The 57,198-nt window shown below is 69.4% G+C and carries 51 protein-coding genes and 6 pseudogenes (2 of these 57 only partly in view); 42 read left to right on the top strand and 15 right to left on the bottom strand.

Features of this window, described 5'->3' with window-relative positions:
- The 9 genes in view from ACIP79_RS13065 to ACIP79_RS13025 are tightly spaced (at most 47 nt apart) and all read left to right on the top strand, a layout consistent with a single transcriptional unit that may run on beyond the window.
- On the top strand, positions 1-192 hold the final stretch of the coding sequence (locus tag ACIP79_RS13065) for an MCE family protein (protein WP_401222615.1). It extends 900 nt beyond the left edge of the window; only the last 192 of its 1,092 coding nucleotides appear in the window; its start codon lies beyond the left edge, outside the window; it ends in the stop codon at positions 190-192.
- Positions 192-1,211 carry an MCE family protein gene (locus ACIP79_RS13060; protein ID WP_401222613.1) on the top strand — a complete coding sequence of 340 codons (1,020 nt, stop codon included), beginning with the start codon at positions 192-194 and terminating at the stop codon, positions 1,209-1,211. The genes ACIP79_RS13065 and ACIP79_RS13060 overlap by 1 nt, the downstream gene beginning before the upstream one ends.
- Entirely contained in the window at positions 1,211-2,461 is a 1,251-nt protein-coding gene (locus ACIP79_RS13055) for an MCE family protein (protein ID WP_401222745.1), read from the top strand. Before ACIP79_RS13060 ends, ACIP79_RS13055 begins: the two co-directional genes overlap by 1 nt.
- A complete protein-coding gene (locus ACIP79_RS13050; protein WP_401222611.1) occupies positions 2,458-3,756 on the top strand; it encodes an MCE family protein in 1,299 nt (432 codons plus the stop codon). The genes ACIP79_RS13055 and ACIP79_RS13050 overlap by 4 nt, the downstream gene beginning before the upstream one ends.
- A complete protein-coding gene (locus ACIP79_RS13045) occupies positions 3,753-4,292 on the top strand; it encodes a hypothetical protein (RefSeq protein WP_401222609.1) in 540 nt (179 codons plus the stop codon). The genes ACIP79_RS13050 and ACIP79_RS13045 overlap by 4 nt, the downstream gene beginning before the upstream one ends.
- On the top strand, positions 4,289-5,011 hold the full coding sequence (locus ACIP79_RS13040; RefSeq protein WP_401222608.1) for a hypothetical protein: 723 nt from the start codon (positions 4,289-4,291) through the stop codon (positions 5,009-5,011). Before ACIP79_RS13045 ends, ACIP79_RS13040 begins: the two co-directional genes overlap by 4 nt.
- Positions 5,012-5,037: 26 nt before the next feature.
- Complete coding sequence (locus tag ACIP79_RS13035) at positions 5,038-5,577, top strand: hypothetical protein (RefSeq protein WP_401222606.1); 540 nt, start codon at positions 5,038-5,040, stop codon at positions 5,575-5,577.
- Positions 5,578-5,624: 47 nt separating this feature from the next.
- A complete protein-coding gene (locus ACIP79_RS13030; protein WP_401222604.1) occupies positions 5,625-6,425 on the top strand; it encodes a hypothetical protein in 801 nt (266 codons plus the stop codon).
- Between the two features lie 42 nt (positions 6,426-6,467).
- Entirely contained in the window at positions 6,468-7,724 is a 1,257-nt protein-coding gene (locus ACIP79_RS13025) for a hypothetical protein (protein ID WP_401222602.1), read from the top strand.
- A gap of 59 nt (positions 7,725-7,783) precedes the next feature.
- Here ACIP79_RS13025 and ACIP79_RS13020 read toward each other — a convergent pair.
- Positions 7,784-7,960 (bottom strand): annotated as a pseudogene (locus ACIP79_RS13020) (pirin family protein); the annotation flags it as partial.
- 83 nt (positions 7,961-8,043) lie between these two features.
- On the opposite strand from ACIP79_RS13020, the gene ACIP79_RS13015 reads away from it, so the two are divergent.
- The 8 genes and pseudogenes from ACIP79_RS13015 (at position 8,044) to ACIP79_RS12980 (ending at position 13,502) form a co-directional block, all read left to right on the top strand.
- Positions 8,044-8,493, top strand: a complete 450-nt coding sequence (locus ACIP79_RS13015) for a hypothetical protein (protein WP_401222600.1) — start codon at positions 8,044-8,046, stop codon at positions 8,491-8,493.
- 18 nt (positions 8,494-8,511) lie between these two features.
- Positions 8,512-8,982, top strand: coding sequence for a hypothetical protein (locus tag ACIP79_RS13010; protein WP_401222598.1), 471 nt, complete (start codon positions 8,512-8,514; stop codon positions 8,980-8,982).
- Positions 8,928-9,080, top strand: a pseudogene (locus tag ACIP79_RS13005) (transposase); the annotation flags it as partial. The gene ACIP79_RS13010 and the pseudogene ACIP79_RS13005, both read left to right, overlap by 55 nt.
- A 620-nt stretch (positions 9,081-9,700) precedes the next feature.
- Positions 9,701-10,162 (top strand): cupin domain-containing protein, encoded by a 462-nt coding sequence (locus ACIP79_RS13000; RefSeq protein ID WP_401222597.1) that lies wholly within the window; start codon positions 9,701-9,703, stop codon positions 10,160-10,162.
- Between the two features lie 100 nt (positions 10,163-10,262).
- Complete coding sequence (locus tag ACIP79_RS12995) at positions 10,263-10,622, top strand: hypothetical protein (protein WP_401222595.1); 360 nt, start codon at positions 10,263-10,265, stop codon at positions 10,620-10,622.
- 159 nt (positions 10,623-10,781) lie between these two features.
- Positions 10,782-11,249 carry a nitroreductase family deazaflavin-dependent oxidoreductase gene (locus tag ACIP79_RS12990; protein WP_401222594.1) on the top strand — a complete coding sequence of 156 codons (468 nt, stop codon included), beginning with the start codon at positions 10,782-10,784 and terminating at the stop codon, positions 11,247-11,249.
- A 52-nt stretch (positions 11,250-11,301) separates the two neighbouring features.
- Complete coding sequence (locus tag ACIP79_RS12985; protein ID WP_401222592.1) at positions 11,302-12,195, top strand: alpha/beta hydrolase; 894 nt, start codon at positions 11,302-11,304, stop codon at positions 12,193-12,195.
- 764 nt (positions 12,196-12,959) lie between these two features.
- The gene (locus tag ACIP79_RS12980; protein ID WP_401222591.1) at positions 12,960-13,502 is read left to right on the top strand and encodes an alpha/beta hydrolase; all 543 of its coding nucleotides are present in this window, start codon (positions 12,960-12,962) and stop codon (positions 13,500-13,502) included.
- Positions 13,503-14,055: 553 nt separating this feature from the next.
- Here the strand turns inward: ACIP79_RS12980 and ACIP79_RS12975 are convergent.
- The 3 genes from ACIP79_RS12975 to ACIP79_RS12965 form a co-directional block, all read right to left on the bottom strand.
- Positions 14,056-14,331 (bottom strand): hypothetical protein, encoded by a 276-nt coding sequence (locus ACIP79_RS12975; protein ID WP_401222590.1) that lies wholly within the window; start codon positions 14,329-14,331, stop codon positions 14,056-14,058.
- Positions 14,332-15,041: 710 nt separating this feature from the next.
- Positions 15,042-16,499 (bottom strand): carboxylesterase/lipase family protein, encoded by a 1,458-nt coding sequence (locus tag ACIP79_RS12970; protein ID WP_401222589.1) that lies wholly within the window; start codon positions 16,497-16,499, stop codon positions 15,042-15,044.
- An 87-nt stretch (positions 16,500-16,586) separates the two neighbouring features.
- Positions 16,587-18,074 carry an MFS transporter gene (locus ACIP79_RS12965; RefSeq protein ID WP_401222588.1) on the bottom strand — a complete coding sequence of 496 codons (1,488 nt, stop codon included), beginning with the start codon at positions 18,072-18,074 and terminating at the stop codon, positions 16,587-16,589.
- A gap of 134 nt (positions 18,075-18,208) precedes the next feature.
- Here ACIP79_RS12965 and ACIP79_RS12960 point away from each other — a divergent pair, with 134 nt between their 5' ends.
- The 3 genes and pseudogenes from ACIP79_RS12960 to ACIP79_RS12950 all read left to right on the top strand — a co-directional run bounded on the left by ACIP79_RS12960 (position 18,209) and on the right by ACIP79_RS12950 (position 19,659).
- Entirely contained in the window at positions 18,209-18,772 is a 564-nt protein-coding gene (locus tag ACIP79_RS12960) for a TetR/AcrR family transcriptional regulator (RefSeq protein WP_401222586.1), read from the top strand.
- Between the two features lie 280 nt (positions 18,773-19,052).
- Positions 19,053-19,415, top strand: a pseudogene (locus ACIP79_RS12955) (IclR family transcriptional regulator C-terminal domain-containing protein); the annotation flags it as partial.
- 37 nt (positions 19,416-19,452) lie between these two features.
- Complete coding sequence (locus ACIP79_RS12950) at positions 19,453-19,659, top strand: hypothetical protein (protein WP_401222743.1); 207 nt, start codon at positions 19,453-19,455, stop codon at positions 19,657-19,659.
- 538 nt (positions 19,660-20,197) lie between these two features.
- Here the strand turns inward: ACIP79_RS12950 and ACIP79_RS12945 are convergent.
- On the bottom strand, positions 20,198-20,737 hold the full coding sequence (locus tag ACIP79_RS12945) for a sortase domain-bontaining protein (protein WP_401222584.1): 540 nt from the start codon (positions 20,735-20,737) through the stop codon (positions 20,198-20,200).
- Positions 20,738-21,389: 652 nt separating this feature from the next.
- On the bottom strand, positions 21,390-24,089 hold the full coding sequence (locus ACIP79_RS12940; protein WP_401222582.1) for an alpha-L-rhamnosidase C-terminal domain-containing protein: 2,700 nt from the start codon (positions 24,087-24,089) through the stop codon (positions 21,390-21,392).
- Between the two features lie 290 nt (positions 24,090-24,379).
- On the opposite strand from ACIP79_RS12940, the pseudogene ACIP79_RS12935 reads away from it, so the two are divergent.
- Positions 24,380-24,666: pseudogene (locus ACIP79_RS12935) on the top strand (ABC transporter ATP-binding protein); the annotation flags it as partial.
- A 67-nt stretch (positions 24,667-24,733) separates the two neighbouring features.
- Here the strand turns inward: ACIP79_RS12935 and ACIP79_RS12930 are convergent.
- From ACIP79_RS12930 to ACIP79_RS12920, 3 genes are all read right to left on the bottom strand, one after another.
- On the bottom strand, positions 24,734-25,411 hold the full coding sequence (locus ACIP79_RS12930) for a hypothetical protein (protein WP_401222581.1): 678 nt from the start codon (positions 25,409-25,411) through the stop codon (positions 24,734-24,736).
- Complete coding sequence (locus tag ACIP79_RS12925) at positions 25,408-26,094, bottom strand: transposase domain-containing protein (protein ID WP_401222741.1); 687 nt, start codon at positions 26,092-26,094, stop codon at positions 25,408-25,410. Before ACIP79_RS12925 ends, ACIP79_RS12930 begins: the two co-directional genes overlap by 4 nt.
- Before the next feature lie 655 nt (positions 26,095-26,749).
- Positions 26,750-27,475: an SDR family NAD(P)-dependent oxidoreductase gene (locus ACIP79_RS12920; protein WP_401222579.1), complete on the bottom strand. Its 726-nt coding sequence runs from the start codon at positions 27,473-27,475 to the stop codon at positions 26,750-26,752.
- Positions 27,476-27,893: 418 nt separating this feature from the next.
- Between ACIP79_RS12920 and ACIP79_RS12915 the strand changes: the two genes are divergently transcribed.
- The 6 genes from ACIP79_RS12915 to ACIP79_RS12890 all read left to right on the top strand — a co-directional run bounded on the left by ACIP79_RS12915 (position 27,894) and on the right by ACIP79_RS12890 (position 36,925).
- Complete coding sequence (locus ACIP79_RS12915) at positions 27,894-28,916, top strand: LacI family DNA-binding transcriptional regulator (RefSeq protein WP_401222577.1); 1,023 nt, start codon at positions 27,894-27,896, stop codon at positions 28,914-28,916.
- A 235-nt stretch (positions 28,917-29,151) separates the two neighbouring features.
- The gene (locus tag ACIP79_RS12910) at positions 29,152-30,396 is read left to right on the top strand and encodes an extracellular solute-binding protein (RefSeq protein ID WP_401222740.1); all 1,245 of its coding nucleotides are present in this window, start codon (positions 29,152-29,154) and stop codon (positions 30,394-30,396) included.
- Position 30,397: 1 nt separating this feature from the next.
- Positions 30,398-31,342 (top strand): carbohydrate ABC transporter permease, encoded by a 945-nt coding sequence (locus ACIP79_RS12905; RefSeq protein WP_401222575.1) that lies wholly within the window; start codon positions 30,398-30,400, stop codon positions 31,340-31,342.
- A gap of 11 nt (positions 31,343-31,353) precedes the next feature.
- The gene (locus tag ACIP79_RS12900) at positions 31,354-32,238 is read left to right on the top strand and encodes a carbohydrate ABC transporter permease (protein ID WP_401222573.1); all 885 of its coding nucleotides are present in this window, start codon (positions 31,354-31,356) and stop codon (positions 32,236-32,238) included.
- 433 nt (positions 32,239-32,671) lie between these two features.
- Positions 32,672-35,173 (top strand): carbohydrate-binding protein, encoded by a 2,502-nt coding sequence (locus ACIP79_RS12895; protein ID WP_401222571.1) that lies wholly within the window; start codon positions 32,672-32,674, stop codon positions 35,171-35,173.
- A 138-nt stretch (positions 35,174-35,311) separates the two neighbouring features.
- Entirely contained in the window at positions 35,312-36,925 is a 1,614-nt protein-coding gene (locus tag ACIP79_RS12890) for a glycoside hydrolase family 13 protein (RefSeq protein ID WP_401222569.1), read from the top strand.
- A 125-nt stretch (positions 36,926-37,050) separates the two neighbouring features.
- Here the strand turns inward: ACIP79_RS12890 and ACIP79_RS12885 are convergent.
- The 3 genes and pseudogenes from ACIP79_RS12885 to ACIP79_RS12875 all read right to left on the bottom strand — a co-directional run.
- Positions 37,051-37,301 (bottom strand): annotated as a pseudogene (locus ACIP79_RS12885) (IS5/IS1182 family transposase); the annotation flags it as partial.
- Between the two features lie 308 nt (positions 37,302-37,609).
- Entirely contained in the window at positions 37,610-38,506 is an 897-nt protein-coding gene (locus ACIP79_RS12880) for an SDR family oxidoreductase (protein WP_401222568.1), read from the bottom strand.
- Positions 38,506-38,904, bottom strand: a complete 399-nt coding sequence (locus ACIP79_RS12875) for a nuclear transport factor 2 family protein (protein ID WP_401222566.1) — start codon at positions 38,902-38,904, stop codon at positions 38,506-38,508. Before ACIP79_RS12875 ends, ACIP79_RS12880 begins: the two co-directional genes overlap by 1 nt.
- A 26-nt stretch (positions 38,905-38,930) precedes the next feature.
- Between ACIP79_RS12875 and ACIP79_RS12870 the strand changes: the two genes are divergently transcribed.
- The gene (locus ACIP79_RS12870; protein ID WP_401222565.1) at positions 38,931-39,554 is read left to right on the top strand and encodes a TetR/AcrR family transcriptional regulator; all 624 of its coding nucleotides are present in this window, start codon (positions 38,931-38,933) and stop codon (positions 39,552-39,554) included.
- A gap of 533 nt (positions 39,555-40,087) precedes the next feature.
- Here ACIP79_RS12870 and ACIP79_RS12865 read toward each other — a convergent pair.
- Positions 40,088-40,819 (bottom strand): SDR family NAD(P)-dependent oxidoreductase, encoded by a 732-nt coding sequence (locus ACIP79_RS12865; protein ID WP_401222563.1) that lies wholly within the window; start codon positions 40,817-40,819, stop codon positions 40,088-40,090.
- A gap of 149 nt (positions 40,820-40,968) precedes the next feature.
- On the opposite strand from ACIP79_RS12865, the gene ACIP79_RS12860 reads away from it, so the two are divergent.
- Positions 40,969-41,415, top strand: coding sequence for a winged helix-turn-helix transcriptional regulator (locus ACIP79_RS12860; RefSeq protein ID WP_401222561.1), 447 nt, complete (start codon positions 40,969-40,971; stop codon positions 41,413-41,415).
- A gap of 123 nt (positions 41,416-41,538) precedes the next feature.
- Here ACIP79_RS12860 and ACIP79_RS12855 read toward each other — a convergent pair.
- Together ACIP79_RS12855 and ACIP79_RS12850 are read right to left on the bottom strand one after the other, a co-directional pair.
- Positions 41,539-41,895: pseudogene (locus tag ACIP79_RS12855) on the bottom strand (LLM class F420-dependent oxidoreductase); the annotation flags it as partial.
- Between the two features lie 566 nt (positions 41,896-42,461).
- Entirely contained in the window at positions 42,462-43,877 is a 1,416-nt protein-coding gene (locus ACIP79_RS12850; protein ID WP_401222559.1) for an FAD-dependent oxidoreductase, read from the bottom strand.
- Between the two features lie 205 nt (positions 43,878-44,082).
- Between ACIP79_RS12850 and ACIP79_RS12845 the strand changes: the two genes are divergently transcribed.
- From ACIP79_RS12845 to ACIP79_RS12785, 13 genes are all read left to right on the top strand, one after another.
- Positions 44,083-44,916, top strand: a complete 834-nt coding sequence (locus ACIP79_RS12845) for an IclR family transcriptional regulator C-terminal domain-containing protein (protein WP_401222557.1) — start codon at positions 44,083-44,085, stop codon at positions 44,914-44,916.
- Between the two features lie 313 nt (positions 44,917-45,229).
- Positions 45,230-46,555: a Rieske 2Fe-2S domain-containing protein gene (locus ACIP79_RS12840; protein WP_401222555.1), complete on the top strand. Its 1,326-nt coding sequence runs from the start codon at positions 45,230-45,232 to the stop codon at positions 46,553-46,555.
- A 77-nt stretch (positions 46,556-46,632) separates the two neighbouring features.
- The gene (locus ACIP79_RS12835) at positions 46,633-46,839 is read left to right on the top strand and encodes a ferredoxin (RefSeq protein ID WP_401222553.1); all 207 of its coding nucleotides are present in this window, start codon (positions 46,633-46,635) and stop codon (positions 46,837-46,839) included.
- Positions 46,836-47,189 carry a type II toxin-antitoxin system HicB family antitoxin gene (locus ACIP79_RS12830; RefSeq protein ID WP_401222551.1) on the top strand — a complete coding sequence of 118 codons (354 nt, stop codon included), beginning with the start codon at positions 46,836-46,838 and terminating at the stop codon, positions 47,187-47,189. Before ACIP79_RS12835 ends, ACIP79_RS12830 begins: the two co-directional genes overlap by 4 nt.
- 162 nt (positions 47,190-47,351) lie before the next feature.
- Complete coding sequence (locus ACIP79_RS12825) at positions 47,352-48,485, top strand: thiolase family protein (protein ID WP_401222549.1); 1,134 nt, start codon at positions 47,352-47,354, stop codon at positions 48,483-48,485.
- A complete protein-coding gene (locus ACIP79_RS12820) occupies positions 48,482-49,765 on the top strand; it encodes a CaiB/BaiF CoA transferase family protein (protein ID WP_401222547.1) in 1,284 nt (427 codons plus the stop codon). Before ACIP79_RS12825 ends, ACIP79_RS12820 begins: the two co-directional genes overlap by 4 nt.
- Complete coding sequence (locus tag ACIP79_RS12815; protein ID WP_401222545.1) at positions 49,762-51,042, top strand: CaiB/BaiF CoA transferase family protein; 1,281 nt, start codon at positions 49,762-49,764, stop codon at positions 51,040-51,042. The genes ACIP79_RS12820 and ACIP79_RS12815 overlap by 4 nt, the downstream gene beginning before the upstream one ends.
- 79 nt (positions 51,043-51,121) lie before the next feature.
- Positions 51,122-52,231: a zinc-binding dehydrogenase gene (locus ACIP79_RS12810; RefSeq protein WP_401222543.1), complete on the top strand. Its 1,110-nt coding sequence runs from the start codon at positions 51,122-51,124 to the stop codon at positions 52,229-52,231.
- Positions 52,231-53,418 (top strand): NAD(P)/FAD-dependent oxidoreductase, encoded by a 1,188-nt coding sequence (locus ACIP79_RS12805; RefSeq protein ID WP_401222542.1) that lies wholly within the window; start codon positions 52,231-52,233, stop codon positions 53,416-53,418. The genes ACIP79_RS12810 and ACIP79_RS12805 overlap by 1 nt, the downstream gene beginning before the upstream one ends.
- A 52-nt stretch (positions 53,419-53,470) precedes the next feature.
- The gene (locus ACIP79_RS12800; protein ID WP_401222541.1) at positions 53,471-54,754 is read left to right on the top strand and encodes a cytochrome P450; all 1,284 of its coding nucleotides are present in this window, start codon (positions 53,471-53,473) and stop codon (positions 54,752-54,754) included.
- A complete protein-coding gene (locus ACIP79_RS12795; RefSeq protein ID WP_401222539.1) occupies positions 54,751-54,960 on the top strand; it encodes a ferredoxin in 210 nt (69 codons plus the stop codon). The genes ACIP79_RS12800 and ACIP79_RS12795 overlap by 4 nt, the downstream gene beginning before the upstream one ends.
- A gap of 31 nt (positions 54,961-54,991) precedes the next feature.
- Positions 54,992-56,473 (top strand): aldehyde dehydrogenase family protein, encoded by a 1,482-nt coding sequence (locus ACIP79_RS12790; protein WP_401222537.1) that lies wholly within the window; start codon positions 54,992-54,994, stop codon positions 56,471-56,473.
- Between the two features lie 117 nt (positions 56,474-56,590).
- Positions 56,591-57,198, top strand: partial view of an SDR family NAD(P)-dependent oxidoreductase gene (locus ACIP79_RS12785; protein WP_401222536.1) — the 5' portion only. 157 nt of this gene lie beyond the right edge of the window; the window shows 608 of its 765 coding nt (coding positions 1-608); the start codon lies at positions 56,591-56,593; its stop codon lies beyond the right edge, outside the window.

Raw genomic sequence — 57,198 nt, 5'->3', positions numbered from 1 at the left:
CTGGCGCTCGTCGGCCCCTACTACCGGCTCGTCGGCAACACGCTGGGCAGCGGGCACTGGTTCGACAGCTACCTGTGCGGGGTCGTCCCGCCGGAGTACCTGCCCGAGGCATCCCGGCCGAAGTCGGGCTGCGTGCCGCCACGGACGACGGGCGCCGGGCAGTCAGCCACGGCCACGGAAGGCGGCCGGTGATGAGCAGGCGCAGAACACTCCTCGCGGCCGGTGCGGCCCTCGTGGTGCTGGCCGGTGGCATCACGGCCACCGCGCTGGCCGACAACTCGGACGGCATCCGGCTGACCGCCTACTTCGACCGGGCCGTCGGTGTGTACGCCGGGTCCGACCTGCGCATCCTGGGGGTTCGGGTCGGTGAGGTGGAGTCCGTGCAGCCGCAGGGCACCAAGGTGCGGGTGCGGCTGGCGCTCGACGAGGGCATCCGCCTGCCCGTGAACGCGCGCGCCGTCGTCGTCGCGCCCAGCGTCGTCGCCGACCGGTACATCCAACTGACCCCGGCCTACGGTTCCGGACCCCGCCTCGGCGACGGCGCCGTGCTCAGCGCGGCCCGCAACCGCACTCCGATGGAGATCGACCAGCTCTACGACCAGATCACCGAGCTGAGCCGGACACTCGGGCCGGACGGTGTGAACTCCGAAGGGGCCCTGAACAAGCTGCTCGCCACCGGCGCCGCCAACCTGGACGGCAACGGCGCCGCGATCGGCGACACCGTCGAACAGTTCGGCAAGGCGGCCAGGACCCTGGACGGCAGCAGCGACGACCTGTTCACCACGCTGAGCCGGCTCCAGTCCTTCACGTCCATGCTCAAGAAGAAGGACACCGGCGTCCGCACCGCGCAGGAACGCCTGGACGAGATCGTCGGCTTCTTCGCCGACAACAAGGACGACCTGGCCGGCGCGCTGAAGGAACTCGGCATCGCCCTCAGCCAGGTCAAGACCTTCATCGAGGACAACCGGGGCGAGCTGAAGAAGAACGTGGACAAGCTCGTGCCCATCACCCAGACGCTGGTGAGGCAACGGGCGTCCCTGGCGGAGGCCCTGGACGTGGCACCGCTCGCCGCGGACAACCTGGTGGGCGCCTACGACCCGGACACGCGCCGGCTCAACGGGCGCGCCGACCTCAACGAGATCAGCGTCCTGCCGCTGCCGGTCGCCGGTGACAGCGCGGCATCGACCTCGGAGGGGGACGGCGGCCGATGATGCGCAGGAAGGAGCGGGAAAGTTCGGCGGAGGTCAGCCGCGGCGCGACCAGCACGGGCGTCGCCATCGGTTCGAGCCTGCGCGGCGCGATCGCCGTCGGTCTCGGCCTCGTCCTGACCGTGGGGGCCGCGGTGGTGGTGCTGCCCGGCTTCGACGGCATCGAGGACGTGCCCCTGCCCGGCGGCGCCGACCTGGGCTCGCACCCGTACCGCGTCACCGCGAACCTGGACGACGTGCTGAGCCTGGTCCCACAGGCCGCGGTGAAGGTCAACGACGTCGCCGTCGGACGTGTGACCGGGATCCAGCTGAACGAGAACTGGTCGGCGCGCGTCACCCTGGAGATCAACGGGTCGGTGCGCCTGCCGGCGAACGCCGGTGCCCGGCTGGAACAGTCCAGCCTGCTCGGCGAGAAGTACATCCAGCTCGTGGCACCGTCGAGGTCCAGCGGTACGGGGCGACTCGCCGACGGCAGCGTCATCCCTGCCTCCCGCACCAACCGCAACACGGAGGTCGAGGAGGTGTTCGGCGCTCTGTCCCTGCTGCTCAACGGCGGCGGCGTCAACCAGCTGAAGACCATCACCACCGAGCTGAACTCGGCGCTCGGAGGCCGTGAACCCCAGATCCGGTCGACGCTGAAGCGGGTCGACACCCTGGTGACCGAGCTGGACAAGCACCGCGGCGACATCACCGACGCACTCGACGCCGTCAACCGGCTCGCGTCCACGCTGGCCACGCGCAAGGAGGACGTCAGCACCGTGCTGACCGACCTCTCCCCCGGCCTCAAGACGCTGGAGGACCAGCGCGGCTCCCTGCTGACCATGCTGCGCTCGCTCGACACGCTGTCCGACACCGCCGTCTCCACCGTCAACGCGAGCAAGGACGACATGATCGCCGATCTCAAGGCCATCGCCCCCAGCCTCAAGGCACTGGCCGACGCGGGGACCGATCTGCCCGACTCACTTCAGGTCCTGCTGACGTACCCGTTCACCGACGAGGTGCTCAGCGGCGTCAAGGGCGACTACCTGAACGTGTATCTGACGATGGCCGCACCCGAGGGCACGACAATCATCCCGCCGCTGATCCCGGCGCAGTCGTCGCCCTCGCCGACGCCGTCCCCCACGACCGACCCGCCCGACGCGTCGGGCGAGCGTTCTTCGCGCGAGGCGTCGTCGTTGCCGCTGCCGTCGGTCAGCACCGTGGAGTCGGGCGCGGCCGGACCGAAGGCGACCGCCGGAGGTGAGGACCGGTGATCACCCGGGCCGTCTGGCTCAAGAACGTCGCCTTTGTCGCGCTGTCGGTCACCGTGCTGTGGTTCCTCGGCGTCCGGTATGCCGACCTCGGCCGGTACGTCGGGGCCGCCGACTACTACACGGTGGATGTCGAACTCCCGTCGACGGGCGGCCTGTTCACGCACTCCGACGTCACCTACCGGGGTGTGTCGGTGGGCAGGGTCGGGCCGTTGAAACTGACCGATGACGGAGTGGTGGCGCAGCTGCGCATCAAGAAGTCCGCGCCCCGGATCCCCTCCGACACCAAGGCCGTCGTGGCGAGCCTGTCAGCTGTCGGGGAGCAGTACATCGACCTGCGGCCGGACAGCGACGGCGGGCCCTATCTCGCCGACGGCTCCCACGTGGACCGCGCGGACACCCAGGTTCCGGCGCCGGTCACGGACGTCCTCACCAGCGTCGACGACCTCGTCGCGTCCGTGCCGCTGGACGATCTGAAGACCGTGGTGGACGAGTTCGGCAAGGCGTTCGAGGGCCGGGGCGACGACCTGCAGGTTCTGCTGGACAGCAGTTCCTCGTTCGTCGACGCCGCCGACGACGCCCTGCCCGCCACGACGCGGCTGATCACGGACTCGGAGACGGTCCTGCGGACCCAGGCCGAAGAAGGCGACGCGATCAGGGACTTCGGGTCGGGGGCGGTCGAGCTGGCCCGCGCCCTGAAGGGTTCGGACACCGACCTGCGTCGCCTGCTGGCGACCGCTCCGGATGCCACGGCCCAGGTCAGCGGACTGCTGCGGGACGTCGATCCGAGTCTCGGCGTGGTGCTGGCGAACCTTCTGACCACCTCGGAGGTCGCCGTCACACGCCAGCGCGGTGTCGAGGAACTCCTGGTGAAGTACCCGGCGGCCGTCTCGGCCGGTGCCACGGCTGTCGACGGTGGGAAGGTCGACCTCGGTCTGGCGCTGACCTTCTTCGAGCCGCTGCCCTGCACCGAGGGCTACGGCGCCACCCGCTACCGCAACGGGCTCGACCTGGGGACGGCGCCCGCACTGAACACCGGTGCGTCCTGCACCGCGTCCGCGTCGAGCGGCGTCGGCGTCCGTGGCTCGGCGAACGCTCCGAGCGGAGGCGGCGTCCCGACACCGGCCCGTCCCGGTTCGCTGCCGTCGGGGTCCTCGCCGGCCTCCGGAACGGCTCAGGGCACATCGCGGCAGACCTCCGCGGCACTCCCCGGGGCTCTGGCTCTGCCCGGCGCCGGCGGCAGCTCACCGACCGGTATGGCAGGGCTGTTGGGTCTCGACGCGGGGAGCGACCGATGAGGCGGGCGGACGTGCTGACCGGCGTGGGGCTGGCCCTGGCGCTCGGTTTCTGCGGCACAGGGGCGTGGACGTACGCGCAGGCCCGGGGCGACGACTCGCTCGCCTACGGACAGGCCCGGGACGCGGCACTCGACGACGGGCGGCACGCTCTGGCCGTACTCAACACACTCGACGCCTCGACGCAGAAGCGTGCCGAACTCGGCGTACGGGCATGGCGGACCGTCGCCACGGGGCCCCTGCGCGACGAACTGGGCAGCACCAGAGCGCGGACGGGCCCGTCGGCGCGCGGCGCCGTCACGGAAGCCGCCGTCACGGCACTCGACACCCGGGCGGGCACGGCGAAGCTCATCGCGACGGTACGGGTCGACGTCACGCCCGTCGGGTCGAAGACAGCCACTCCGGAGCGCAAGCGGCTGGAGGCGCTCCTGGCACGCGACGGCGACGGGCAGTGGCGCGTGCGGGCCCTCGGCGCGGTCCCCCGGCGGGACGACGGCACGAGCGCGACTCCATCGCCGAGCACGGGGGCCACCTCGTGAACCGGCTGTGGGGCGGGACGCGGACCACGTCGCGGGGGACCACCGAGCACTCGGCAGACATCCCCGCGGACGAACCCTCGACCGAGCCGGCGCACGCTGCGGAGGACTCACCCGAAGCGGACGCCGAGAGGTCCGCGTCCGACACCGCCGAACGCGGGGTCGGCGACGACGAGGACGACGCCCCCGAGGCGGCCGCCGTTCCCGAGCGTACGGGTCTCACGGCCGGCCGGCGTCGTGTCGGTCTCCTCGTGCTCGCTGTCGTTCTGTTGGTCGCGGGCGCCGGATTCCTGTACGAGGCGCACCAGTTGAGGTCCACGCCGTCCGCCGGGAACCGCGCCCTCACCGACGTCGAGGCGACCAACCGCGTCGCCGGTGACGTCGACAACGCCCTGGCGCGGATCTTCTCGTACACCCCGGAGGGAACAGATGCGACGGAGAAGTCGGCCCGTTCGGTGCTCACCGGACGGGCCGCCCGGCAGTACGGCGAGCTCTTCGACCGGGTCCGGTCGGATCTGGCCGGGCAGGAAGTCGGCCTGACCACGGTCGCGGTACGCACCGGCGTCGTCGAACTGCGCGGCGGGACGGCGAAGCTGCTCGTCTTCCTCGACCAGAACTCACGACGCGGCAACGCGAAGGAGAGCTACGCGGCGGCCCAACTGTCCGTCACAGCCCGGTTCGAGAACGACCGCTGGCGCATCGCCGACATCCAGACCCGCTGACCATCAGCGCTAGACGGGAGCACCTGATGAAGAACCCGGCACGGGCCCTGACGGGACTGCGGGCCCTGTCCGCCGCGGCCCTCGCCCTCGCGCTGGCATCCGCGGGAACCGCCGCGTGGGCCGGCACCGACTGGTACCGGGCCGCGCACGACGACTCCGCCGCCTACGCGGTCCAGCGCGACCAGGCACTGACGGCGGGCGAACAGGCCGTACAGAATCTCAACACCCTCGACCACCGCGAGGTGGACGACGGCCTGGACCTCTGGGAGGCCTCGACCACGGGCGAGCTGCACAGACAACTCGTCGACGGACGCGCCGCGTTCAGCAAGCAGGTGAAGGCCGCCGGGACGGTCACCACGGCCCGCGTGCTGTCCGGCGCCGTCACCGAACTCGACGAACGGGCGGGCCGGGCCCGCGTACTGGTGGCGCTGCGCATCACCGTCCGGGCCCCGAAGGGCAGCAGCGACAAGGACAGCCGCATGCTCGGCGAGCTCACCCGCACGGGCGGCCGGTGGAAACTCAGTGACCTCGGCCAAGCCCCCGTGGGCTCGGCGTTGAGCGACTGAGCCCTCGTCCGTCCCGCCACCGGCCGCACCGAGAGGACCCGCGCACCATGTCGAGCACCCGGCACCACATCAACCACCAGCGCCGCCGCCAGGCCCGCGCCGACCGGCCCGGCGCGGCCGTGGACGCCGGCTCCCTGGCCACCGTCGCGGCGGGCACCGTCACAGAGTCGGAGCCGAGCCCGGCGAACGAGGGGGCGCGCCGATCCATCCGGGTGCCGCGCCGCTCCCCCGCCCCGGCGGACACCGTACGCGGCGAGGACAGCGCGCCGGAGGCGGACGACGCCGCGGACAAGCCCGCGAGGGCTGCTCAGCGTCCGCGGCGCACCCCCGCCGTGGTGGGCGCGCTGTGTGTACTGACGCTGCTGCTCGGCGGGTTCGCGGGGTGGGCGCACGGCCGGGCCGACACGCTGCGGGACAAGCCCGCTCGGCAGAACACCGCTCTCACCGACGTCTCGGCCACGAGCGAGATCAAGGGCCAGACCACGCGGGCGGTGGCCGCGCTCTTCTCGTACGACCACACCCACCCGGCGGCGTTGGACGAGGCCGCCCGCGAACTGCTCACCGGAAAGGCCGTCGCGCAGCACCGCGACCTCTTCGCGGCGGTGCGCGATCGTGCGGATCAGCAGAAGGCCGTGATCACGACGACGGTCACCGACAGCGGCGTGGAGCGGATCGACGGCGACCGGGCCCGGGTCCTCGTCTACGCCGACCAGAGCAGCGTCAGCACCGCTGCCAAGAAGGACAAGGCCGACGACGAGGGCACGTACGCGGGTGCCATGTTCGCCGTGGACGTGGTGCGCCGGGACGGACGGTGGCTGGTCTCCGGCATCGACACCTTCGGTCGCTGACACCGCCCGCCGGCCGGCCTCCCCCATCGACAGGAACTTGACATGTCCGCACTGCGTCTCCGACGTCCGTCCGCCCGGACCCGCCAGGGCCTGCGGACGACCGCGATCACCGTCGCGGCACTGGCGGTCCTCACCGCTTCCCGCGCTCCCGAGGCGGTGAGCGGCGGCACGAAGCACCGCACCGCACCGGCCGCCGATCAGGACGGCCCCGCCTGGACGAATTCCGCGGCGCCCGGGGCCGGCGGCTCGGGTGACGACTCGTACCACACCGAACTCCCGCCGCTGGTCAGCCCGGACCTGCCCGCGTCGGCTCCGCTTCCGGCCGTGTTCCGCGCCCAGTCAGGCATCCCCACGACGGTCCTACGTGCCTACCGGGCGGCCGAGACCTCGGTGTCCCGGACGGATCCCGGCTGCCGTCTGCCCTGGCAACTGCTCGCCGCGATCGGCAAGGTGGAGTCGGGGCACGCCGGGGGCGGTGCCGTCTCGGCCGATGGAACCACGCGTGGGCGGATCGCCGGTCCGGCTCTCAACGGCGTCGGGTTCGCGCTGATCCGTGACAGCGACGGCGGGTCCCTGGACGGGGACGCGGTGTTCGACCGGGCGGTGGGTCCGATGCAGTTCCTTCCGTCGACCTGGCGGAGCTGGGGTGCCGACGGCAACAGCGACGGTGTCAGCGACCCGAACAACGTGTTCGACGCGGCACTGGCCGCCGGGCACTACCTGTGCGCCGGACACCGTGACCTGTCGCGCGCCGGCGACCTCGATGCCGCCGTGCTCAGCTACAACCACTCCGACGCGTATCTGCGGACGGTGCGGCAGTGGTTCGCCTTCTACCGCACGGGCACCCACACGGTGCCCGACGGCAAGGGTGTCGTGCCCCGCAGCCCGGGCGCGGGCGGCAGGACCCCCGTGACCGAACCGGTCGGTGACGACGACTCCGACGGGGGCGGCATCGTCGTCGGTCCCGACCCGTCGGAGTCCGGCAGCCCGACGGCCACACCCGGGCCGTCACACACGCCGTCGCCGTCTCCGTCGCCGTCGGGGAGCGCGACGCCCGACCCGTCCACGACACCGACGCCGCCCGTCGATTCCCCCTCCCCCACGCCCGATCCGACGGACACGGGCGCACCCACCGACCCCGGGGAACCGACACCTCCGACCAACTGCCCGCCGGACACCACGAGCCCCGGCCCTGATCCCTCGACGGATCCGGAACCCGACCCGACCTGCCCGAGCCCCACGCCGTCACCCACCGAGTCGGAATCACCGAAGTCGATGTCAGCCTCGCCTGCACGCTGACGCATCGTCAGGAAGGCCGGCATCGGGCCGGCGGGACCTGTCTTACGGACGGCCCCAGGTCAGCGCACCCGTCCCCGCGCCTTCAGCGGCCCTGGCGGGAGCTCCGGAGCGGGCAGCGGCGCCCCGTCGTACCCCACCACCTCACCGAACCGCGACCCCGCCATCCAGTCCGAACGGGCCTGGGCGATGTCCTCGTTGGTCCGTCCGATGAAGTTCCACCACATAACAAGTGTTTCGCTTCTTTGCGCAGGTCAAAGGCGTCTCAGTCCTCAGCGGGTCAGCAAACCGTCAGCATCGGACCTGAGGAGTCGGCGACACGATGGCGAGCAAGACCCTGGCTCACGGCATGGGCTCATTCTTCAAGGACTGCGATCATGCCCAGTCGAGATGGCCGAGGTGCCCGCACCTCTACAAAATCCAGTTCCGCAACGCCGCTGGGAAGCAGACCGTCGAGTCCGGGTTCAAGACCGACGTTGCGACGATTACGCGTTTGACGGATATCTACCACGCGAAGAAAGCCGCACCCAGCCGCACTGGTAGGGCGGTTCGTGTTGCGAAGTACGGGGCGATGCGGTTTGAGGAGTATGCGAGGGAGTGGCGGGAGAGTCAGCGTCATCTGGAGGGATCGTCTCTGCGGCATCTGGATTCGCTGTCGGAGCACCACATCTTTCCGGCGTTGGGGAGCCGGCGGATGGATGCTTTCGACCACAAGGTGGTGGACGGGTTGATCAAGACGATGGAGCGCAGTGGAGCGGGGTTGGCGACGTAGTCGAATGCGTTCGACAAGGTGAAGTTGATCCTGCTGGATGCCCACCGGCTGGGGCTCTACGACGGCAGTCCGCTGGAGGGTGTGAAGCCTCCGCAGTACAACCCTGCGAAGGCGGTCATCCCGTCGGTGGCACAACTGGCCCAGATACGCGTGGCCGGTGACGACACCTTCCGGCTGATCGCGGATCTGATGAGCGGCTGCGGGCTGCGCAACGGCGAGGCGGCCGCCGTCAATCTCCGCGGCATGGTGGCGCATGACGTGTACCGGATCTCCGAGCAGGTCAACCAGACCAGCGGCCAGTACGCGCCTCAAGCACCGCAACGCCGGCGAGTACCGGGACGTGCCGCTGCCGGCCCGAACCCGGGAGACCGTCGAGTGGTACGCCGAAACACCGCCAGAACCGCGGTTCCCGCGGCGGTCGGCCCGCCGGGTTTGACCGCGGTCGCTACAAGAAGCGCAACAGTGTCGAGCGTGCCATCAACCGTCTGAAAGGCTTCCGCGCCGTCGCCACACGCTACGAGAAACGGGCCTACACCTACCTCGGCACCATCACCCTCGCCGCACTCATCATCTGGCTCCGCACATGATCCTAGAAACAGCGCCTAGGCGCTACCTACTCCTGACCTGCAACGATGGGACTTGTCTAGGGTCCTGTTGGCCGCACGGAAAGAAGCACTCTCCAGATGAGGGGCCAGTCGCTGTGAGCAGGTCTCGCCAGTGGCTGGGCCCACGGTAGGGGTTGCCGGGTTCGGCGGTCACGTGGAACAGGTACATCTCGTCTTCGGTGACCGGCACGAGGCCCGTGTCGGTCGTAGCTCCACCCTAGACACGGTTTCCCCGCGGGTAGTGCGCGGGCACAGCCCACGCACGCAGTGATGCCGTGTGGGACCGGGCAGCGGTTTGGGTCGACCTTTGCCATGACGAGTTGCTCCTGGTACCGCTGTCCCTCAAGAGCCGGGTGATGATGTATTCCGCAGTGTCCTTTCACGTCAAGGAGCGGGAAAGCTGACCGGAGACGGTTGCGCGATGCGTCATACGAGCCCAAGACCCGGCTGGCCTGTGACATGTGCCTGTTCTCCAGGCGTTCACTTGCACCGGACGCCCCGCTCTACGCGACGTGGGTCGGCACCAGCACTTACCACGAGGACCGTCCGCGTCCCTTGGCGCTCTGCCTGCCGAGCGCCCGCATGGTGAATGGAGTCTGTCCATGAGCATGGTTTACCTCGCCCAACCCGCACAGCAGCAGCAACTGGAATGGCTGGACGGCGGCACCCTGGCGATGCTGCTCGACGGCAAGGCCACTGACGGCCAGCTCATGATGGGGCGCTTCGATGTCTCCATGGGTGAGGCCCCGCCCTATCACCAGCACACCCGGGAGGACGAGGTCTTCCTGCTGCTCAAAGGGACCGCCCTGGTGTGGTGCGACGACCAGGAGTACGAACTCGCCGAAGGCGGCGTGGTGTTCCTGCCCAAGCTGATCCCGCACGGATACCGCATCACCTCCAAGAAGGCCGACTTGCTGATGATCAACACGCCGGCCGGCATCGAGGGGATGTTCCGGGAGACCGGCCGGGACAAGTCCTCGCTAAGGCCACCCGGTTTCGAGGTGAAGCCCGACCCCGCCCTCGCCGACAAGTACGGCAACGTCATCGTGGGGCCGCCACGCTGACCGATCCGCTTTGCTTCGGGCGGGCGAGCGGCCTACTGGCGCATGGGCGGCTCGCCTCGCTTTGGCGTGGAGCCACCGAGCGGGGCGGAATGGTGCGCATGTGCTGGCGGACAAGGCCGAGGGCGTCGCCGAGCAGGGTGACGTCCTCGCTGCTCAGGGGGGTCGTCAGGAGACGCTGCACCACCTGGACGTGGCCGGCCATCACCCGGCGGAGCAGAACTTTGCCTCGACCACGCCCGCCGACGCGATCAATGAACCCGTCGACACGGTGCTCAACCTGGTGGCCGCGGCTGGATCCGACATCGCGGCGTCGCCGGGCCTGATCAGGACCGGCGGCGTGATCGTCGCCACGGCGACACCCGCGACGGGCGACCCCGACCGCGGCGTGTGTGCCGTTGCCATGCAGCTACGCACTGACGCCGACCGACTGGCGAGCCTTGCCGCGCTGGTCGACGCCTGAGAACTTCGCGTCGATGTGAGCGCCAGATACCCGCTCTCGGAGGCCGCGACCGTGCACGAGCTCAGCACCGCCGGCCGCATCCGCGGCGAGGTCCTTCTCACCCCGACTCCCTGACCGCCGGCTTGCAGGTCCCTGACGGACCGAGACGGAGTGCACACGATGTCCGACCCGAACACGATGAACGCACGCACCATCGCTGAGTTCCGTGCCCACCACGGGCGCGTCGGCGGCGCTTTTTCCGGAGCGCCGCTGCTCCTGCTGCACACTGTGGGCGCCCGCTCCGGCGCCCTGCGGATCAACCCCATGATGTATCTGCCCGACCGGGGACGCTATCTCGTCGTCGCGTCCAAAGCCGGCTCCGACCGCAACCCGGACTGGTACCACAACTTGCTGGCGAGTCCCGACGCGCGGATCGAGGTGGGTGACGAGGTCCACGCCGTGCACGCGGTCGTACTCGAGGGGGACGAACGCGACTCGGCCTTCGCCGAGCAGGCTCGCCGCTACCCCGGCTTCGCCGACTACCAGCGCAGGACCGAGCGGATCATCCCTGTCATCGCGCTGACGCCCACAGACCTGCCCGGCGCCCCCGCGGCGTCGCCGCCGGTCCGCCCCCAGCCCCATTCCTGACGAGCCCTCATCCTGAAGAGCCGGAATTCTGAAGAGCACGAAAGGCACCATCATGACTCAGCAACAGCGTGAAATCCTCGACGGGCTTCTGCGGCACGGCCCTCTCGACGTCGGTGGTGACGTCACCGAACAGCGGGCGGTCTTCCACGAGATGATCTCCTCGGTGCCCCTGCCCGGGGACGTCTCGGCCGAGCCGGGAGAGCTCGGCGGCGTGCCCGTTGTGACCGTCGCGACCCCGGGAGCCGACCCGTCGGCCGCCGTGCTCTACTTCCACGGCGGCGCGTACGCCCTCGGTTCGGCTGCCGACTCCGTCGGTCTGGCCGCCGACGTTGCTCGGCGCGTGGGTGCCAGGGCCGTCTCCGTCGACTACCGCCTCGCTCCCGAGCACCCCTTCCCCGCCGCCATCGACGACGCGGTAGCCGCCTACCGCGCCCTGCTCGATCAAGGCGTTCCCGCGTCAAGGGTCGCGTTCGTCGGCGAGTCCGCAGGCGGCGGCCTGGTGGCGGCGGCCCTCGTCGCGCTCAAGGAGACCGGCCTTCCGCAGCCCGCCTCGGCCGCGGTCTTCTCCCCCTGGGCCGACCTGACCGTGTCCGGCCACAGCGCGACCGGCAAGGCCGCGCTCGACCCGGCCCTCACCCCTGAGGCCCTCCGCACCAGGGCACGCGACTACCTCGGGGAACACGACGCCGCCACGCCCCTGGCCAGCCCCGTCCTCGCCGACCTCACCGGCCTGCCGCCGTTGCTCGTCCAGGTCGGCTCGCACGAGATCCTGCTCGACGACGCCATCCGCCTCGCCGCCCGTGCCGCCCACCACGATGTGGCCGTCGAGCTGCAGGTCTGGCCCGAGGTCCCCCACGTCTTCCAGGGCTTCGCCGCCCTCCTGGACGACGCCGGCCAGGCACTCGACGCGGCCGCCGCGTTCATCAGGCGCCACTGGGCCGGCTAGTCACGGGCTCCACTCGACCGCGACTCCGTGACGTGCGTATCGCGTCTCTGCGAGGTCCGTCGAACTCGTCCCCCCGACGACACCGCCGTCCGGCCAACCGACCACCGGGCCGGCCCGGTGGTCGTCCGCTCGACCGGCTTCAGAGAAACGGCCCGCGATGAGGACGGTCACGCCGTTCTGATCAGCTGTGCCGGCCGGTTCCCCGCCAACACCTTTGAGGAGATCTCTCCGAAGGAGTATCGGCGCCTGCTCGGCATCGGCCTGACCGGCTCCTACCTGATGGCCCGCGCCTATCTGCCTCCGAGGAGCCGGGCGGGATCGGCCGCGCGCGGAACAGAGCAGAGAACAGGGAGGCGCCGCACAAAGACAAGTAGATGGTCCTGGCCTGCGTCTTTGCCGCATCGACACAACATCAGGAGGAGCGCCTTGCTCGACCTGAGCAGCAATGACCTGTCCGAAGGGTTCACCCGCAGACACATCACGGCCAACGGGACCAGCCTGCACGCCGTCGTCGGCGGCACTGCGAGGCGGTGCTGCTGCTGCGCGGCCGGCCCGCAGACCTGGCGGGCCTGGCGGCACCTCATGCGGCCCCTGGCCGACCAGAGACACACCGTCATAGCCCCCCGACCTGCGAGGGCTGGGGCTCTCCTCACACGCTGACGGTGGTTACACCAAGGACAACCAGGCCGAGGACATGCGGCAGCTGCTCAGACAGCTCGGCGTGACCGGGCCCGCGCGCCTGGTCGGCCCACGACATCGGCGGCATGGTCGCTTTCCCCTACGCCCGGCTCCACCCCGGCGAGGTGCAACGGCTTGCGCTGATCGAGCTCGCCGTGCCCGGCTTCGGGCTCGAGCAGGCCATGGACCCGGTCGGGGGTGGCTCCTTCCACTTCGGCCTGTTCACGACGCGCGACGTGCCGGAGCTGCTGTTCCAGGGCAACGAACGGGCCTTCTTCCAGTGGTGGCTCCCACGCCTGTCGGCCGCTCCCGGCGTCTTCACACCCGCGGAGATCGACGCCGTCACCGCCTCCTACCGGGGACGCCCGGCATTGCGCAGTGGCTTCGAGCACTACCGGCCCTTACTCAAGGATGTCCGGTTCAACCGCGCCTGGCCCGACGACGGCGGGAAGCTCGACGTGCCGCTCCTGACGGTCGGCGGCCGGCACAACGTCGGCACCAGACTCGCTGACAGCCTGCGCCCCGTAGCACCGCACCTGCACTCCGCGGTGATCGAGGGCAGCGGGCACTTCGTGCCCGAGGAACGCCCCCAGGCGCTTCGGGACGAACTGATCACCTTCCTCGCATAGACCCACAAAGTTTGTGATATCGCGGAGATCACTTCCAAGCCGTTGTCGGTGCCCTACGCGGGGTTCGGGATCCTGATGCTCGTCTTCCTCGGGCTCGCGTTCGCCGCCCCGGAGACCGCCGCCCAGTTCGCGCAGCGGCCTGCCCGCTTCTCACTCGGCCGAGCCGGCCTGCGACGTTTCACCGCCGCCTCGGCAGTCGGATTCTGCGCCTTCGCCGTCTCCGGACTGTTCTCCTCGCTCGGAGCGATCATCATCCACGGGCAGCTGGGGCTGACCTCCGTGTTCTGTGCGGGATGGGCACGTTTGCCGTCTTCGCGGCCTCAGTCATCTCACAGATCGCCCCACGAAAGCTCGCTCCGGGATCGATGACGATCCTCGGCGCAAGCTCTCACCGTCGTGGCCCTGCTGCACCCCGCTCTGTGGCTGTTCCTCCTCGCGGCGGCCATCGCCGACGCCGGAGCCGGCCTGCTGTTCAAAGCCGGACCTGGCGAGTCGGCAGTCGCTGCGAGCCCGGAATCGCGGGCGGGAGTGCTCGCGGTCTTCTTATCATCAGCTACCTCGGCATGGGCATCCCGTCGGTGCTGTCCGCCCGGACAATCCGCTCCGTTCCCCTGGTCACCATCATGATCTGGCTCGCGTCCGTCCTGGCAGCGGCCGCCATCGTCTCCACCGCCGTCGGGACGGCAAAGCCGCGGTCGCACAGGCTAGTGCTGTTCCGCGCACGTTCGTGGAGGTCCACGAGGTCCACGAGGTCGTCGCGGCCGGAGAAGTCGTGGTGGCGCAGGACCCGGCGGGCAACGGCAGAGAAGTACAGCTCGATCTGGTTCAACCAGGAGGCGTACGAGAGGTCCGGTGCGTAACCCGGCGGGGGTGTGCGACCAGCCACCTCTTGGTGTGTTCCGCCGTGTGACAGGACCCCTCGTCCTGACCACGTGAACGTCCCTGACCAGGGCGTTGACCGCATCGAGCTGGTCGAGAAAGGCGGTGAAGGCCGCCGCGTCGTTTCGGGGGCGGTGACCTCGGTGAGGATCCCCGCCGGTGAGCACGCCCGGAGCGGCTACCAGGGGCACGGTGCCGCAGCGTGGTACTCGAATTCCCCGCGGGGCTTGCCGGGGTCGGGCGGAGTGCGGTGGGCCTGGGGGCGTCGGGAGCGGGCGGCGATCGCGGTCCGACGGCGTGCTGACCGCGTCGCCGCGGAGGACGCACGCCGACTCGCCGAGGTGCTCGACCTCCTGGACCACGTACCCACCGACCGGGGTGGTGCCGCGTCATCGATGCTCCCGGGGTGTGGTCGGCCGACGACCTGGCGACGCTGACGTGGTCGGTACCGGCGGAGGTCCGCTCGTGGGAAAGCCTGGCCGCCGCCCGGACGACGGAGCGGGCGGCTGCCAATCACTCGTACTCCCTCCAGCAGGGCCTGTCCCCGACCTTGCGGACGGTGCCGCGCTTGGATGCGGCACCGTCTCCTGTCTGCCGGCCTCCAGCAACAACGACCGAGGGGAGATGGTCGGGGACTTCTACGACCTGTTCCACGCCCGGTCAGGTGAGCGTTTTGAGAGCGTTGGGGGTCTTGGCAAGGCCGTCCGTGCACTCGTGGGAGTCGTGGTCGAAGACCATGGTGCGGCGCTCTCCGATGGTGTAAGCGCTCCAGCCCGGGTTGGCACCGTAGGCGAAGCGGACGAGGGCGGTGTGCATGTGCTCGGCCATGTGCTGGGGGGCGTCGGGGCCCAGGAGTTCGGGGGCCTGGGGTGCGCTCAGGTGGTCGAAGACGAAGGGGAGATCGGCGCAGTGGACAGCGCCGAAGAGGGGGGTGGGCCAGGCGGATTGGTAGGTGTAGGTGGGGATGCCGGCTCGGGCGGCGGTGTCGGCGATGTGGCGGGCGGGGCGCCGGAAGGTGCGGTCGGTGAGTGCTTGGGCCAGTGCGTTGCCGCAATTGTCGTGGTCGAGTTCCCTCAGGTACGTAGCGAGGTCGTCGGCGGTGAATCCGAGGTTCGCCATCCCCTTGAGGCAGGCGTCGGTGCTGGGGGCGTCGGTGAGGTCGCCGAGGATGAAATTCCATTCCTGCGTGGTCGTGCCGATCAGCAGGGTGTCGACGGCGTCCGGGCGCGCGAGTGCTTCATCGGGTGCGGTGGTGACGACTTCGCCGTCGAGGGTGGGCTGCCAGCGCAATGCGTCTCGGCCGGCCTGGCGGGCGCGTTCGTCGGCGCTCTCGGCGGGTGCCTGGACTTCTCCGGGCAGCCAGGCTTGTTCGAGGGCCATGCGGCGCGCGGTCGGCGCGGCGGAGATGGCCTGGCGGGTGGGCGGGAGGCCGAGCTGGTCGGCGAAGTCGGCGGAGAGCTGACGCATGCGCTCCAGCGGTGCGAGCAGGGGGGTGCCGGCGCTCATGACGGCCAGGCGGCGGAACAGGCCGCGGGCGCCGGGGGCGCCGGTGAGGGCGAGGGCGGCCGTCGCGCCGGCGGACTGTCCGGCCAGGGTTACGTTGTCGGGGTCGCCGCCGAACGCGGCGATGTTGTCGCGTACCCAGGTCAGGGCGGCGATGATGTCGAGCAGGGCGCGGTTGGCGACCCGATCGTCGAGGATCATGAAGCCTTCGGCGGCGAGGCGGTAGTTGGGGGTGACGAAGACGACGCCGTCGCGGGCGAAGGGGGCACCGTCGTACCAGGGGCTCGCGTTGCTGCCGGTGAAGAAGCCGCCCCCGTACAGCCACACGATCACCGGGGAAGGTCCGTCGCTGCGGGTGGGGGCGTAGACGTTGAGGTTGAGAGCTTCATCGCCCGCGATGACGGGGTCGGGGAAGAGCTCCTGGCCGACGTGGGGGTGGGCCGGGCTGGGGCCGTAATCGGTCGCCTCGAAGCAGGTCGTGAACGGCCGGCGTGGCTGGGGGACGTCGAAGGCATGGCCCGGGTAGGGCGCGCGGGCGTAGGGGATGCCGAGGTATGCGGTGTGGGTGTCGCGCGGCGTTCCCGCGATCGGTCCGCAGCGGGCGTTGACTATCACGTGGGTTCTTCTCTTTGACGATGGTGGACAGGCATGAGCATGGTCGTGGGAACTTGGGACGGGGTGTCGCGGTCCTGGTGCGGGCGGTCAGCCGGCGTTGGCCGGGTCCGTCGCGGGCGCGGTGTCCTGCGCGGGCTTGAGCCGCAGGGCCAGGGCGGCTATGCCGAGGCCGATGACGGCGAGGGCGTAGAAGGCGATGCGGTAGCCGTCCACGACGGCCGCGTCGCCACCGCTGGTGCTGTGGCTGGTGACAGTGGTGGCGACGGTGACCAGGGCGGCCAGGCCGAGGGCTGCGCCGAGCTGGCGGCACATGTTGATCAGCCCGGAGGCGACGCCGGCGTTGCGGGGGTCGATGCCGCTGGTCGATGCGACGATCGCCGGCATCATCGTCAGGCTGGTGCCCGCGCCGACCACCACGGTCGGCAGCAGGACGTGAGAGACGTAGTCGGAGTGAGTGGGAAGCTGTCCCAACCAGGCCAGCCCCAGGGCGGCGACGATGCCACCGATCACCACCAGGCGCCGGGCTCCTACAACGGGGATCAGCTTCTGGGAGAGGAGAACTCCGATACTGATGACGGCGACCATGGGCAGCAGGGACAGCCCGGTGCGCACCGCGCTCTGGTCCAGGACCTGCTGCAGATACAACGAGAGGAAGAACAGCGGCGCGGTGATGACGGCACCCATGCACAGCGTGAGGACGTTGCCCATGCGCACGTTAGCGATGGAGAAGATCCCCGGCGGGATCAGCGGCTCGCCGCTGCGGCGCTCGATGACCACGAACGCCGCGAGCAGAAGCAGGCCGGCCACCAGAGCGACGATCACCGGGGTGGCCCCCCAGCCCGCGTCAGGTGCGGCCGACACGCCGTAGACGAGTGCGGCGGCCGACAGCGTCACCGCGATCGCGCCGGGAAGATCGATACGCGAGCGCCGTTCCCCGGTCGCGGTCGGCGCCAGGCACGCCAGGCTCGCGATCAGCAGGCCCACGCCGATGGGCACGTTGACCAGCATCACCCAGCGCCAGCTCACCGAAGCAAGCAAACCACCGATCACGATGCCGGTGGCCCCCGCACTGGAGGCAGCGACCCCCCACCACGTCATCGCCCGCGTGCGCTGGGACGGCTCGGTGTGGCTCGCGGTGATCAGACTCAGACTCGAAGGTGCCAGCGCCGCCGCCCCCGCGCCCTGCACCACCCGGGCCGCCAGCAGCATCCAGCCGTCCTGCGCCAGCCCGCCCACCAGGGAAGCCACCGAGAAGACGACCAGACCGATCTGGAAGACACGGCGGCGCCCGAGCAGGTCACTGGCGCGCGCGGCGAACAGCAGCAGACCGCCGAAAGCGACCAGATAGCCGTTGACCACCCACTGCTGGGCAGAGGCCGACATGCCCAGACCGGACTTCATCGCCGGCAGGGCCACGTTCACGATGGATGAGTCCAGCACCACCATGAACTGGGCCACGCACGCCACAGCTGCGACGGCAGCGAGCGGGATACCGCGCTTGGCCACTCCGTGCGAGGGATCCGTTGCCGACGCGGATGCGCCAGCGCTTAGGGAGGGGTGTGACTGGATGGGCATGGCCCTGCTCCTCAACATTTCCGGACAGCCTGTCCGCCAAGTGTAGGGCGATAGTGGATAGGCTGTCCACTTGCGGAGTGCTGAGCCTGTGACGAGTGGCTTACCCGAGCACAAGAGCATGCATGGAGGAGTTCATGGAGACGAGCAGGACGGCGTTCCCGAAAAGGCGGGCGGCCGCAGAGCGCAACCGCGGCAAGATCCTCGATGCCGCACGGGAGGCGTTCGCCGATCCCACCCCGGACATCTCCATGGCTGAGATCGCCCGCCGTGCGGGGGTGGGCATGGCCACCCTGTACCGCAATTTCCCCGGCCGGCAGGAACTCCTGGAAGCGCTTTACGCCGACGAGGTCGACCAGATCTGCGACGCGGCCACGCTGCAGTCCGGCCAGAGCCCCGCGGCCGCCCTCACCGCCTGGCTGCGTCTGCAGATCGCGTTCATCCCCCACAAGCGGTTGATCATTTCCGAGCTGCTGGAGCACACCGACCGGGACGGCATCACCAGTCATCGCGCCCGCGCCGTAGAGGCGGGCCGTCCCCTGCTGGCCGCGGCCCAGGAGGCCGGGCAGATCCGCGACGAGCTCACCCTGGAGCAGATCTTCGACCTGATCGTCGCCATCGCCAAGATCAACGAATCACCCGGTTATCTTCAGCCTCTCTTCGAGACCGTGCTCGACGGCCTGCACCGAACGCCGGGATGACGAGGCCACAGGCTTTGACGCACCGCACCCTGAGTACTGCCCTGAGCTGCTTACGGGCCGGCCCTGTGTCCTCAGACGTGAGCAGCGGGGTGACTGTAGGCACGTCAGCCGCCCCCGCTACGGACGGGTTTCGCCTCCACTCTCGAAATGGTGAACGACACGCCACCCTCGCCCCCGGCGGTCCTTCTCGCTGGGTGCGTTTGTGGAGCAACCCGCCACCGGCCCGGCGGTCACACATGTCGGAGCCAAGAACCTCGGTCTCACGCGCGTCGCCGACTGACTGCCCGTTGGCTGTCGGCCTCGGGGGTCCGCCGCTGCTCACGCCGGATCGGACCTGATCGCCGCGGCGGGTTCACACGTCACCGCACTGCGCGACCGCTGCGGGGAGACGTGCGGCATCCATGTTCGCCAGGGCGTCACCCGGGTCGCCGTCCTTCAGGTCGCGTCCACCCGCTCGACCATCTACTGCGGGCACGTCGGCCAGGCCATGCCTCTGCAGGCCGGCGCGGCGGGCAGGGTGTTCATGGCCTACGAAGAGCGAGCACGCCAGGCCACACTCGCCGACGGCCTCGTCGCCTACACCCCGCAGACCATCGCCGACCCGCAGTCGCTGGGCGAGGACCTCGCTCGTATCCGCCGCCAGGGGCTGAGCCTTCGCCGAAGAGGAGCGCGCATCCGGTCTGAACTCACTGGCCGCGCCCATCTTCGGACCGGGCGAAGTCCTTGTCGCGACCGTTGCGCTGGGCAGCCCGGCGTTCAGACTCACGCGGGCTGTGGCGGAGAATCTCGTCGCAGATGTCACCGGCTGCGCAGACACGATCTCGCGCGGCCTCTCTGGTACGGCGGCACCAATCGCCCCTAACGAGTTGGTGCGTACTAGTGGGTGAGGCGTCGTGCCTGGCTGGTGGCATGATCTGATTGTGGCGATCATGGTCAATCGGGCAGTGCTGGCGCATCAGCTGTTCACGGGGATCTCGCAGCATCATCTCGCCTGCCTGATAGCGGAGTTGGCGGCGCCATGGCAGGCTGGCCTTGAAGGCCGGATACAGCAAGGTCAAGGGCATGAACGCACTGCTCGGCATCGTCTCCGCACCTCTGGCCGTCCCGGTGATCGTCGCCACCGGGTTACGCAAGGGACCCGCGAACTCTGCCCGCGGGGCGGCTCGGTGGCGGCAGGGTCGGCCGCCACCGGGACGGTCGGGCGCACCGAACTGACCTATGGCCTGTTCGGCCGGCCGCGGCGGTGATCTACTTCCACGAGTCCGCCTGACCCGGAACATGTCGCCGGAGTCCTCAGTCCAGCACCGCGAAGACGATCAGGTTGTTCACGGCATGGCCGCTGGTGTCGAAGGCGCCGTCGCAGGTGATCAGCCGCAGGGCGTGATTCCTGGTCGCGCCGTAGACCTGCCGGGTGGGGAAGGTCCTCTAGCTGACACTCTGGGTGCGTGTGACCGAGAAGTGCGTCGCCTTCCCTAGGACGTCGGTGACAGTGATGTCCGCGCCCTTGGCGATGTGCCGCAGATCGTGGAAGACGGCCCTGCCGTAGCGAGTGGAGTTGTGGCCGATGATGACGGCCGGTCCGGCCGCACCGGGCGTGGGGCCGCCGGTGTACCAGCCGGCGGTCATCCCCCTGTCGGGCGGCGGGACTTCGACGGTTCCGTCCGCCTGGAGACCGAGTCTCATCAGGGGTGCGGAGATGCCGAGGGAAGGGATGGAGACCTTGGCGGGCGCCGGCGCCCGGGATGCCGCGGGTGACCGCTGCCCCGCGCCAGGCGCGGGGACGTCGGCTGCGGCAGCGGAGACCGTGGAGGGAACCGCAGTGGGAGCGGAGCCGCTGGACGCGGGTGAGCAGGCGGTGAGTACGCCGAGTGCCGCAGTGACGGCGAGGCATGCGGGCACGGCGCGGGAGAGGCGGGCGGGCGCCGGTCGGCCGAAGCGCCGTACCGGAGAGGGGTCAAAGGACACAGCGGGCTCCAGAGCAGGACGGGAGGCAGACGCGGTGTCCGCGTCAGCGGGCGCGGTGCTCGGCCGAGCGACGGCGGACGATCACGGTGCCGGCACCCGCGAGCAGCAGGGCGGCGGCCGCGGAGCCGACGAGGGGCAACGTCGCTGCCGCCGTCGGCGGCCCGCGTCGGTGCTTCGCCTGCGGCGACCGCGCCCCGCGGGGCCTTGGCCGCCTTCTTGGCCTGGGCGGCCTTCTCGGCCGCCGCCGACTGGTCCCCCTGCCCCCGGCGGCGTCGGCCTTCTTCTTGGCTTCGGCCTTGGCGCGCAACTGCGAGGCGGTCGGCGTCGGCGCCTTTCCGTCGGCGATGGCCGCGGTGGCGTTGTCGAAACATGAACAGGCCGCGGAAGTCGCCGTCGACGCGGCGCAGCCGGCGCCGCTCGGACGTGTAACCGAGCAGCGCCGACATCACCGCGAGTGTGAGCAGTTCTGTGTCACTCATCCTGGGCGCGATCCCAGTCTTCGGACGCCAGGGAGCCAGCCACGGCGAAGCCTTCAACTCGTCGTCGAGCCGCGCATGGAGTGCCGTTGCGAGGGTGTCCAGGTTTTTTCGTCACACATCGACATCGGGCGCCCTCGCGACATGTCCGCAGGCGACCGCTTGGACTCATTCATCTAGAGGGATGTGACCCTGTAAGTGCCGCCCTTTTTCACTTTCAGATGGACGTACCCGGAGTCGAGCCGGCCGTCGGCGACTCCGGCCGCGGCGGTGAAGGTCCCGTGGCGCCACACCACCCTGCCGTTGACCGCGACGCTGCGGGCGCGGCCGGAGACCGGGACCGCGATGGTGCCGCTGGTGCCCCTGGGTGCCTCGACAGTCAGGCTGAACCGGCCTGTGCCGGCCCCCGCGGTCCAGTCGGCGTCGATGCCGCCGTGCGGGGTGGAGACCCTCCCCCGCGCCCAGTCGAGGTCCCCGGGGTGGGGCTGGACCGTCCAGGTCGCGTAGCCCGGTGTGTCCGGACGGATGCCCAGGACGTAGCCCGACAGCGCCGAGGTCGGCGCGGTGGACCATCCGTGGGAGAGGCTCGTCCCCGCTCCCAGGCCGGGCGTGCCGTCGCTCCCGGAGATGTTCTCCCACATGGTCCCGGTCTGGTACGGGCCCGGGGCGATCATGTGGCCCCAGACATCGTGCAGGAGTTCCTGCGCGTTCGCGGTGTCGCCAGCCGCCAGGCGGGCCTGGAGTTCGAACCCGCTGATGAAGGGACTGACCAGCTCCCGGTATCCGGCGCCGGGTGAGAAAGGGAGCGGTCCGTACGGGGTGCTCCACAGCTTCGACTTCAGCGCGGCCAGGATCTGCGCGTGCTTCGAGGGCGGCGCAACTCCGTACAGGACGGCCATGGCGTTGGCGTCCTGCGCGTACCCGGACTGGGTGTCACTTATCCTGTACAGCCCGCTCGCCGGGTCGTAGAGACGATCGTTGATGCGCGTCCTCAGCCTCTCGGCGTCCGTCCGGTAGGCGGCGGCCTGCGCGGTCTCTCCCGCGGCGGTGGCGAGTGCGGCGCCGTCGGTCAGCGTCTTGTAGTAGAGGATGTTGTAGGCGGAGACCTCGCCGCCCTTGTCCCTGTCGTAGAAGTTCCAGTCCGCCCCGTCGACTCCCGCTCTGGTCGCGAACAGGCCGTTCGCGTCGAGCCGGGTCGCGTTCCAGGCGAGCTGGCGCTTGACGACGGGCCACTGCCGGGCGACGAACGCCCGGTCACCGGTGTGGAGGTAGTAGCTCGCGAGGCCGGTGACGAAGTACATGGAGTACGTGGCCGAGTACGTGGTCGTCTCGCCCGGGACGAGCGGTCCGAGGTGCGGCACGGCCGCCGGGTGCAGGGCGCCCGGAACGAACCCGCTGGCCAGTTGCCGGCTGCCCAGCAGGTCCAGGGACTGCTTGACGTACTCCGGCTTGTTCACGGAGTAGTAGTCGGTGAGGCCTTCGAGCAGGATATCCCCGCTCCAGATCGCACGGTCGCGCCTGGCTCCGTCGAGGACCGAGGCCAGCGCGTTGGACCCGGGCGGGGTGAAGTCCGCGAGGGCGGCCGGGGTGTTGAGCGGGTTACTGTAGAGCGTCCTGCCCGTGCCGCTGACGACGGTGAGGTCCTTGAAGGCCGCCTTCTCGTCGCCGAACTCACGAAAGCCCACGGTCCCTGTGGGGAAGGCGACGGCCCCGGCGGGTAGGGACGAGGTGTCGACGCGGTCGATCTCCCTGCCGTCCAGCGAGACCGTGATGCCGGTCCCGGCTGCCGTGGTCGTCACGGTGTGCCAGGTGCCTTCGTCGACGGCAGACGACAGTGCCACGGAGCCGAGGCTGGTGTAGGCGCCGTCGCGCATGCTGAACTTCTGCAGGGTGTTCGGGGGGCCGCCGGTGTCCGTGCTCCCGTCCAGGATGAACAGATAGCCGTTCTGCGAGTTCTGCGCACGCACCATCCACCCGGCCTGGTTGTGGAGGATCTTCGTCCGGAAGGTGGCCGTGTAGTCGGTCCAGGAGGTTCCACGGTCCAGGATCCCGGCACCGTCGTTGATCTTCGAGCCGTCGGCGTTCAGCGCGCCGTCCTGCAGGGACCAGCTTCCGGGGAGGGAGCCGGCCGGAACGAGATTGGTCTGCAGGGTGTAGGCACCCGCGTACCAGATCTTGTTCAGTTCGTCGGAACTGGAGAGGAAGTGGCCCCCGTACTCGTCGGCCTGGGTGCGGTCGGCGATGTAGTTGATGCCGACCTTGCTCAGCGTGAGGCGGCCGGGGGTGGAGAGGGTGATCCGTTCGTACCGCTCGCCTCCCTGGGTGAGGCGGTTGGTGAGGGTGCCCGGCCCGGAGACCTGATAGCTGTTGGAGCGGGAACTGTCGCCGTCGGCCCAGGGCGGAGAGCCGTCGCCCGACGGGCTCATGTACGGCAGGCCCTCGCTGTACGCGGCGTTCAGTGTCGGGGATCCCGATGCGGCTGAGACGGTGAAGTAGGGGAGGCCGCCCACCTCTTGGCCGTAGTCGAGCAGGACGGTGGGCGCTTCTCCGCCCTCGGTGTAGGTGAGTGTTGCTCCGCCCGAACCGCCGCACAGCAGGTTCCGGGCGCCTTCGACCGTGCCCGAGGTGCTGACCACGGAGACCGGGCAGACGTCGGGACTCTGGGGCGTGCGGACGTACTCCCGCCAGTCGGCGGGCACCCGCGGCGCCTTGGACCCGCCCGCCCGTTCCGCGGCGACGGGAGCCGGCGTCGACGCCGTGGCGGACGGCGCCATCGGCTGGACGAGGACCGCGAGGATGAGGACGAGGCCCAGCGGGAGAGCCGCTCCGGTCGAACCGCGTCTGCCGGGCGGACGCCTTCTGCCATGGATTCGCATGCACACTCCGAGGTTGCGGGTGGTCCACGATCCGGCCTGCGCGCCGCGCGACGGCGCTCCGCCGAAGCTGCGTGCGGAGGGGTGGGGCCGGCGCGAGGGAGGAGGGATTGAATCGATTCAATCAATTGGTGCAAGACGCAAAGTATGCAAGGGCCGTACGCGCGTCAACCCATGGCGCAGAATCCGTTCCAGTCATGGGGGCCCCGGTAGATCAAAAGGAGCTCATTTTGCGCTTCAGGCGGCAACCAGCTTTGCTCGTCCAAGGAAGTCAGCTGGTGCCCTGCAGGGGCCTACGCAGGGTCGGCATTGCCTAGGCCCTCGTCAACGACCCATTGATCCTGCTGCTGGACGAGCCGATGGCCGGCCTGCGGGAGTTCGGCACGGACACGTGCGCGGTGGTCTCGACCCATCCGGTGAAGGACGTCGCCGCCGCCTGCACCGAAGTGGTGCTCTTCGCCGAAGGTTGACTGGTCTTCCAAAGGGCTCTCCGGACGAACTCGCCTCGGTGGGCGGCCCGGAACACATGGGCGACAGTCCACTGGAGCGCGGCTACTCGGCTCTATTGCTCAACACCTAGCAGGACGGGGCGCTTGATGAATATTCGTTTTCCACGTATGGGCCGGCCTTGGCCCAAGGCCGGGTAGTTAGCGTTTTCGCATTTCACGCAAGGGGTGTTGGGGTTCATGCCGTGGCGGCGTAGAGGCCGGGACCGAGTTTGTGGATGAGGCCGGTCTCGGCCCATCTGGAGAACTGTCGATACATGGTTTCCATGGTGATGTCGCCGAAGTGGGCGGCGATGTCTCGGGGGCGCCCGAGGCGGGTTGGGTCCTTTCGAGCAGGGCCAGGATCCGGTGACGGCGGCGGTCGGCGGGGGCGGTATGCCGGTCATCGCGGGAAATGGCGGGGAGCTGAGGGTGTGATTCCGCAGGCTCGAGGATGTTGATATCGAGACCGGTGATGGTGCGGCTGGTGTCGGGTCTGCCATCGTCGTGGCGGGTGCTGTTGCGGGAAATCGGTGACTTGACCTTGCGAGTGCTGACCCGCTGGCGCCGGGGCGGATGGAGACGGGCCAGGATCCGGTGCCCGATCAGTCCGAGGCGAGCGGCGTCGGCGGGGTCGGTGATGACAGCGGCGGCCTGGACGAGCTGGTCACGAGCGGTCTGAAGAGCAACGGTAAAGCACCAGCGGTCCGGATCGGTGCCGGCCAGCGCCTCCGCCGCCTCGACCATTACACTCCGCAGTGCCTGGTGGAGGGTGAGCAGGGCCCACATTGCCTGCTCGATTCCGGCCGGGTCGCCCGAGCGCAGGTTGCGGCCGCTCATGATCGTGTGGCGGAGCGTGTAGTACGCCGATTCGTGTTCCCACGGTTGGTGATAGAGCCTCGCCAACACGGTGGCCGGGTGCGTCGATGACCCGCACTTTCACGGCGCCGATCACCGACAGATAGGAGCCGTCGACGAGGCGGGTGAGGACCGGCAGGCGCCGGTTGCTGCGAGCCGTCCCAGGACCTGGGCGCCGGTGTCGGTGACCTGGCGCGAGGAAGGCGTTGCTGTCGAATCCCTTGTCCCACAGCATCAGCATGTCCAGCCGCAGCAGATGCCAGCCGGCGAGCGTAGCTCGTCTCGCTCTCGGCGGTGGGCCCGAACACGGCCCCGACCAGGGCCCGGCTGCCGGTCTCCGTCAAAGTCATCAACTCCAGCGTCGGATAGCCATGATGCGAAGTCCTCCCCAGCCAGGCACGGTTCCGCTCGGAGTCGGGAACCCTCAGCGAACTGCAGCCGTCGAACCACACCACCCGGTACGCACCGAAACGCACTCCTGGCGTCGTCGGACGGGCCAGCAACCCGGCCAGCAGCTCGAACAACGCCCGCACCGGCGCACTGCCGATCCGCCGGCGCAGGTCACGCAATGCTTTCGCCGACGGACAGACCACGGGCATCCCGGACAGACCCGCGGTCAGCTTGTTCCAGACGAGGCGATAACCGACCTCGGGGAACAGGCACATCGCCAGGAGGAAGTAGACACCGACCCGCGACGGCAGCTCAACGCAGCCGCCGCTGTACAGCTCTCGTCTCCGCAAGGACCGCGTCCACGAGCTCGAACGGCACGACCGTCGTCAGCTCTCGCAGATGTCCCGGCGCGAACCGGCCCCCGGCCACCGTAGCCGTGTGGGTGATGGTTGTCAGTGCGGGCGGCACGACACAAGGTGAAGGCAACGGAGCTCCTCGAAAACAAGCTGTCTTGGTCGATTGCCTGTACCAACGAGCTCCGTTGTCTTGCGTCAGAAATCCTACAACTGGCTTGCGTGACCTGCGAAAACGCTAACCACCCGGCCTTGGGTCAAGGCCCGCTCTCGCAGAAGCGGGCAACCAGACTCTCGCGAGGTGCAACGGGACTGATCGAAACGGCGGTGACGGCCACCACCGCCACCCAGAAGCCGACCGGTTCCTCGGGCCTGGGCCGAAATCTCTCATCGCCACCGAAAGGCCGTCAGTGGCACCGCTGATGTCGTCACCGCAGCAACCCAAGCCGTCTCTGTTCGAATTCTGAGCTGGGCAAAAAACCGAAACGCCACGGGTCTTCACGTCATGACCGGCTCAGCAGTAGGTAATGGGGGCGGCCACGTGCTCGGGGACATCTCGGCATCGTCGCCGGTGTCTTCACATGACGACCACTGCGTTTTTCCCGCCGTCCACGGTCAGTGTTGCTCCGTTGACGTACGACGCCTGGGGTGACACCAGGAACCGGATCACGTGCGCGACCTCCTCGACGTCTCCGCCACGCCCGGCAGGCAGCGAAGCGAGGTAGGTCCCGCACATGTGGCGGATGCCCTCGTTCACCGGAGTGAGGATGAAGCCGGGATCGACGGAATTGATCCGGACGCCTCTGGGACCGTACTCCGCAGTCCACGACTTGGTCATCATGGACAACGCCGCCTTCGACGCCTGGAAGGCGGCGGTGCCGGCAGTGGCCATTGAGGTGCTCAGGCTCCCCACGTTGATGATGGCCCCCCTGCCACGCTCGGCCATGGCCGGGGCGAAGGCACCCGTCAGCATAAACGGCGCCTTGGCGTGGAGGTTGAACGCGGCGTCGAACATCTCTTCCGGAGTGGACTCGGTCGGTGCGAAGCCCCCGCCACCGGCGTTGTGCACCAGCACATCAAGAGGACCATCGACGGCCTCCCGTACTTCTTCAACCAGCTTGCGCACTGACGCGGGATCACCAAGATCGGCTATCAGATCAATCGCACGGCCGCCTGCGGACTCCACAGACCGACGGGTCTCGGCAGCGCGATCTCGATCCCGACCCGTGACGATGACCGAGTACCCATCCTGCGCCAAGCCGACCGCCGTAGCACGACCGATTCCGCTGGTCGAACCAGTCACCAACGCCCATGACCCACCCGAAGGGGAAGTCCCCGCCCGCTCGGCAGGAGGCAACTCTTCCGCTGGGGCGAGGCGAACCACGTCGGACCGCACCCGGAGCCAACGACCACGCCGCGTGTGCCTCAGAACTGATCATTCAGACGGTGGCGGTCGCCACCCAACCGAGGCCACCCAGCTCTTCAGCAGCCGACAGCCCTGCCATGACCCGCTGCGTGCCACACCGACCCCGCCCCCTCACTCCGTTCGAATTGCGAGCTGAACCCAAACGCATACCTGGGATCGAAAACAGGCACGAGGGACCGGTGTGTGGACATGAGGGCTCGCGAGCCAGCACGCGCACGCACACAGCAGCGCAAGAGTCTGCTGACTTTTTTCCTTAAACTGATCGCATTTTGCGTAGTCGATGTATCGTGCCCTCATGACATCGAAGCTGATGCAAGTGGCAGAGTTCGCCGGCGTGGGCCAAGTGACGGTTCGACGCGTACTGAACGGCAGTCCCGGCGTGGCCGAGCCCACCCGGGAGCGAGTCCTCCGGGCCCTGGACGTGATGGGGGTCAAGCGTCCGACGGCTTTGGCCGTTGAGCGCTCACCCCTGGTGGGTCTCGTGATCCCGGACCTGCAGAACCCGATCTTTCCGGCCTTCGCGGAAGCCCTGGCGGGGCGCCTGAACAAGCGCGGATACATTCCGATCCTTTGCACCCGCACAGCCGATGGAGTGTCCGAGGCGAACTACATCGAGATGCTACTGGCGCAGAACATCGGCGGGATCGTGTTCGTCGGCTCCAGCTACGCCGATGCCGGCGTGGAGCAGGGCCTGGCATTGAAGGAGCGTCGGGTTCCCCTGGTGCTGGTGAACGTCGCCGACGAGAACCTCGAGGTGGCCCAGCTGGCGGCCGACGACACCCAGGCCGTTGAACAGGCACTTGTGCACCTGCAGCGCATGGGGCATGAGCGCATCGGGCTGGTGATCGGCCCCGGCGGGCATCTCCCGTCCTCCCGGAAACTCAGGGGGTTTGCTCAGTTCTGGCAGGCCAGGGGGGTGCCACGGGATGTGTGGATGCCCTGGGTCGAGCACACCCGGTTCTCCTTGGAGGCGGGAGCCCATGCCGTTGCGGGTCTCCTCACCCAGGGGATCACAGCCGTGATTTGCGGCAGCGATACGCTCGCTCTTGGAATCGTTCGTGGCGCCCGCCGTCAGGGACTGCGGGTCCCCGAGGAGTTGTCGGTCGTGGGCTTCGACGACTCAGCGTTGATGAGTGTGGTCGACCCGCCCCTCACTACATGCCGACAGCCGGTGGCGGCGATGGCCGAAGCGGCCGTCACCATGCTCGTGGAGCAGATCCAGGGACGTCAGGTAACCCCTGGCCTGGCACTTTTTCAGACCGAACTGATCGTTCGGGCGTCGACGACGCGACCGAGCGCAGCCAGACTGTCTGTGTAGGCTTCCGAATTCTTGCAACATATTATTGACTTCTTACATGGCTGACTCCTAACTTCTGCATGTCCGCTGGCGCTTCGGTTGCCGGGGTTGCAAGCACAGCGCATCGAGGGAAGGCAGATCTGTCATGGGTGGAACCCGGAGCCGCCGCAGGTTCATCAGTGTGGGCATAGCCTGCGTTCTCGGCGGAGGGCTGGCCGCTTGCGGCGGTTCTCCCTCCGAGGGCGCCAAGGACGGCGTGGTCACCATCTCGGTCAATGGCATGCCACCCAAAACCCAGCCGGTGGACCGCAAGTACTTCGAGCAGGACGTCAAGGACTTCGAGAAGGAACACCCCAAGATCAAGATCGATGCCCGTGAGGGTCAGATGGATCCGAAGACCTTCTCGGCGAAGCTGGCCGGCGGCCAGCTGGAAGACGTCTACTACGTCTACTTCACCGATCCGGCAGGGCTCATCGAGCGGCGCCAGGGTGCGGAGATCACCGAGTACGCGAAGGACATGCCGCACTTCAAGGACATCAAGCCCGAATTCCTCGATGTGTTCAAGGGACCCGACGGCGGTCTGTACGGCCTGCCCAACGGGCAGTACTCCCTCGGCCTGATCTACAACCGCGCCCTGTTCGAAAAGGCCGGCCTCGACCCCGACAAGCCCCCCACCACATGGGAGGGGGTCCGTGAGGCGGCCAAGAAGATCACGGCGCTGGGCGACGGCACGGTCGGCTACGCCGACTACAGCAAGAACAACCAAGGCGGCTGGCACTTCACATCGTGGGTCTACTCGATGGGTGGCGACATCGCCCTGCAGAAGGACGGGAAGTGGAAGGCCGCCTTTGACAGCGAGGCCGGCCGCAACACACTCCAGATGCTGCACGACATGCGCTGGACCGACGATTCGATGGGCTCGCGGCAGCTGCTGCAGATCGATGACGTGCAAAAGATGATGGGCTCCGGAAAGCTTGGCATGTATATGGCTGGCCCGGACAACATCCCCACGATCGTCAAGCAGTTCGAGCGTGAGTACAGCGAGTACGGCGTGGCCGCCATGCCCGGTGAGGCCACCCTCGGTGGCGGCAACGGTTTCATGTTCAACCCGAAGGCGACACCGGAAAAGATCAAGGCCGGTATCGAATGGGTCCAGTGGAAGTATCTCAACCCGGACCGCACCGAGTTCGAGGACAAGCGGGCCTCCGGCAATGACGTGCCCATCGGTCTTCCTCTGGACCAGCTCTTCAACGGCAAGGCTGCGGCCGAGCAGGCCCGTGCGCACGCGAAGTACGCCAACGTGCCGCAGGGCAACTACAAGCCGTTCGTCGACCGGAACGCCCACCTCGATCAGAAGGTCGAGCCGCCAAACGCACAGCAGATCTATACCGTCCTGGACGGCGTCATGCAGGCTGTTCTGACCAAGGAGGATGCCGACCTCGACCAGCTCCTGGTGGACGCGGCCAAGAGGGTCGACGCCATACTCGCGACGGTCCGGTGACATGGCGGCTCCGACTCTCGTCCGGGAACCGAAGACCTTCCCGAAGTCGCACAAGGCCGGCACGAACAACCCGAGTACGCGTCGGCGCCGCTTCCGTGAGCACCTTGTCGCCTACGGCTTCCTCGGTGCAGGCGTGCTCTGTTTCGCGCTCTTCTCCTGGTATCCGATCGTCCGAGGCATGCTGCTCGGCTTCCAGGAAGTGACGTTCTCCCAGCCTGCCGTCTGGGTTGGCTGGGACAACTACCTTCGGCTCTTCGACGACCCGCTCTTCGCGACGGCGTGGAAGAACACCGGCTACTTCACCCTCCTCGCCCTCGTCTTCGGGTTCGCCGCCCCCTTCCTCACCGCGGTTGTCCTCAACGAGTTCCGCCACGCGCGTTCCTACCTCCGGATGACCGTCTATCTTCCGGTCATGCTGCCCCCGATCGTCACCATGTTGCTGTGGCGCTGGTTCTACGATCCCGGCCCGGGTCTGTTCAACAATCTTCTCGAGACCCTCCATCTGCCGGCTCAGCAGTGGCTCGAGTCGGAGAACTTGTCCATGATCTCCCTGGTGCTGGTCTCGACCTGGGCCAACATGGGAACCACGACCCTCATCTACCTCGCAGCTCTCGGTTCGATTCCCGGCGAGATGTACGAGGCAGCCGAGCTCGACGGTGCTTCGATCCGCCAGCGGCTGTGGCACGTGACGATTCCGCAGATGCGGTTCATCCTCATGATCACCCTGCTGCTCCAGGTCATCGGCACCATGCAGGTCTTCATCGAGCCGTATGTGCTCACCGACGGCGGCCCCGACGACGCCACTGTGACCGTGCTCCTGCTGCTCTACCGTTACGCGTTCGTCTACAACGACTTCGGCATGGCCAGCGCCATGAGCACGGTGCTCTTCATCGTCCTCGGACTCTTCGCGGCGGTCTATCTCCGACTGACCCGCAACAAGGGCTGAAAGGAACGGTCATGTCGGAATCCTTCGAACGCACCCTCATCGCCCCCGCCGAGATGAACCGGCGGACCGGCCGCTTCCTCTACCGGTTCGTCCTGTGCTCGACCGTCATCGGTTTCACCCTCGCTTTTGTCTTCCCCCTGTACTGGATGGCCAGCGGGGCACTGAAATCCTCCTCCGAACTGGCCGACCCCAACCCCACCTTCCTTCCGCAAAGCTGGCACCCGGAGTCCTACTCCCAGGCGTGGGTCAACGTCGGACTGGGGGACTACTTCCTCAACACCCTGGTCCTGGCCGTCGGCGCCTGGCTGACCCAGCTCCTCGTCGACGTGGCTGCCGCCTACGCTCTGTCCAAGCTGCGGCCGGCCCTGGGCAACATCGTCCTCGGCATGATGCTGGCCACTCTGATGCTGCCGGTCTCCGCTCTCCTGGTGCCGACCTACCTCACCGTCACCGACGTGCCGCTGTTCGGCGTCAACCTGATCAATACACCATGGGCGATCTGGCTGCCGGCCTGCGCGAACGCGTTCAACATCTTCATCCTGAAGCGCTTCTTCGACCAGATTCCCGCTGAGCTCCTGGACTCCGCGCGCATGGACGGTGCAGGACCACTGCGCGTTCTGGTGTCTGTCGTCCTGCCACTGTCCCGGCCGGTCCTGGCAGTCGTCTCGATCTTCGCCGTCGTCGGAGTATGGAAGGACTTCCTCTGGCCGCTGCTGGTCCTCCCGGACCCGGCACGCCAGCCCATCACCGTCGCACTCAACCGACTGGCCGAATTCATGCCCGCCAACCAACTGCTGGCCGGCATGGTCATGGCCTCGCTCCCCCTGCTGGTGATCTTCCTGCTCTTCCAGCGGCACATCATCGCGGGCCTCACCGCAGGCAGCCTCAAAGGCTGACCCGTCCACATCTTCTGCCCCACCCCTCCAGACACCGTCACGGCAGAACGCCCGGTACACGCCTGACAAGGCGCGCTACGCCCCGTACCGCCATAACTCCTCTCCCCCTTCGCACCGGCGCACCGTTCGACGGCGGAAACCACCGCAGCACACGCCTCTCCGTCCGACCAGCACTCCCGGCCGTTCCCCCGGCGAGACCCACTCGGATCGGTGACACCAGCCCGCCCACCGCGTCAAGTCCGCATCCTGACGCGGGCGCCACCTGGCGGTCCGCCTCGCCACCGGCGCAGTCCCCTGCACAACGGCGGACAATCGTCGGCCCGCCGCCGACATCCCAAAAGGGCCGAGCCGCCCCTTCCCGGAAGGACACACCGCTGTGTCGATCCACCGCACCGCAAGGTCCCTCAAGCCCACCGCATGCATATCCGCTGCCATGCTGCTCGCTCTGACCGGCGCGGTCTCCTACAGCCTGGCCGTACCGGTACCCGCCCACGCGGCCACCACCACTTTGCAGGCCGAGTCCACCACCCTGTCCGGCGGCGCGGTCACGGAACAAGAGCACACCGGCTACACGGGAACGGGTTACGTCGGTGGGCTGACCGACGGCAACAAGGGCAACGCCTCAATCACCACCGGCGTCCAGTCCGCTTACCAGGGCAGCGGCAGCGTGACCGTCCGCTACGCCAACGGCACCGGCTCGGCCAAGACACTGACCCTGTCGGTGGGCGGGAGCACCTCACAGGTCACCCTGCCGGCGACCAGCGGCTGGGCCGCCTGGTCCACCGTCGATGTCCCGGTCACCTTCGCCAAGGGAACCAACAGCCTCACCCTGGCCTTCACCAGCAGCGACAGCGGCAACGTCAACATCGACAGCCTCGCCGCCGACACTCCCGACACCCCGGGGCCCGCCGCCCCCTCCACCCTGGAAGCGGAGTCCGCCGCCCTGTCCGGCGGCGCGGTCACGGAACAAGAGCACACCGGCTACACGGGAACGGGTTACGTCGGAGGACTGACCGACGGCAACAAGGGCAACGCCTCAATCACCACCGGCGTCCAGTCCGCTTACCAGGGCAGCGGCAGCGTGACCGTCCGCTACGCCAACGGCACCGGCTCGGCCAAGACACTGACCCTGTCGGTGGGCGGGAGCACCTCACAGGTCACCCTGCCGGCGACCAGCGGCTGGGCCGCCTGGTCCACCGTCGATGTCCCGGTCACCTTCGCCAAGGGAACCAACAACCTCACCCTGGCCTTCACCAGCAGCGACAGCGGCAACGTCAACATCGACCATTTCAAGGCGACCACCCCCACCGGCCCCGGTGACCCCGATCCCGGCACTCCGGATCCGAGTGGCATCGGTGCCACGTTGCCGTTCACGACCTACGAGGCCGAGGCCGGGAAGACCAACGCCCAAGCCGTCGGCCCCGACCGCACCTACCTCACGGAAGCGTCAGAAGCGTCGGGCCGTAGAGCTGTGAAGCTGGTCAGGACCGGCGACTACGTCGAGATCACGCTGACCAAGCCCGCCAACGCGATCAACCTGCGCTACTCCCTGCCCGACAGCAGCGACGGCCGGGGCGTGGACGCCTCCCTCAGCGTCTACACCGGCGGCAACGAGCTGACCGACCTCCGCCTGACCTCGCGCTATGCCTGGGTGTACGGCGACTACCCGTACACCAACGATCCCGGCCAGGGCAAGGCTCACCGGTTCTTCGACGAGTCCCGCCTCCACCTCGGCCAGACGCTGCCGGCAGGCACCGTCCTGCGCCTGCAGAAGGACGCCACGGACACCGCCGCCTCCTACACCGTCGACCTCCTGGAAGCGGAACAGGCCGCAACCGCCGGGACGCTGCCGAGCGGGTACGTGTCCGCCCGCGACCTCGGTGTCACACCGGGCAGCCAGGACGTCACCGCCGCTCTCAACAACGCGCTGGAACAGGCCAGGAGCCAAGGCAAGGGCCTGTTCCTGCCCGCCGGAACGTACAACATCTCCGACCATGTCAACCTCACCGGGGTGAAGCTGCGCGGCGCGGGAGTTTGGCACACCGTCCTGCGCGGCACCGGCCTCAAGGGCGGTCTGCTTGCCAAGGGCGGTACCAGCACGGTCGAGGATCTGATGATCGACGGCCAGAACACCGTGCGCAACGACGATGCCGGGCACGCCGCCATCGAGGGTGACTTCGGCACCAACTCCACCATTCGCAACGTCTGGATCCAGCACACCAAGGTCGGCCTGTGGGTAACGGCCTCGACCAACGGGCTCAAGGCCAGCGACCTGCGCATCCGCAACACCTACGCCGACGGCGTCAACCTGCGCGGCAACGTACAGAACACCGTCATCTCCAACAGCAGCATCCGCGGCACCGGCGACGACGCCATGGCCATGTGGTCCGACCCCGGCGCCGTCAGGAACAGCGCCTTCCGCAACAACACCATCCAGCTGCCCATGCTCTCCAACGGCGCCGCGATCTACGGCGGAAGCGGCAACAGCGTCGAGAGCAACCTCATCTCCGACACCGTCACCTCCGCCGCCGGCATCACCGTCTCCACCCGCTTCGGCGAACCGTTCAGCGGAACCACCACCGTCTCCGGCAACGTCCTGCGTCGCACCGGCAGCCTGGAGCCGAACTGGAACTCCAAGCTCGGCGCCCTGTGGATCTACGCCGACCGCCACGACATCACCCAGCCCGTGATCCTCAAGGACAACACCGTCGAGGACTCCACCTACAGCGGGCTGCTCGTCTCCTGGCAGAAGCAGGTCACCGACCTGCGCGTGGACGGACTGACCATCAACAAGACCGGTGCCCATGGCATAGAGGTGTTCGCCGGCGGCAAGGGCACCTTCTCCAACACCAAGGTCACCGGCACCGCCGCCGGCGCCCTCGACGTCGCCGGCGGGTTCACCATCCAGCGCGAGAGCGGCAACTCCGGCTGGTGATCATGGTCGGCCGCGGGTCCGGGACGCCCTCCCGGATCCGCGGCCGACCATCCCCATGACTCGCGGGGCAGGGACCCCAAGTCCCCGCTCTCGGGCCCGCGGCACCCACCCACTCGCTTCATACAGGAGGCAGGTCTCATGACCCCGCGCACCACCGACTGGTGGCGACACGCAGCCATCTACCAGGTCTACCCGCGCAGCTTCGCCGACGGCAACGGCGACGGTATCGGCGACCTGGCCGGAGTGCGCTCCCGGCTCGACTACCTTCACCGACTGGGCATCGAGGCCATCTGGTTCTCCCCCTGGTACCTGACCCCTATGGCCGATGCCGGCTACGACGTCACTGACTTCAGGCAGATCGACCCCCGCTTCGGCACCCTCGCCGAAGCCGAAAAGCTCATCGCCGAAGCCCATCAGCACGGCATCCGCATCATCGTCGACGTCGTCCCCAACCACGTCTCCAACGAGCACGCCTGGTTCATGGCGGCTCTCGACGCCGCTCCCGGCTCTCCGGAACGCGACCTGTTCTGGTTCCGTGACGGCCGCGGCGACGAAGGCGAGCTGCCTCCCAACGAGTGGCAGTCCATCTTCGGCGGCCCGGCCTGGACCCGCGTTCCCGACGGCCAGTGGTACCTACACCTGTTCGCCCCTGAGCAGCCCGACCTCAACTGGCGCAATCCCCTGGTGCGCGAGGAGTACGAGGACGTGCTGCGGTTCTGGTTCGATCGGGGAGTCGACGGCATCCGTGTGGACTCGGCCGCCATGTGCAGCAAAGACCCCGCCCTGCCCGACTACGACCACTCCGTCTTCCCTGATCCCCACCCCTATGTCGACCTCGACGAGAACCACGAGATCTACCGGGGGTGGCGTGCGGTCGCCGACTCCTATCCCGATCAGCGCGCACTGATCGGAGAAGTCTGGCTCGCCGACCCCGCCCGTTTCGCCCGGTACCTGCGCGCCGACGAACTGCACGCGGCTTTCAACTTCGACTTCCTGGGCTGCAGTTGGGACGCCCCGGCTCTGCGTGCCTGCATCGATCAGACACTCGCCGCGCACGCCGAAGTCGAGGCGCCCAGTACCTGGGTTCTGTCCAACCACGACGTCACCCGCCACGTCACCCGCTACGGGCGGCCCGACACCAGTACCGCCGCGGGTATCCGTCAGTACAACCCGGTCGTCGACGAAGACCTCGGTCGGCGCCGCGCCCGCGCGGCCGCCCTGCTCACCATGGCACTGCCCGGCGCCGTCTACATCTACCAGGGGGAGGAGCTCGGCCTGCCAGAGGTCGAGGACATCCCCGCCGACCGTCGCGACGACCCCATCTACCACCGTACGCAGGGCGAGGACCCCGGCCGGGACGGATGCCGTGTGCCTCTGCCCTGGGACGAGAACACGGAGTCCTACGGATTCAGCCCCGCCGGCGCCGAACGTCCCTGGCTGCCCCAGCCCGCCGCATGGGCACAGCTGAGCGTTGCCGTCCAGGAGTCCGACTCCACTTCCATGCTTCACCTCTACCGCACGGTGCTGACCCTGAGAGCAACAGAATCCGCGCTGGGCGACAGTACCCTGAACTGGCTCGACGCCCCGGAGCAGATCCTCGCGTTCACCCGCGGAGACGACTTCACCTGCATGATCAATCTCTCCGAGGTAGCCATGCCCTTGCCGCAGAACAGCGGCGTACTCGTCGCCTCCGAGCCGCTGTCCGACGGGCTGCTGCCTCCCGACACCGGAGTGTGGCTCCGCACCGTCTGAGCCGCCCCGGGTCGGCGATGTGCCAACACCTGAGCACATCGCCAACCCGTGCGTGGCCATCCGGCGTCCGGCGGACGGAACAGCCGGGAACTCATGGCACTGGACGCCTCCAAGCTTTCCGTGAAGATGGTGCTCTCTCCTGCGAGGCGGCGGACCATCAGGCCGGTCACGGCGAGCTGGATCAGGGCTTTCGGAACGGTGCGGGTGGATTCGTAACCGCGGGCCAGACGGCGGTGCAACATGAACCAGCCGTAGGTCCGCTGCACTGCCCACCGTTTCGGGACCGGACCGAATCCCGGGTCCCGGGAACGCGTTGAACGGTCTCGACGTCGACACCGAGGGTTGCGGCGTGCTCGATGAAGTGCGTGCGGTAACCGCGCTGTCGACCGCGCTCCGGAGCAACTTGCCAGTAGGAGAACTCCGACCCTGACACTGTCGTCACTCTGATCGACCAGGGTGCTCCGGGAAGGCCGGCACGAGACTTGCACGCCTTCCTGCACAGTGTCCCGTCTTTGGTCCCGCACCTGGCAGTTCCAGCACCTCAACTGCGGCACCACCACGCCGCCATCGGCCACACCACTGGATCCGCCTGGTTTCAGCCCAGGGCTGTCGAGACCCTGCCCATAAGGGCTATTGAGCTGGATTCTTCCCGGCGGCGTCACCGTGGTGACTCCTCCGAGGTTCTCAGCTGGTGAAGTATTCGGGTCGGTCGAGGTCTTCCAGTAGTCCAGGTCCCTGGGGCACCCAGCCGAGCAGTTCTCGGGTAGCGGTGCTTGACGCCGGCCCGTCTCCTTCCGCATAGGCCGTATACAGACCGAAGTGGCGACGGGCTTTGAGTGGCGACATGCTGACCGTCGGTACCCCGAGACGGCGGCCGATGACTTCGGCGATCGACCGGTAGGGCACGCCCTCTTCCGCAACGGCGTGGTAGCGGCCGGCGCGGGCACCGCGCTCGACGGCGAGGCGGAACACACGAGCGGCATCCGTGTGGTGAACGGCCGGCAGCCGGTTCTCGCCCTGGCCGATGTAGCCCGATGTGCCGTGTTTGCGGGCGAGCTCGATGAAGCGCGGGAGCGTGAACCGGTCGCCGTCGCCGTGTACGCACGGCATCCGCACGATCGATGCGTTCACGCCCGACTCCGCCAGGCCCATGATCGTGCGTTCCACATTGCGTCCGACGGGGCCCGCTTTGGTGGAAGCGGGGTCGTCTTCGGTGAAGACCGGTCCGGACGCGATGACGGGTGCGAATCCGCCGGCCGCGACGAGGGGCCGGTCCGTGCCGGCGAACGCCTCTGCGACGGCCTGCAGAGCGGCGCGCTCGGTGCGGCTGTTCCGGGGGAACCTGCTGATGCTCTTGTTGTCGAACGCGGTGTGAATCACCGCGTCGCTGCGGGCAGCTCCATCGCGCACACGCTCGGGCTCTTCCAGGCTGCCCGGGTGCGCCGTGGCGCCTGCCGCCTGAAGTGTCACAGCGGAAGCTTCCGAGCGGGCCAGGGCCAGGACTTCATGCCCCGACTCGATCAGATCGCGCACGACCGCGGAGCCGATGAAGCCGGTGCCACCTGTGACGAAGACGCGCATCAGGCTGCCCCACCGGCGGGACGCCGCGGCCCCATGTAGTCCTTCAGCCGGGTCACGAGGCCGTCGCGGCGCTCGATGATCCACAGGTAGCGGATGTCGAAGGGATCACCGGTGGCCGCATCGAAATGATGCCCCTCGGCCTCGATCATCACGTCCTCGCCCAGCTCACGCACGGTGATGTCGTCCAGGGTGCCGAACTGCACACTGCCGTCCATCGCAGCCATGTAGGCGCGAATCTGGGGCTTGCCTTCGAGCTGGCGGACGTCACCTGCTGCGGCGAACGGGAACTCGTGCACAGCGTCGTCGGCGTACATCTGCAGCCAGGTGTCGACATCGCCTTCGGCGAGGCCGATCGCGGCCTCCGCCAGCCAGACGGGGAATTCCGCTTCGTCGTCCATGACGGGCTCCTCTAGAATTACGGACTATGAGTCCTAAAAAGCGTACCACCATTACGGACCCTCAGTCCGAAAAGGCTCGGCGGGGGCGTCCCACCGTCCCCCGCGACCGCATCCTGGGCGCCGCCGACGAGCTCCTGACTGCCTCCACGGCCCCCGGTGCGGTCACGATGGACGCCATAGCGGCAGCGGCCGGGGTCGGCAAGGGCACGCTCTTCCGGGCCTTCGGCAATCGGGACGGCTTGCTGGACGCCTTGTTCGCGGCACGCCTGGCACCCTGGCGCGAGGAGTTCCACCGCGCCGGGTCCCCGATCGGCCCCGATGTGCCGGCTGCCGAGCGGGTCGTCTCGATCCTGGAGCAGCTGCTGAACTTCAAGCTGGAGAACCCGGCCCTGCTCGCGGCACGTGAGATGAACGCCACGAGTCTGCTGTCAGCCCCGCACTACGTGTGGGTCCACGGCGTGTTGCGCGACCTGCTGGAGCAGGCGGGCTTCCAGGCACAGTCGGCGGAGTACACCGCCCACCTGCTTCTCGGGGGACTGCAGGTCGAACTCATCACCACACTCAAAGCCTCAGGATGTTCCGAGGCTGACATCAGGCACGCGCTCGTGAGCGCCGCACGCCGCCTTCTCGGAATGCCCGCGGACGCCTGAGCAGGCGCACTTCGCGCATCGCCCGGCCTCCCGGCCCTGCCCGCACACCATGCGGCGACGCTGCATCGCCGAACTCGTCGCGCGCCGGAGCGCAGATCGCCGAACTTGAACCGCGCCTGCCCCAAGACGGCGTACGTAGTCGCCGCGACCCCCGCCGATGCCGATACGGCACCGGCGCCGGTAAGTAATCAGCGCTGGGCCGCGATGCCGGTCAGGAAGATGTCGACGCCGACGAGAAACTGTTCGCGGTCATCGTGACCGCGCAGTTGCGACACCGCCCGCAGCCGCTGCGTAGCCCGGCTGCCTCGTCGGGACGCTTCCGATCAGAGAGACGATGCCGATGAAGCACGCCGCGCCCAACTGTCGCAGCAGGAAACCTACTTCGGGGCGCCCGGCCGACCTTGCCTCCGCTGCCCGCGCCCGACCGGCTCGAGAGCTCGTCGCGTCGGAAGCCCGGTTGCTCCTCGTGGTTGCTCCTCGTGGTTGCTCCTCGCGGGGGCGTCTCGTCGGACGCTCCGGCGGGGAGCCGCGGACTAGTCCGCGGGACCGGTCGGTACGGCCGGAACGCCGCGCCCGCCTGTTCGGGCGACGAGAGACCGGAAGGCGTCCAGGTCACCGACGACCTCTTCGACGCGGTCCCGCCGCTGGTACATGTCGTAGTAGCGGGCACCGATTGCGTCGGGGTCGGCCTCGCCGCCGCCGGGGACGACCCCGGAGGCGATCGTCACCGTCCCCACGTAGATGCCCCTCGGGCCGAGTTCGGCGTGCAGGGTGTGCGCCCAGTTGCGCAGGCCGGCCATGGCCATACCCACGTTGGCGAGAAAGGGTGCGGGGACCGCCGAGGAGACGCCGGTGGTCAGCAGGAGCGTGCCCGCGCCTCGGGCCAGCATCTCGGGCAGCACCTGGCCCACGGCCGTCACCGCGCCCAGCACGTGCAACTCGAACTGTGCGGTGGCGGAGTCGGCGGTGGTCCGTGCGGCGTGGGTGATCGGCCCGGTCGGGCTGGGGCCGTATTCGAGCACGTCGATCGGGCCCAGCAGGTCCCTCGCCCGGGTGAGGGCCCTGACAAGTGCGGCACGATCACGGATGTCGGCGGGAAGCGAGGCGGCCATGATGCCCAGTTCGTCGAGCTCACGGACCAGGATGTCCAGTGTCCCTTCGGTACGGGCGATCAACCCCACCCGGAACCCCTGAAGGCCGAACGCCCGAGCCACTCCCATCCCGAGCCCCGGGCCGGCACCGACAACGATGAGTGTCTTCACCACGAGGAATCCTCTCCGACGAGCACGATTGGATCGGCGCCGCCCTATTCGGCGCCAGTCACTTACCTTTTGTGAGTGACCCCATGATTTGTTACCGGGGGAACCGCGGCAAGACGGCACATTCATGTCAGTGACACACACGGAGGTAACCGTTGGAGCCCCGTACGAACGCCCCCTCGGCCGCTCAGCACGGCGATTCCACGCGGTCCCCGGCGGCGGGCACCGGTCCCGAGCCGGACAAGGAGGGGTGCCGGCAGGTGCTCCAGATCCTCGGCCTCATCGGCAGCAAGTGGAGCATCCTGATCATCGGCCGGCTCCGCGACGGCACCCTGCGCTTCGGCGAACTGCACCGCACCGTCACCGGCATCTCCCAGCGGATGCTCACCCTGACACTGCGGCAGCTCGAACGTGACGGCCTGTTGATCCGCACCGTGCACCCCGTTGTTCCCCCGCGCGTGGACTACACACTCAGCGAACTCGGCACGATGCTGCTGGACTCCGTCGTCGCTCTCGGGAACTGGGCCGCCGTACATCGCCACGAGATCAACGACAACCGGACCCGCTACGACGCCACCCACCCGACGCGGGAACCGTCCTGACGTCCCGGCCCGGCCGGGGCTCAAGACAGCCGTGGTCCCAGCCGCCCTCTACAACCGGTCGGCGAACACCTCGGCCAACTCACGCCATACGGCTCGCAGCAGACGTGCGCTGCCGCCGCCTTAGAAGTCGCTCTCCGTGAAGCCCAGGCGCAGCAGGTTGTTGGTGTAGTGGGGCAGTTGGAGGTACAGGCCAGCATGCGCTTCTCGCCCCGGAGGTCACCGTCGTGCTCGACACCGACCTCGACCGGGCCCGTGCCATCGCACGGGAGCCGAGCGCCGCCGGCACCCGACATCCGCTGCCCAGGGGCGGAACGGCGGCGTCGAGGTAGGCCACCATCGCGCTGTACGGTTTCGCGCGCTGCGGTCCCAGCGCGCTGTGGCTGACGCCCAGGCCCAGGACGAACCGCTCGCGTCGAGGTCCGCGATCCGCGCGGCCACCTGCTCGGCGGGGTGCTCCCACATGGTGAGGATGCCGGTGGCCGAGGACCGAACCGGACGTCGAGCCACTTCATAGAGCTTTCGCGGGGAGCGGACTCCGTTGCCCGCCAGGTCAGGGTCGTGCTGCGGTGTAGAGACATGGCACATGGAAGCGGGGTCGGACTCCTGGGCGGCGGCATTGAGCTGTGCTCAGGCGGCGGGCTGCGGCAGCCCGGGGGCTCGGCGCCGGCCGGGCCGAACCCGTAGGATTCCGCGGTCCCGTCCCAGGGCAGCGGCACACGACAGCCGTCCCGGCGGGGATCCTTGCCCCGCGTACGGTGGTAGACGGGGTCATCACGGCGGTCGGCGGGGATGTCCTCGGCCTCCGGCAGGCCGAGTTCCTCGTCCCGGTGGATGTCGGACGGCGCCGGGCAGCGGCATGGTGAGCAGGGCCGCCGCGCGTGCACGGCGCCGGCCGAGGTCTGTGTCGACGACCGGATTGCACTGACGGACGCCCGCGTCGGTACTGGTGTCGGGCCGCCCGCCACCCCGGTGACCGCACGGTCGTCGGCGGCCTACGCGGCGACGCCGGGCAGGGACGGACCGGCGGCGCGGCCTCGGGCGCCGCGTCACCGCGCGTCGGAAGACGCCACCGTGCCCGCCAGGTGGCCGAACACCGCCGCCTTTCCCAGGGCCGTGCCGGTGAGGTACCCGGCTCCGTGGAAGCCGCCGACCACCTCGCCCGCCGCGTACAGGCCGGGGATGACGTCGCCGAACACATCGATCACCCGGAGCCGGTCGTCCACGGCCGTTCCGCAGTACGTCGCGGTCAGCCCGGCGGCGCAGCGCAGACCGTAGAACGGCGGGGTGTCGACCGCGCCGTGTCCGATGGCCCCGGCGCCGACCGGGCGCCCGAAGTCCGGGTCGGCGCCGGCCCGGACGTGCTGGTTGTAGCGCCGGACGGTCGCGTCCAGCGAGTCGGGGTCCACTCCGAGCCGCTCGGCGAGTGCCGGGACGGTCGGGGCCTCCATCAGCAGGCCGTCGGCGAGGGCTCGCCGGTAGTCGCGGGGGGTCGGCCTCGTCTGTGACCGTTCGAAGACCCGCCGGTCGAAGATCTGGTAGGCGATCCCCCCGGGCTGCTCGGCGCAGAGCCGGCCGAGTGTCTTGTAGCTCAGTGACTCGTCGGCGAACCGGCGCCCGTCCTGATCGACGACGATCGCACCGTCGGCATGGGCGAACATCAGGCGCGGCCGGTCGGTGCCGACAGCCCCGAAGGTCGCCTCGACGTACCCCATGTCGACCAGGCGGGCCCCCAGTCCCGCGGCCATCCGCAGGCCGTCGCCCGTGTTGCCCGCGCCACCCATCTTCGTCACGTCGACCACCCGTGGCGCGAAGGCCCGCAGCAGTTCCTCGCTCCGGGAGAAACCGCCCGTGGTCAGCACGACACCGGAGCGCGCCGTCACCATCGCCTCGCCCCCGTCGGCCCGCCGCACGCGGACGCCGCCGACCCTGCCGTCCGCGGTCCTGGTGAGGCGCAGTGCGGCCGAACTCGGCCAGTACGTCACGTGGGGTGTCTGTCGCAGGCGGTCGTGCAGCGCGTGCGTGACGTCCTGCGCCGCCACGTGCAGCCTCGGCACCGGCATGTTGCCGTTGGCCGGCGCGAGCGTGAACCGCACTCCGCTGCGGCACAGCCAGCGGAAGGTCTCCAGTTGGTGTCCGACGTACGCGTCGACCGTACGGGTGTCGTTGCGCGCCTGCCCCGTGTCGAGGATCGCCCGCCGCAGTTCCTCGGGGTCGTCCTCGACGTCGGCCTCCTCCTGCAGCTCGGTGCCGGCGAACAGCATTCCGCCGCCCGCGCGCACGGAGGAGCCGCCGAATTCGGCCAGCTTCTCCAGCAGGCACACCTCGGCCCCGCGCTCGGCCGCGGCCAGCGCGGCGGCATGTCCCGCGAGGCCCGCGCCCACGACCACCACGTCGACCTCCAGCCCCTGTACGGCGTCGTCCGGGGAGGAGCGGTGTCGTGCGTCCGCTGCGCTGTCGTTCACGGCACCCTCTTCCTGTGGATGCCCCGTCCACAAGCACGGTCACAAGCACGGTCGAACCGACCCGAACAGCGTGTTCGCTGTGCGTCCAGGAGTTCGCTTCTATTACCGTAGGTCCGGACCGAACGAAGCGTCAACGCACCGTCCCGTACCGTGGACGTGGACAACTGCCTGCCCCCAGGCGGAAAGCGAGGAAGGTGTGTCGCGAGTGCCCGCGTCGAATCTGGACCGTCCCACCGAGCCGGCCGACATCGGGGACGAGGACGGTGAGGGTGGACGCGCCGAGCTCGTCAGCGGCTTCAGCCGCGGGCTGGCCGTCATCCGCTGCTTCTCCGTCAACGCGTCGGCCCTGACGATCGCCGAGGTGGCGAAGGCCGCCGGACTGAACCGGTCGACGGCCAGACGGCTGCTGCGCACCCTGGAGGCGGAGGGCTACGTCGGCCTGGCCGGCGGCCGGTACTCGCTGCGCCCGCGCGTGCTGGAGCTGGGGTACGCCTACCTGGCGTCCGTGCCCGTGGACCAACTGCTCCAGCAGCAGTTGTTCGAGGTCGCCGAGAAGGTGCACGAGTCGTGCATCGCCGCCGTCCTGGACGGCCACGACGCCGTGTTCGTGGCGCGAGCGCAGACCACCTATCCGCGCGTGATGAAGCTGGCGCTCAGCGTCGGCACCCGGATCCCCGCACACCGCACGGCCAGCGGCCGGGTGCTGCTCGCGGGTCTCTCCGACGGCGAGCTCGACGACTATCTCCGCACGGCCGACTTCCGGCACGGGACCTCCAGGGAGATCACCGATGCCGATGTCCTGCGCGAGGAGCTGGGGAGGGTCCGGGCACAGGGCTACTGCATCCTGGACCAGGAGATCGAGATCGGGGTCAGGGCCTGCGCCGTGCCGGTGCCGCGGTCGCAGCAGCCCCCGCTGGCCATTGGCGTGTCCTCGCACGCCTCGGTCGGGACGGTCCAGACGGTGCGGCGCGAGCACCTTCCCGTACTGAAGGAGGCCGCCGTGGAGCTGGACTGGGTCTTCCGGCAGCAGCGCACCTGACCCCTTGGCGCGGAAGGGAGCGGGGCGCGTACGCGCCCGGCCCCCTTCCGCGCTTACTTCTGACTTTTTGATCGAACTCCAGTTCGATTGGCATCATGATGGTTCGTTCAGCGAACATGTGGTCGCTATTGACACGCGCCTGTAACCGGATTTAACGTCCTGATGTGGCCGGTGGACGCATAGCGAACGCTGGATCGCCATCCGACCGCATGCGTCGTGAGCCTTCATCACGCTCCCCGGATGTCCCCGACGCCTGTCGCCCTGGCGCGGCGCCGGCGTCCACATTCCGCGCAGACGAACGGAGTTGTGCATCGTGATCACCGCAGAGGAAGCCGACGAACTGACCCGGGTGAGCCCGGGGACGCCTACCGGGGCCTTCCTCCGTCGCTTCTGGCTCCCGTTTCTCCCGTCGGACGCGGTCGCCCCCGGCGGGGAGCCGTTCCCGGTCCGGCTGATGGGTGAGGACCTGATCGCCTTCCGTCGTGAGGACGGAGCGGTCGGCCTCGTCGACACCGCCTGCGCACACCGCCGCGCCCCGCTGATCTACGCCCGCAACGAGGGCTGCGGACTGCGGTGTGTCTACCACGGCTGGCAGTTCGACGTCACCGGTCAGTGCACGGACATGCCGGCCGAGCCCGAGACCAGCCGGTTCAAGCAGCACATCAGGATCAAGGCCTACCCGGTCCGGGAACGCAACGGGGTGCTGTGGACCTACATGGGCGAAGGCGACCCCCCGGAGCTGCCCGAACTGGAGTGGAACCTGGTGCCGGAGGAGAACGTGCATGTCTCCTTCCGGGTGCAGGAGGCCGACTGGCTCAGCTCCTACGAGGGGGAGATCGACTCGGCACACGCGCCGATCCTCCACGGACGCCTGGACAAGACCAGCAAGCGCTCCAACACCATGGCGGCGCGCTCCGGCCGGCCGGTCTTCGACGTGGTCCAGCAGGACTTCGGGATCAGTATCGGTGCGCGCAGGCCCACCCAGGAGGAGGGCGAACTCTACTGGCGCGTCAACCACTTCATGATGCCCTTCTACACGCTCGTACCGCCGAAGGGCTCGGAGTGGGCGGAACTGACCGGCCACGCCTGGGTGCCCATCGACGACACACACACCCTGTGCGTCGGGTTCACCTACCTCCCCGACCGGCCGCTGAACGAGCGCATGGTCGACGTGTTCACCAACGGCTACCGGGGCCGCGAGACGGGCCACCCCAGCAGGCTCGCCTTCGACGACACCGTTCCGCACAACGTGCCGTACTGGCGTTTCATCAGCAAGTACCGGCACGACACCAACTACCTGTTCGACTACGAGCTCCAGCGCGAGACCTACTTCTCCGGTCTCCCGGGACTGTGGGTCCAGGACTCCGGCACCCAGAGCGGCGCCACCCACCTCGCGCCGCGCAGCCACGAACACCTCACCTCCAGCGACGCCGGACTCGTGGTGGCCCGGCAGGCGATGCGGGACTGCGTGGAGGCGTACCGCACGGACGGAGAGCTGCCGACCATAGTGACCGACCCCTCGCTCTACCGGGTGCGGGCCGTGGCCGCCCTGCTCAAGGACGGCGTGCCGTGGACCGAGTCCCTCGACGGCTTCATCCGCCGCGCCGGGGGTGAACCCCTCGGCTACGAAGTCCCCTGAGTCCCAGTCCACGGACGGCTCCGCCGGGTGCGTCCCGAGAAAGGGTCCGCCGGAGAAGTCCCCCGGGAAAGGAAAAGATGATGAAGATCGGTGCCAGCCGGGATCTGTGCAAGGGCCACGGCCAGTGCGAACTGTTCGCCCCGGACGTGTTCGAGGTCGACGACGAGGCGCTCGTCGTCCTCAGGTCCGACACCGTCACGGGCGACGTGGCCGAGAAGTCCGTCCGCGAGGCCGTCACCCACTGCCCCGAACTGGCGATCTGGGTCGAGAAGGAACCGGCATGACCGCCTCCATCAGGACGGTCGGCGACTGTCTGAGGGTCCCGTACCTGGTGACGGCGCAGTCGCAGCCGCTGCCGGACGGAACCTGGGTCCGCCATGTCGAGCACCCGGAACTGCCCGACTGCACGGCGCAGGCGGAGTCCATCACCGAGGCACTGAGCCTGCTCGACCACCGCCGGATAGAGGTCGTTCTCACCATGCTGGCGGGGGGCGAGCGGCCCCCGGCGCAGCGCGCGCCGATCGGTGACCAGCAGGCCCGGCACCGGGTGCGGCGGGCCGGTCTGACCGACCGTGTCTCGCAGTTGTGGAACCGCGACGCGGACTCCCTGGCCGCCACCGACTGGCCGGTGTGACGCCCCTACCCCTCGCATCAGCAGGTGGGAGAACGAGATGCCGATCGTCGGCCCCTACGGCGCAGGTCCCGACAGGTTCCGCCCGGAGCCCCGCGCCGGTCACGAGCACAAGCACCACCGGTCCGTGAGCCCGCGGGCAGGCGTCCGGCACGGGGGCACCCCGTGAGCGCCCGGTCCGCCGCCGCGTTCGTCTCGGCGGGCTACAGCACGGTCGACCGGCACTCCGACCGGGGCATCCTGGCCTACGCGCTGGACGCAGCCGTCGACGCGCTCGACGCGGCGGGCATCGACCGGGACGAGGTGGACGGCTATGTCGGCATCGCCGGCTCACCCAACCCGGGCGCCGGGCATGTCGACGGAGCGGACCACGTGACGGCGTACCTGGTGGCCGACGCGCTGGGTCTGGGGAGGCTGGGGTGGGCGTCCGACGTCTCGGGGTTCGCCGTCGGGATGGCGGCCGGTGCCGCGCAGGCGATCGCCGCCGGGGAGTGCCGGTGTGTCCTCGGGGTGCGGGCCGTCCACCACGCCCCGGGCGCACGGGGCGCACCGGCCGTCTCCGGTGACGTGGTCGCGCGCGGCACCGACCTGTACCGGCTGCCGTTCGGCGCCGGTCCCGGCGGCACCCGGTTCGCCGTCCGGGCACAGCGCTACCTCGAACTGTCCGGAGCCCGGCGGGAGGACCTGTGGCACGTGGTGCACGCCGCACGCGAGCACGCCCGCGCCAACCCCGTCGCGGTCTTCCGCGACAAGGAACTCACCCGCGACGCCTACCTCGACGCGCCCCTGACCGTCGAACCACTGGGCCTCTACGACTGCGACATGCCGGTCTGCGGGGCCGGGGCCTTCGTCATGGTCTCCGCCGAAAAGGCCCGGCGCAGCGGGCGACCCGCCGCCTATCTGCGCGGCTGGACCAACTGGACCGACTCCGCCGCGATCTTCGAGCGGTCCGGCGTGGCCCGGCGGGACATCCAGGTCTGCCAGCTCTACGACGGCTACTCGCCGATGCTCTACGAGTGGCTGGAGCGGCTCGGCTGGTGCGATCCGTACACCGCCTGGAAGTTCGTCGCCGACGGTCACACGGCACCCGGCGGCGCACTGCCCGTCAACACCTTCGGCGGGGCGCTGGGCGAGGGCCGCCTGCACGGGATGGGCCACCTGCGCGAAGGAATAGTCCAGGTCCTGGGGACCGCGGGGGCCCGGCAGGTCCCCGGGGTGCGCAACTGCCTCGTACAGATCGGCCCGTACGACCGTTCAGCTCTCGCCGTACTGAGCACCGAACCAGGAGGAGACCGATGACAGACGTGTCCGCGGTGGCCGAGCGCGCCCCGCAGGTCGCACTGGCCGACTGCCGGGTGCTGGAGCTGAGCCGTTCCTCCGCCGCGGTGGCCGGACGCGTACTGGCCGACCTCGGCGCCGAAGTGATCAAGATCGAGCCGATCGGCGGCGAGGAGGCCCGGCGCGCCGAGCCCGCCTTCCACGGCCCCGACGGCGAACGGCACAGCTTCGCCTTCCTCGCCCACAACCTCAACAAGCGCAGCGTCACCCTCGACATCGACGCCGAGGCGGGCCGCGAGCTCCTCGGCCGGCTGGCCGCCACGAGCGACATCGTGGTCGTCGACTGGGAGCGCGTCGGCGCCCCGGCGGAGGCCGACCGACTGCACGCGCTGTGCACGGCGGCCAACCCGCGCCTGGTGTTCTGCGAGATCTGGCCCTACGGCCGCGGAGCCCACGAGACCACTCTCGCCACCGACCTCACCCTGCAGGCACAGGGCGGCCACCTCTACCTCAACGGCGACACCGACCGGGCGCCGGTGGGGATCGGCGCTCCCGTCGCCCTGCTCCAGGGCGGCGCCGAAGCCGCCTTCGCGGCGCTGATGGCCTATTACCATGCGCTGCGCACGGGCATCGGCCAGCGCGTCGACGTCTCCCTGCAGAGCTGTGTGGTGTGGAGTCTGCTGAACACCACCATGACCTGGCAGTGTCTCGGCATCGACGAGATCCGCGGCGGCGCGGTCAAGAAGGAACGCGGCAACAGCTTCTCCACCCGGCTGGTGTGGCCGTGCAAGGACGGCCATGTCCAGTTCGGGCCGGTCGGCGGCGGGGGCGGCGCCGTCCGCGAGGCGTCCTTCTCGGCCCTGGTCGAGTGGATGCGCCAGGAGGGGTACTTCAAGGACATCCTCCTCGCCCACGACTGGAACGGTCCCGAGCGCTTCACCGTTCCGCAGGAGGCGTACGACGAGGTGACCGAGGCCATCGGCGACTTCATCCGCAGCCGCACCCTGGACGAGCTGGTGGAGCGCGGCATGAAGCACCGCATCCTGCTCGCGCCGATCTACTCCGTACCGCAACTGCTGACCGCCGAACAACTGCTGGCCCGTGACTTCTTCGTCGAGGTCCGGGACGAGAGGCGGGGCACCACGGCCCTGCATCCGGGGCCGTTCGCCCGGCTCGGCGCCACCCCCGTCGTGGACTTCCGGCGCGCACCCGAGGCGGGCGCCGACACCGAGGACGTTCTCGCCGCCCTGGGCCTCACCCGCGACGAGACGGCCGTCCTGCGTTCCGCGGAGGCACTGTGACCACCGACCGGCCCGCCCCGTCGACCGACCGGCCCGCACCGCCCGCCGGCCGCGAGCCGGCTTCGGGCGAGGGCATCTTCGCCGGGCTCAAGGTGCTCGACTTCACCTGGGCGGCGGCCGGGCCCATCGTGACCAAGCAGTTCTCCGACAACGGCGCCACCGTGGTGAAGATCGAGTCCGGCCGGCACCCCGACAGCGTTCGCCTGGGCGGCCCCTTCAAGGACGGCAGACCCGGTATCAACCGCAGCGGCTTCTTCGCCGACTTCAACAGCTCCAAGCAGAGTGTCGCCGTCGACATGGGCAGCGAGGAGGGCCGGGCACTCGTCCGGCGCCTGGCCGCCTGGGCCGATGTCGTCGCCGAGAACTTCCGGCCCGGCGTCATGGACCGCTGGGGACTGGGCTACGAGCAGGTGCGCGAGACCAACCCCGGTGTCGTCTTCCTCAGTTCCTCCCTCTACGGCGATGACGGGCCCTGGTCCTCGCTCGCCGGATTCGGCGCCCAGGGGGCCGCCGCCGCCGGCATCCACGCCCTGACCGGCTGGCCGGACCGGGCTCCCGCGCTGCCCAAGGGCGCCTACACGGACTCGACCTCGCCGCGCTACGCGATGGCCGCGCTGACCGCGGCCCTGATCCACCGCGAGCGCACCGGCCAGGGCCAGCGCATAGAGATGTCCCAGGTGGAGAGCACGGTGGAGATCCTCGCCGCGCACCTGCTGGAGTACCAGCTCACCGGCTCGGCCCCGGATCGCGCGGGCAACGCGGCGAAGGGCCGCCGGCTGCACGCCGTACTGCCCTGCGCGGGAGACGACCGCTGGATCGCCGTGGAGGCTCGCACCGACGCCGAATGGCACGGCCTGCTCGACGTCCTCGGCCGGTACGGCGACGCCGAGCCGCTGCGTGAGCTGTCGGCGGTGGAGTGCCTGATCCGGTCCGCCGAGGTCGAACGCCTGGCCGCCTCGCTCACCGCGGTCGCCGACCCCTTCGAGCTGATGGACCGTCTGCAGGCGGCGGGCGTCCCCTCGGGTGTCGTCCTGACGGGTTCCGACCTGCTGGCCGACGAGCGGCTCCGGGCCCGCGGACACTTCTGGCCGCTGCCCCACGCCGAGATGGGGACCCTCGACTACAACGGCCCCGCCTACCGCTTCGAGCGCACCCCCTCCCGGCTGACCGGCGCCGCGCCGCTGCTCGGCGAGCACACCGACGACGTCATGCGCGATCTGCTCGGACTGGACGACGAGCAGATCGCGGACCTGCACGAGAGGGGCGTACTCCGGTGAGACTCCCCGACCCGACACCGACTGCGGCGGCCCGCCGGACGCGCGGACACCGGCCACACCCCGAGGAAGCGGTGATGACATGGCAGTGATCAAGTCCCGGGCCCTGGTACTGGAGAAGCCCGGCAAGGACCCGCTCGTGCGGGAGATCGACGTCCTGGACCCCGGGCCCGGTGAGGTCCGGGTCCGGATGGCCGCCTCCGGGGTGTGCGGGACCGACGGCCACGCCGTCGAGGGCACGCACCCCCTGCGGGGCCTCCCGGTCGTCCTCGGACACGAGGGCGCCGGAGTGGTCGAGAGCGTCGGCGCGGGTGTCACCGCGCTCCGCGAGGGCGATCACGTGGTGTGCGCGCTCGCGGTGCCCTGCGGTGTCTGCCGCCAGTGTGCGCGCGGTCTGGCCGCGCACTGCAACAGCCCGAAGCGGGCCCAGGCCATCGCGGGCCTCGCCGCCGACGGCACCACGCGGATGCGCCGCGACGGCGAGCCCGCCCATCCGTTCTTCGGTGTGGGCACGCTCTCCCAGTACACGACCGTCCGCCAGGAGCAGGCGGTACGGATCGACTCCGACCTGCCGCTGGACGAGTTCTGTCTGACCGGCTGCGGGGTGATCACCGGAGTGGGGGCCGCCCTGAACATCGGGCAGGTGCAACCCGGTGACACGGTCGTGGTCATCGGCTGCGGCGGGGTGGGGGCCAACGTCATCCAGGCCTCCCGGATCGCCGGCGCCTCCCGGATCGTCGCGGTCGACACGCTGCCCGAGAAGCTGGACCTGGCCCGGCGCTTCGGCGCCACCGACACGGTGGACGCCCGCGGGGACGTGCCGGCGGCGATCCGCGCGATCGAGCCGGACGGCGCCGACATCGTCTTCGAGGTGGTCGGCAACCCCTCGCTCACCGCGTCCGCGCTGACCCTGGCCCGGGTCGGCGGCAAGTGTGTGATGGTCGGCATCCCGCCGGTCGGCGCCACCCTCTCGCTCGACGCGTTCGCCCTCGTCGGCAACCGGCAACTGCTGGGCTGCCGGGGCGGGGCCGTCGTACCGGCCCGCGACCTGGAACGGATCGTGCGCTTCTACCGGGCCGGACACCTCCGGCTCGGTGAACTCGTCGGCCGGCGGCTGGCCCTGGAGGACGTCGGCAAGGCCTTCGCCGAGCTGGGCAGCAGCTCCTTCGCGCGCAGTGTGGTGGTGTTCTGATGGCCGGCGGCGACGTGGTGATCGTGGGCGGCTCGCTGGGCGGGCTGCACACCGCCGAGGCGCTGCGCGGCCAGGGCTGGACCGGCGCCATCACCGTGGTGGACACCGAACCGGAGCCCCGCTACGACCGCCCTCCGCTCTCCAAGCAGTACCTCGGCGCGGGAACGTCCGTCGACGAGAAGCTGTTGCGCGCCCCTCAGGACCTCGACGCACTCGGCCTGGACTGGCGGCTCGGCGAACGCGCCGTCCGACTGCGCCCCGCCGAGCACCGGATCGACCTGGCGGGCGGCGACACCCTCGGCTTCGGCAAGCTCGTGATCGCCACCGGGGTCCGCGCCGTGTGGCCCCCCGCTCTGCGCGTCCCCGCCGCACTCACCCTGCGCACCCGCGACGACGCCGCGAGGCTGCGCGCCGAGCTGGCACCGGGGGTCCGGCTGGTGGTGGTCGGCGCCGGGTTCATCGGTCTGGAGGTGGCCGCCACCTTCCGTGCCGCCGGAGCGGAGGTCGATGTAATCGAGACCGAACAGGCGCCGCTGACGCGGCAGTTGGGGCCGGAGGTGGGTCGCGCGTTGCAGCGCCTGCACGAGGCGCACGGGGTCCGCTTCCACCTCGGCACCCGGGCCGCTTCGGCGGTCCCGGCCGGCGACGGCTGCCGGGTCGAGCTGTCCGACGGCCGTCGTCTCGACGCGGATGTGCTGCTCGTCGCGATCGGCTCGGTGCCCGCGGTCGACTGGCTGGCCGATTCGGGGCTCACCCTGGACAACGGCGTCGTCTGCGACACGCGACTGGCCGCGGCGCCCGACGTCTTCGCGGTCGGCGACGTCGTCCGCTGGACGCACCCCATGACGGGCCGCACGACCCGCATCGAGCACTGGACCAACGCCGTCGAACAGGCCGCACATGTGGCGCGGCACATCATCGCGCCGGACGGCGGACACGCCCCCTTCGGCACGGTGCCCTACTTCTGGTCCGACCACTACGGCAGCCGCGTACAGGCTCATGGATTCGTCAGCGGCGAGCACGAACTGGAACTGCTGGACGGCGAGTTGGACGGCGGCAGGTTCGCCGCCCTCTACCGCCGGGACGGACGGATCACCGGCGTCGTCGGTCTCGACAACCCGCGCCAGGTGCTCGCCGGCCGACGCCGGGTGGTCGCCGATCTCACGGCCGAGGAGGCCCTCTCGTGAACCGCTCTCACCACCTCGCGTGCCGCACGCGCACCGAAGGCAGGAGGAACCGATGACCGCCCACGACACCCCGGCGTACCCGTTCACCCGGAACGGGGCCTGCCCCTTCGCACCGCCGTCGGAGTACGAGCGGCTGCGTGAGAGTGAACCGGTCAGCAGGGTCCGGCTCCACGACGGCCGCGAGGCGTGGCTCTTCACCCGGTACGAGGACATCCGGGAGGTGCTCGGCAACCCGGCGTCCAGCGCGGAGACCCTTCGCGGGGGATTCCCCTTCCTCAGCCCGGCGGACTCGGTCGCCAAGCGCGCCCAGTCCTTCCAGCGCTGGGACGACCCCCGGCACGCCGAGCGCCGCCGCATGCTGATGCCCCATTTCACGATCAAGCGCGTCGAGAGGATGCGGCCACGTGTCCGCGGCATGATCGGGCACTACTACGACCGGATGGTCGAAGCGGGGCCGCCCGCCGACCTGGTCGAGTCGCTGGCCCTCGCGGTCCCGTCGACGGTCGCCTGTGAGCTGCTCGGCGTGGACTACGAGGACCATGTCTTCTTCGAGTCCCGCTTCGCCGTCCGGCTGGACCGCTCCGCGACCGCGGAGCAGGTCCGCAAGGTCACCACCGAGCTGACGGAGTACGTCGACCGTGTGGTGCGGTCCAAGTACGGCAAGCAGAACGACGACCTGATCGGGCGGTTCGTCAACGAGCACGTGGAGACCGGCGACGTGACCCACGAGGACGCGGTCACCGACGCCGTCCTGCTGCTGCTCGCCGGACACGAGACGACCGCGAACATGATCGCCCTGGGCACCCTCGTCCTGCTGGAGCACCCCGACCAACTGGCGCGCATCCAGCGGGACAAGAGCCTGGTGCCGCAGGCGGTCGAGGAACTCCTGCGCTATCTGACGATCTCCCAGACCATGGGCGTACGGATGGCCAAGGACGACTTCGAGGTGGCGGGCTGCCCGGTCCGCTCCGGCGACGCGCTGATCGTGCCGGTCGCGGCGGCCAACTGGGACGGCTCGGTCTTCCCGGAGCCGGAGCGCTTCGACGTCACCCGGGCCGAGGCCCGCGGGCACGTCACCTTCGGCTACGGCACACACGGCTGCCTGGGCCAGCCGCTGGCCCGGATGGAACTGGCCGAGGTCTTCTCCACGGTGTTCGACCGGCTGCCCGGCCTGCGCACCGGGATCCCGCTCGACCAGGTGGACTTCAAGTCGGACGCGGTCTTCTACGGCGTGCGGTCCCTGCCGGTGACCTGGGACGACGAAGCAGCCCGTGCCGCCGCGGCAGGACGGGCACAGGAACGCACGGGAACAAGGAAGGCGACGGACCAGCGATGAAGATAACTATCGAGCCCCACAAGTGCGTGGCCGCCGGACTGTGCGTGGTGGCCGAGGACTCCGTGTTCGACCAGGACGAGGAGTCGGGCACCGTCGTGCTGCTCACCGACGCACCGCGGGAGGACCTGCGCGAGAACGTCCTGGAAGCCGCCCGCATCTGCCCCGCGCAGGCCATCGCGATCAGGCAGGACGGTACGCCGGCATGACCGGCCGCAGGCACGACGGAAGGAACCCGGCATGACGACAGTGGCGCCCACGATCGACACCGACGCACGCGCGTCGGTCGTACTTCCCCCGACCGATCTGCTGATCGACGGCGAGTGGCGGCCGGCCCGGTCCGGTGAGCGGTTCGCCGTCATCGACCCGGCCACCGAGCGGGAGACGGCACAGGTGGCCCGCGGTCGGGCCGAGGACATCGCCGACGCCGTGGCGGCGGCCCGGCGGGAGGTGGACGGCGGCCGGTGGTCGAAGCTGTCGGGGCTGGAGCGGGGCCGGCTGCTGTTCGCCCTGGCCGACCTGCTCCAACGTGACTTCCAGGCCATCACCCGCCTGGAGGCCCTCGACATCGGCCAGCCGTTCAAGACCCCGACACCGGCGATCGCGGCGATCCGCTACTTCGCGGGCTGGGCCGACAAGATCGACGGCCGACAGGTCAGCCTGCCGGACGTCGGCGGCCGGCCGACCCACACCTACGTCCGCCGTGAACCGGTCGGTGTGGTCGGCGCGATCACCCCGTGGAACGCGCCCCTGATGACCGCGGCCTGGAAGATCGCGCCCGCTCTGGCGGCCGGCTGCACGGTGGTCCTCAAGCCGCCGGAGGACGCCCCGCTCAGCACGCTCCACCTCGGTGCCCTGGCCCTGGAGGCGGGTTTCCCGCCCGGCGTCGTCAACGTCGTACCCGGGTTCGGGCAGGAGGCCGGCGCGGCGCTGGTCGAGTCCCCGGGGGTGGACAAGATCACCTTCACCGGCAGTTCGCAGGTCGGGCGGAACATCGGCGCGAAGGCCTCCGGACTGCTCAAGTACGTGACGCTCGAACTCGGCGGCAAGTCACCGCAGATAGTGTTCGCGGACGCCGACGTCGACCGGTTCATTCCCATGATGGCCCGTCAGTTCTATCAGGGCAGCGGGCAGGTGTGCGCAGCGGGCACCCGGCTGCTGGTGGAGCGTTCCGTGGTGGACCAGGTCGTCGAAGGGGTCGCGGCCGAGCTGCGCAAGGTGCGGGTCGGCGACCCCTTCGACGCGAACACCCACATCGGCTCGCTGATCAGCCGCAAGCACTTCGATCGGGTCACGGGCTATCTCGACACGGGCCGCGCCGAGGGCGCCGAACTCGTGACCGGTGGCGAACGCCTGGGCGAGCGGGGCTTCTTCCTGGAGCCGGCCCTCTTCACCGGCGGCATCGACATGACCGTCGCGCAGGAGGAGATCTTCGGGCCCGTCGGCGTGCTCGTCCCGTTCGACGGCTACGACCAGGCCATCCGGATGGCCAACGCCACCGACTACGGGCTGGCCTCGGTCGTCTACACCGGCAGCATGTCCACGGCACACCGGGCCGCCACGCAGATCAGGGCCGGCATGGTGCGGATCAACGGCGGGGCGGGCATCCCCGCGCCCTCGGTGCCGTTCGGCGGCACGAAGGGCAGCGGCCTCGGGCGGGAGCTGAGCTTCGCCGGGATCGAGGCGTGCACCGTCGAGAAGACCGTCAGCTTCGAACTCTGAAAATGGCCGACCGCTACCCGGCGCCTTTTCCCTTCCCCATCCCCCGCCACTGCTGCCGCTGCCGTCGAGGCCGCCAGGGCTGCCACTTCCGCACCGTATGTACGAAGGAGAACACCAGTGTTCGATGATCTGGCCGGAAAAGTAGCGCTCGTCACCGGCGCGGGCCGCGGCATCGGCCGTGCCTACGCCGAGGCGTTCGGGCAGGCGGGGCTGAAGGTCGTCGTCTCCGACATCCTGGACGAGGAGGGCGAGGAGGTCGCCGCGGCTCTCCGGGAGGCGGGCCACGACGCCGTGTACATCCGGGCCGACGTGAGCGACGCCGAATCGGTCGCCGGCCTGGCCAAGCGGGCCGCCGACACCTACGGCGGAATCGACGTCCTCGTCAACAACGCCGGCCTCTGGGGCGATCTGGACTTCGCCTCCGTGTTCGACATCACGCCGGAACGCTGGGACAAGGCGTTCGCGGTGAACGTCAAGGGCGTCTGGCAGGTCTCCGTCGCGGTCGCCCCCTACATGCGGGACCGGCCGGGCGCGGCGATCATCAACCAGGCGTCCACCGCCCCCTACATCGTCACCCCCCGCACCGCCGACTACACCGCGGGCAAGGCCGGGGTCATCTCGCTCACCAAGGTGCTCGCCAAGTCCCTCGCGGAGTACGGGATCCGGGTCAACGCCCTCGCACCGGGAGGCATCGCCACCGAGGCGTCACTGAACAAGTCCACGAA

Source organism: Streptomyces sp. NPDC088747, assembly GCF_044751025.1.
GTDB lineage: Bacteria > Actinomycetota > Actinomycetes > Streptomycetales > Streptomycetaceae > Streptomyces.
The sequence above is the reverse complement of the archived record's forward strand: the minus strand, read 5'-3'. Positions and strand labels throughout refer to the sequence as shown.

Coding starts and splice junctions, on each gene's coding strand:
- ACIP79_RS12940 (WP_401222582.1), bottom strand. CDS start 24,089: ATGCGAATCCATGGCAGAAGGCGTCCGCCCGGCAGACGCGGTTCGACC.
- ACIP79_RS12805 (WP_401222542.1), top strand. CDS start 52,231: ATGGCCGGCGGCGACGTGGTGATCGTGGGCGGCTCGCTGGGCGGGCTG.
- ACIP79_RS12790 (WP_401222537.1), top strand. CDS start 54,992: ATGACGACAGTGGCGCCCACGATCGACACCGACGCACGCGCGTCGGTC.
- ACIP79_RS12990 (WP_401222594.1), top strand. CDS start 10,782: ATGTCCGACCCGAACACGATGAACGCACGCACCATCGCTGAGTTCCGT.
- ACIP79_RS12905 (WP_401222575.1), top strand. CDS start 30,398: ATGGCGGCTCCGACTCTCGTCCGGGAACCGAAGACCTTCCCGAAGTCG.
- ACIP79_RS12895 (WP_401222571.1), top strand. CDS start 32,672: ATGCTGCTCGCTCTGACCGGCGCGGTCTCCTACAGCCTGGCCGTACCG.
- ACIP79_RS12810 (WP_401222543.1), top strand. CDS start 51,122: ATGGCAGTGATCAAGTCCCGGGCCCTGGTACTGGAGAAGCCCGGCAAG.
- ACIP79_RS13055 (WP_401222745.1), top strand. CDS start 1,211: ATGCGCAGGAAGGAGCGGGAAAGTTCGGCGGAGGTCAGCCGCGGCGCG.
- ACIP79_RS13030 (WP_401222604.1), top strand. CDS start 5,625: ATGTCGAGCACCCGGCACCACATCAACCACCAGCGCCGCCGCCAGGCC.
- ACIP79_RS13035 (WP_401222606.1), top strand. CDS start 5,038: ATGAAGAACCCGGCACGGGCCCTGACGGGACTGCGGGCCCTGTCCGCC.
- ACIP79_RS12795 (WP_401222539.1), top strand. CDS start 54,751: ATGAAGATAACTATCGAGCCCCACAAGTGCGTGGCCGCCGGACTGTGC.
- ACIP79_RS12925 (WP_401222741.1), bottom strand. CDS start 26,094: ATGTGCCTGTTCCCCGAGGTCGGTTATCGCCTCGTCTGGAACAAGCTG.
- ACIP79_RS12960 (WP_401222586.1), top strand. CDS start 18,209: ATGGAGACGAGCAGGACGGCGTTCCCGAAAAGGCGGGCGGCCGCAGAG.
- ACIP79_RS12830 (WP_401222551.1), top strand. CDS start 46,836: ATGACCGCCTCCATCAGGACGGTCGGCGACTGTCTGAGGGTCCCGTAC.
- ACIP79_RS12870 (WP_401222565.1), top strand. CDS start 38,931: ATGAGTCCTAAAAAGCGTACCACCATTACGGACCCTCAGTCCGAAAAG.
- ACIP79_RS12875 (WP_401222566.1), bottom strand. CDS start 38,904: ATGGACGACGAAGCGGAATTCCCCGTCTGGCTGGCGGAGGCCGCGATC.
- ACIP79_RS13015 (WP_401222600.1), top strand. CDS start 8,044: ATGGCGAGCAAGACCCTGGCTCACGGCATGGGCTCATTCTTCAAGGAC.
- ACIP79_RS13000 (WP_401222597.1), top strand. CDS start 9,701: ATGAGCATGGTTTACCTCGCCCAACCCGCACAGCAGCAGCAACTGGAA.
- ACIP79_RS13060 (WP_401222613.1), top strand. CDS start 192: ATGAGCAGGCGCAGAACACTCCTCGCGGCCGGTGCGGCCCTCGTGGTG.
- ACIP79_RS12800 (WP_401222541.1), top strand. CDS start 53,471: ATGACCGCCCACGACACCCCGGCGTACCCGTTCACCCGGAACGGGGCC.
- ACIP79_RS12980 (WP_401222591.1), top strand. CDS start 12,960: ATGGTCGCTTTCCCCTACGCCCGGCTCCACCCCGGCGAGGTGCAACGG.
- ACIP79_RS12930 (WP_401222581.1), bottom strand. CDS start 25,411: ATGAGCGGCCGCAACCTGCGCTCGGGCGACCCGGCCGGAATCGAGCAG.
- ACIP79_RS12820 (WP_401222547.1), top strand. CDS start 48,482: ATGACAGACGTGTCCGCGGTGGCCGAGCGCGCCCCGCAGGTCGCACTG.
- ACIP79_RS12965 (WP_401222588.1), bottom strand. CDS start 18,074: ATGCCCATCCAGTCACACCCCTCCCTAAGCGCTGGCGCATCCGCGTCG.
- ACIP79_RS12900 (WP_401222573.1), top strand. CDS start 31,354: ATGTCGGAATCCTTCGAACGCACCCTCATCGCCCCCGCCGAGATGAAC.
- ACIP79_RS12915 (WP_401222577.1), top strand. CDS start 27,894: ATGACATCGAAGCTGATGCAAGTGGCAGAGTTCGCCGGCGTGGGCCAA.
- ACIP79_RS13045 (WP_401222609.1), top strand. CDS start 3,753: ATGAGGCGGGCGGACGTGCTGACCGGCGTGGGGCTGGCCCTGGCGCTC.
- ACIP79_RS12890 (WP_401222569.1), top strand. CDS start 35,312: ATGACCCCGCGCACCACCGACTGGTGGCGACACGCAGCCATCTACCAG.
- ACIP79_RS13025 (WP_401222602.1), top strand. CDS start 6,468: ATGTCCGCACTGCGTCTCCGACGTCCGTCCGCCCGGACCCGCCAGGGC.
- ACIP79_RS12835 (WP_401222553.1), top strand. CDS start 46,633: ATGATGAAGATCGGTGCCAGCCGGGATCTGTGCAAGGGCCACGGCCAG.
- ACIP79_RS12880 (WP_401222568.1), bottom strand. CDS start 38,506: ATGCGCGTCTTCGTCACAGGTGGCACCGGCTTCATCGGCTCCGCGGTC.
- ACIP79_RS12985 (WP_401222592.1), top strand. CDS start 11,302: ATGACTCAGCAACAGCGTGAAATCCTCGACGGGCTTCTGCGGCACGGC.